The sequence below is a fragment of the Collinsella aerofaciens genome (assembly GCF_009876115.1).
Lineage (GTDB): Bacteria > Actinomycetota > Coriobacteriia > Coriobacteriales > Coriobacteriaceae > Collinsella > Collinsella aerofaciens_N.
This window is the reverse complement of the sequence record NZ_WWSY01000020.1, coordinates 1-40,388: the sequence shown is the minus strand read 5'-3', so window position 1 is coordinate 40,388 and position 40,388 is coordinate 1. Positions and strand designations below refer to the sequence as shown.

The window sequence follows — 40,388 nt, the reverse complement described above, 5'->3', positions numbered from 1 at the left end:
GTCTCAAGAAGGAGTAACATCGGGACTTGCAGCGACGGACCTCAGGACACTCTTACACCACGTCTGCGCGCGCGACCATGAGCGTGGATAATCTCCCGTTTTTTGCCCCCGAACAGGCCCAAAGTGGGATATTTTCCACGCTCATTTTTGTGGGGTGCAGCGTGCCAGCCGTTAGGCGCTGATGATGTGGGGTAGCGGCAGGTCGTGGGCATCGGTGGGGATGTGGTCGACGCGCTGTTCGTCAAAGGCGATGCCGACGATTTGACATACGGGCGAGAGCATGGGCAGGTAGCGGTCATAGCAGCCGCCGCCGTAGCCTAGGCGCGTGCCGGTGCGGTCGAATGCTACGAGCGGCACGACGATCATGTCGAGAGCTTCGGCAGGCACGATAGGGAAGCGGCTGCTGTCGATGTCCGTGGCCGCAAAGGCCCGCGTGGGGTGGGCGATAAACGGAGCCGCGTCCGCGTCGCCGGCAGCAACTGCCCGCATACACATGCGCTGGCCACAAGCTGCGGCGTCTGTTGCCGAGAGCATGCACGGATAGGCCACGCGCCAGCCACGTTTGGCGGCAGCTGCGGCAAACGCGGCTGAGTCGACTTCGGAACCCATCGCGGCATAGACGGCAACGGTGTGCGGCGCCGCGGCATCCAAGCGGCCCAGCAGCTCAACCAGCCGCGCACAGATATCAGCAGACTTCGCCGCCCGCAAGTCCAAATCAAGAGCATCGCGCCGAGCAATCACCGCCCGCCGCAACTCAGTCTTGTCCATCCCGGCTTCCTCTCCCAAACCTACCAAAAAGGGACAGGTTTATTTTGGCAGGTTTTATCTGGGCAAATGTCGAAACCACCACAAAGGTGCCTGTCCCCTTTGTGGTGGTTTTGCTTGCTGTGGCTAGCCCAGCAGGTCGACTACGTTGAAGTTGGCGTTGCTCTTGGCGATGACGTCTCGGCCGCCAAAGACGCAGGTGGGCGACTCGGCTGCGATGCGCGTCACGTCGGCGCCGAGCGAGCGCAGCTCACCGGGCGTGGCGGCGAGCATCTGGGCGCGACGCTCCTCGCGCGCATGCGGATCGAGCCCGGCCAGGTAGGTCGTGTTGCGGCGCTTGGTGAGCGCGTACGGCTTCACCGGCGCGTCCATGCCGCTCACGCAGCTCACGATAAAGCCCTCAAAGGCGGCTTCGTCGGGCTCAAAGCTGCCGAGCCATTCGCCTGCGCGCGCCACGCGCTCAATCGAGGGGTCGATTGCCGGGTCGCGGTAGGTGTAGAACGCCGCCTGACGCTCGCCGGCTGCGCGGAATCCGCAACCGTACGCACCACCCTTCACGCGGATCTCGTTCCACAGGTAGTCGTAGGAGAGCGCGTTGGCAGCCACGGCCCAAGTGCCTGTCACGTCAATGCCCAGGCGACGCGGGTCGCACGCGCTTGCCGCAAAGCAGATGTCGCTGGGGATCACGAAAGCCTCGTGGCGGTCGCACGGCGCCGGCACCACGAGCGCGTCGCGGCCGGCACCATCGCCCGCACCCAGCCCCAGGTTGCCCGCGGCATCCCAGTACGCGTCAAAGTCCTCGTCGCTGCCGGTAAAGCTCGCCATGCAGCCATCGGCCACAAAGATGCGGCCTGCCAGTTCGGTAAGCTTGGCGCGCAGGTCGTCCAGGCGCTCGTCAAAGTGGTCGAGCAGATTGCGAAGGAACAGGTAGAAGTTCACGCCCGAAAGCTGCTCGCGCACCACGGCCGAAGGCGAGCTGTAGCTCATCGCGCGACCGAGCGCCGCCGAGTGGCCGTTGTTGATAAAGCCCTGCTCAAGCCCAATGCGAATCTGCGTGAGCACGTCGCGCACGCGGTCGGCGTCGGCATCTGCCAAAAGCGTGCTCGACCATACCTCGCGCGGCAGACTCGCCAGTGCATCAATCTTCTCGGACAGGGCGCCGGCGCTCACCAGCAGGTAGGGGCGCACGCCGTCCACGTCGGGCTGGGTCATGACTTCGGTCGTAAAGCTCAAAAAGCCCAGCTTGCCAGCGAGCAAGTTGTCGAGCTCCTCGGCCGAGTGCTCGCGCGTGGGCAGCTGCTTAAGCAGGCGGCAGAGCAGCGTCACATAGGGCAGGTCCTCAAACGCGACGCAGCTCAGGTCGAAATACTGCATGGCGTAGGCCAGGCGGTTGGTAGGGATGTCGTGGCGCAGACAGACGATGGGCGCGGTCGTGTCCACGACCAGCGGTGGTTCGGGGCGCGCCTCGCCAATGTCGGACACGCGCAGGCGCGGCAGCGTGGCCTTGTCCTCGGGCGTGTCCTCGGCTTCCTGCGCGGCACGCAGCGCGGCCGTGCGCTCGACCACGTCGGCCAGCTCGGAATCGGTCATGGCGTCGCGCTTGGCTGCCAGCTCGATGGCCTCGGCACCCTCCGAACCCTCGGCGGCGTCCACCGGCACCAGCTCGACGAGCGCCATGTGATCGTTCTGCAGCACCAGCTCGCGCAGCAGGTCCTCAAAATAGCTGCCGTCCAGCTCGCCTCGCAGCTCCTCGTACACCGGGCCGTACTTGAGTGCCAGCGTCGCGGCGTCGTCATCGTAGAGCCAGGTGCTCAGCGCGTCGCACGCAATGGCCACGCCGTCGGCGATGCCGTAGTCGCGCTGGCGCAGATCGTATTCGTTGCTGCTGATGATGGCTTCCAGGCGCTCGCGCGGAACGCCGTGCTCGCACAGGTCGCGGCAGGCGTTCTGGAACATGCGACGCAGCTCGCGCGCCACGCCGGGCTGCGCGTTTTGCAGCATGATGAGCTCGTAGGGCTGCAGGCTCTCGGCCGCGGTGTAGCTCACCACGTTGCCGCCCAGGCCGGCGGCCAGAATGGCCTTCTTAACCGGTGCTTCGTTGGAGCCCAGCAGTGCCTCAAACAGGATATCCGCCGCGATCGTGCGCTTGCGGTCGAGCGCGCTGCCCAACACAAGGCCCAGGCCCACCAGGGCGTTCTCGGGTGTAGTGGCCATCTCGACGTGCTTGTACTCGCAGGTCACGGGCGCCTGCACGCCCAGCGGATTGGGCGCCAGCGCGGACGGGTCCTCGCCGGCGGCAACGGCTGCGTCCATGCGGCGGCTTGCGGCACTCGGCTGCGACAGATAGCGCTCGTCCAAAAAGGCCAGTGCGCGGTCCACGTCCAGGTCGCCGTAGAGCGTGATGTAGGAGTTGGAAGGATTGTAGTGGCGCGCATGCGTGTCCAGGAACTGCTCGTAGGTGAGCGCGGGAATCGCGCGCGGGTCGCCGCCGCTTTCGTGCGCATAGGCGGTGTCGGGATAGAGCGCGGCGTTGACGGCGTCGTCCAGCACGCTCATGGGGTCGGACAGCGCGCCCTTCATCTCGTTGAACACCACGCCGTTATAGCGCAGCGTGCCCTCGCGCAGGCTCGCGGAGCTGCTGTCGCCTTCGCCCTCGGCGCTCTCCGGCAGGTCCAGCTCGTAGTGCCAGCCCTCCTGCTCAAAAATGGTGGGCTTGGTATAGATGGCCGGGTTGAACACCGCGTCCAGGTACACGTCCATCAGGTTGTACAGGTCCTGCTCGTTGGTGGTGGCAACGGGGTAGATGGTCTTGTCGGGGTAGGTCATGGCGTTGAGAAACGTCTGCATGGAGCTCTTGATCAGGTCGACAAACGGCTCCTTGACGGGAAACTTGGCCGACCCGCACAGTACCGAGTGCTCAAGAATATGGAACACGCCGGTGGAATCGGCCGGCGGCGTCTTAAAGCCAATGGCAAAGGCCTTGTTCTCGTCATCGCATGCCAGGTACAGCAGGCGAGCGCCCGAGGCGGTGTGGCGCAGCACATAGGCGTCCGAGTCGAGCTCGGGCACGGTCTCGCAGCGCTCGACGGCAAAGCCGTGGCAGGTAGTGCCGGGCACTAGCAGCGCGGCGGCAGCGGCGCGCGGGTCGGTTGAGGTGGTGGGCATATGCAGTCTCCTTTGACGCCCCAGCGGGGGCGAATCGAGTCGAATCCCCGAGAGTATACCCATATGGGGCCTTCGACCAATCTGCCGCACGAGCGTGGATTTTCGGACACACGAGCGTGGATTTCCGGACGCATGCCGAATGAGCGTGGATTTTCGGACGAAATCGGCCGCCAAAAGCCCAAAAACCGTCCAAATATCCACTCTCGATATCCGACCGTTCATAATCCACGCTCATCCGCCGCCCGCACAACTCTCATATCTCATTCGTCTCTAATACGAGAGATAACAGATAGATGAGAGATAAATATGAGAGATAACAATGCTGCAAAGAGACGGGCAACCATGGTATTGTCTCAATATAGATTGTTTTACCAGCAACAACATGTTTAAATGAAACAGATGACAGACATCTTATCTTTCATCTCTCACTCATCTCTAATATGAGAGATAACAGAAAGATGAGAGATAATTACGAGAGATAACTGAGAGACGAGGGAAATCTATCCGCGGCATTCTTCGCAGAACCGAGCGAAAGGACGTGCAGATGAACGAAAACGAACTGACCGGTCTGCTCGAGTCTTTAAGGCGCATGGGCTCGGACGATCTTAACGTCGAGGTCAAGGAGAGCGCCACGACACTTTCCCGCGACGTATGGGAAACGGTCAGCGCTTTCGCAAACACCGCCGGCGGCATCATCGTACTCGGAGTGAGCGAGCACGCGGGTTTTGTCCCAGTTACAAACTTTGAGACCGAGAAAGTGCTCAACCAATTCGTGGCGGGCATGGGCGATGCCGGCGGTCGTGGAAAGCTGGCCAATCCGCCCAAATACACCATTGAGCGCGTGGAGCTCCAGGGCACCGTGGTTCTGGTCATCACGATTGAGGAGCTCGACCCGTCGAGCAAGCCTTGCTATGTCATAGAGCGGGGCGCTCAAGGTGGCAGCTACAAACGCATCGATGACAAAGATGTCCCGCTTTCGTCGACCGAGGTTTTGGCACTGTCGTCATATGAACGGACGAGTCCTAGCGATCGCGATGCGGTGCCCGGTACGAGTGTGGGCGATCTCGACGAGTCGATGGTCGACCGCACGATAGAGCGTGCCTATTCGCTGACGCCTCGAGCGATGCGCGGTGCGGCGGACAAGAAGACAAAGATGGAGCGTCTGAATTTCCTCGACTTCCAGGGCAATGTTACCAAGGCCGGCCTCCTTGCCGCGGGCGTTTACCCTCAGCAGTTCTATCCCAAGCTCTTCATTGATGTGGCTGTCCACGTGGGAACTCAAAAGGGAGCTGCGGGGCCACTAAGGTTTATGGACCGCACAGTCTGCGAGGGCACCCTAGGCGAGATGATTTCGGATGCCGTCGCAGCTGTCGCCAAAAACCTGCGCCGCATCTCGACCGTCCAAGGCGTCTCGCGTATCGACTCGCTGGAGATCCCCGAGGAGGTCCTGCGCGAGGCAGTCGCCAACGCGGTTATCCACAGGGAATACGGGGATCGGTTCTGTGGGCAATCGATCGCCGTCGACGTCTTTGACGATCGTGTCGAGGTGACGAATCCTGGCGGCCTTTACGGGGGAAAGACTCGAGAGAACTTGTTTGACGGCAGCTCCCGATGCCGTAACGCGACGCTCGTGAAACTCATGTCGATTGTCCCGCTTCCGGATGGCGCAGGTTCGCCGGCTGAGGGCAATGGCTCGGGCATCCCGATGATGATCGATGCCATGCGCGCGCATGGTCTGGCCGAGCCCCTGTTCTGCCCGGGGTTCGATCGGTTCAAGGTCGTACTTTACCGTTCAAAGATCGAGCCGGTCGATCATGGCGGAGGCTTAATTGTGACGGCACTCAAACACTACGGCGAGCTGGGGACGCGTGAGCTGGCAAAACGCACGGGGCTTACAATTTCCCAGGTTAGGTCGCGCGTCAACGCGCTCATTGCTCAAGGCGAGCTTGAGCCCACGGCGCCGTCGACAAGCCGCAACCGCAAATATCGACTGTCAGAGCGCGTGGAATAAATGCGTTAGTGGACGAGGCGACCCAATAATCGACCCTCGATTGGCGCCCACTAAGGTAAAGCGGTTGTTGCCCAGTCGACGGTGATGCTAAAGACTCGGCTTACGCCGGCATGGCCCCGAACCCGTCCATCAGGAACAGCCTGAGAACCAGCTTGATGACATTTCCCGGTTTGACTTCAGCCGTGCCAAAGACGTGGCGCTCGGCGAGCTCGCTGCAGTATGCGTAGATATCGCGGATAAGGTCCGCGCCCGAAAGCGTAAACATGTAGCCTGCGTCCGAAAGCGCATTGGGTGCGGCGGGCAACTTGGTCATGCGACAAAAGGTCAACAGGTCGGGCGCCATAGCGTCTTGGTAGCCAAGATGGCCGCCGTCTTCTTGTGCGGCGAGTTCCAGCTGGCGTACTCGATCCAGCGCCGCTGCCAGCACAAAGCTCGGTGTGGGCGCATTGACGTCTTCCGTGTTCGCCACGAGTTTGCCCGCCGCCTGTGTGACAAGCCAGGCGACCTCGCGCTGGCAACGCACGGCCTTGCGCGTAACCGGCTTGATGGACGAAGAAGAAACGCTCCCCTTAGGCGGATTCGAAGCAGCCATAAGACCCTCCCATGAACAATCCGGCCCAACAAGCCCGGATGAAACACGTGCTACATCAGTATACAGGGGAGTGGGGTAGCGGGGTACAAGCGCGCCAGCGGCAAACCGAGAGCATCAACAATGTGCCTCCGCTCTATTTGGACGATGGTACGTGGGTCATTAAGTACTCGGTTCAAGCGCCGGGTACCGTTGGTTTTCGAGACCAGAATTACAACCGTAAAATGCTCAACTGCATGGAATGTGGCGTCCCAGTCGGAGTCATATTTGCAACCGAGGTGGGCTATAAGGTGCTCGGCCTTGCGTTTGTTGAGCGGTTCGAGCCCGAAAACGGATGGTTTGTTCTGCACGGTCCTGTTCATAAAGGCGGACCGGACCCTCGTTTTGCGCCCGACATGAGTTATCTGAAGCACATACCCGTCGATATTGAGTTTGCCGGACAGGGTGCGACCGACGATGAAATTTGGCTTTGGCGGTCTTTTACGATCGTGCTGTTTGATCGGATCGCGTGGCGATGCAATCTCGCACACGCCTGCCGGTGCATGCTCTTCCTGATTTGTATAGCGAGAGGGGAGCGAACGTGAGCTGGCGAGGCGATATTGCGATGGGGAAGTACGGAAAACTGCCGTGCGCCCTTATAGACAACAAAATGTTTCCGAGCGTAGAAGTTGATTGCGGGTCGTTTGTCGTCGCCTGTCCTTGCTGCGGCTCGCAAATACCGTGCCTCGACATTCGGTTCATCGATGCGTGCGACAGACTTAGCGACGAAGTGAGAAAACGGACAGGCGTTCATATGCCGGTGTATCAGGAGAAATGCCCTGTTTGTGGCCTCGATATCGTGTACGACGCCGGCGACGAGGGATAGGTGATGCGGAGGAGCTGGCTGTGAAGGCATCTCTGTCCCTATAAATAAATCCCCTCACCGAGCTGCTTGTGGAACTTGGCGTGATGGTCGCGTGCCCAGGTAAAGAGCGCCTGGTCAAAGTCGGTGCGCGTGGCCGGGACGCCAAAGACGCCGGCAACTTCGACGCGCACAAACTCCAGTGCCGGCAGTTTGTTGATGGCAGTGAGGGCAAACGGGGACGAGGGCTCCTCGAACAGATAGCGGCTGCCTTGCAGCGCGTCGCAACTGGTGCACGTGTTGCCGAGCGACGGGGCTTTGGAGGCTCGCGCGCCTACGGGCTTGTAGCCGCAGCGCTTAGAAAGATAGTCGCGGATCTCGCCCGGCACGCAGCCAAGAGCGGGAACAATGGCGAGCGCGTTGGCATTGGCCGTGTCGATGGTAATGTGCCCGGCTTCGTTGGGCGCGTGCGCGATGGCGATGCCCTTGTCGTCATCGATTCGATAGGGAATGCCGAAGGCCGCGACCGAGGTCTCTTTGTGACACTTCCAGCACTCGCGCTTGCCCAGTACTAGATATATATACGGCGCTGAGGGGTCGGATCGGTCAACACCGGGCAGCCACTCGGCAAAGGGCTCGGGGTTGACGCCGCTGGGTACATACCAGATCTTCTTGGTCCGGTCCCATTTGGCGCCCAGCGCCTTGGCTTCTTCTTTGTGCGAAAAGGGGACATCGAGCTCGGTGCGCATGGCGGCTCCTTGGTGCTGCAGGTGCGAGTGGCTCAAGGATACCGCAGGGCGCAGACATCGCGGCGTTTTGTTGAGAAGTTGCGGCGCGGACTGCTTGGTTACGCCGTTAGATAAATTGGCAAGTAGATGGTCGGCTTTTGACCAGTTGGGCGGTTGGAGCAGCTTGCGGCGCAGTTTTGTGCCTGGCTATTGTTGATGTTGGGGTATTGAATATATTTGGCTGCCATTCGTCAGGTGAATTGTTGTTACGTTGCGATGACGGTTGGAACTGCCAGCGGATTTAGCGACAAAAAACAAAACAGCCCAGAGGACATAGCCTCTGAGCTGCGAACATTTGGTGGGCGTTAGAAGATTTGAACTTCTGACCTCTTCCGTGTCAGGGAAGCGCTCTCCCCCTGAGCTAAACGCCCGATCAAGGGTGCGCAAGCGCGCAAGGGATAATATAACGGAGCCTGAACTCGGTGGCAAGAACATTTTTAAAAATCGCTTACATTGTGGAATTCGGGGGCTTTGTCATATCCATTTCAAAAGAGCCTGCTGCCGCGATTTGACTGTCGCATAATGCAAGGCCATTGCGGTATCGAGCTATGGAAAGACGTCTGCGGAATTGTCCTACCGATAAGCGGACAAGCCTCCAGCTGGTGCCTTCGCCGTGGTAAGGTAAGCCGAATTGTTTCCAGGCTGCTTCGAGGGAATGGAATGAGCAAAGAGCGTGTCGAGCAGGTCGAAGGCGCAGGGGCTTCGGTGCCGATGACCGATATATCGAACATTGATGTGCCCGAGGGCACCGATGAGCTCAGCCGTAGCACCCGCCGCGCTTGGCGCGAGCGCCTGAACAGCGCTTCGACGCGCAAGATGATCACGGGCGTCTTGGCTACGCTGGTGGGCGGTTCGTTTTGGGGCTTCTCGGGCACCAGCGCGAGCTTTCTGTTCGATACCTACCACGTCGACACCTTGTGGCTTATGAGCGTGCGTCAGATTCTCGCCGGTCTACTCTTTATGGCCGTGGTTGTTACGCGCGACCGCGAGCGCCTGATTAAGCTCTGGACCACACCCGCCGATCGCAAGCAGCTGCTGCTCTTTACCGCCTTTGGTCTGCTGTTCAACCAGTTTTGTTATCTTTCGGCCGTGCGCCTGACCAATGCCGGAACCGCGACGGTGCTCCAATGCCTGCAACTGGTCATCATTATGGGCTACACCTGCGTGATCGACCATCGCATGCCTCGCGTGCGTGAGGCCGTTGGCATTGGGTTGGCCCTGGGCGGCACCTTTTTAATCGCTACCGGCGGCGACCCTACCAGTCTGAGCATATCGCCGCTTGGCCTGGTCGCAGGCCTTATGTGTGCGGTCAGCGCCACGTGTATGGCGGTGATTCCCGCCAAGATCCTGCCCGAATACGGCAGCCCCATCGTCACGGGCTCGGCAATGCTCACGGCGGGCGTGGTCTCGTGCGTCTTCGTGCAGCCTTGGGCGCATATGCCGGCACTCGACGCTGCCGGCGTCGAGGCGCTCGCGGTATTCGTGGTTATCGGCTCGTTTTTTGCTTACATGCTCTATATGCAGGGCGTTAAGGACATCGGCTCGGTGCGTGCGAGCCTCATCGGAACTGTGGAGCCGGTTTCGGCGACCATCACCAGCGCCGTTATGCTGGGCACGGTGTTTTTGCCGACCGACCTTATCGGCTTTGCCATGATCATCGTGATGATGTTCCTCACGGTGTAGCTGGCGCCGCCGCCAAGACAGAAAAGGTGTTGTGCCGCATTTTCGCCAATTGACGTCCGTGTCTGGAGTTTAGCTGTCGATGCTCAAAATGCCATAAACTAGTAACGTTATGGATTTTTTCATTGCGACTCAATTGCGAGGATTTCTTTATGGCTGGTAATCACTTTAAGGGCAGCGATAACGGCCGTCCTGCAGTTCCGCCGCGTCCGAACGGGGCTGGTAAGGCCGGCACGCCGGGCGGCGCTGGACAGGGCGGTTCCAGTAAGCGCGTGTCCCCGGGCGAGACGGCGATGTTTACCGCTCTGTACGAGCAGTCTCAAAAGGCGAAAAAGACCGGCCGTGCAAGAGGGAATGTCTTTGCGGGCGGTGCAACCTCCGCGTCGCAGCCGAGCGGGGCTCCTTCGGTACCTGCGAACAACGCAGGTGCTGCCAACGCCGCAAATGCCGCCGGCAACGTTAATGCCGGCAAGGCCGCCAACAATACTCCCTCTGCCGGTGGCGCGGGGCTTACGGGTAACCTTGGCACGATTTACACCGGTGCCTCCGAGACTGGCACGTTCGCCCGCCTGGATGATAGCGGTGCCGAGTTTGCGGGCTCGGGTTCCAAGGAAGATTATTACGATTTTGGCTTGAACTACGGTAGCGACGCTTCGTCGAGTTCGACCTCTGACGGTCTGGTCCGTCATCGCCATCGCAAGGGCGAACGCAAAAAGCGTCACACCGGCGCCATTATTGCCGCTGTAGTCGCGGTGCTTCTCGTTGCGCTTGGCGCAAGCGGCTTTATGCTGCTTAACTCGGCAAAGACCGTAAAGAGTGAAGCGAAGGAGGCCGTCGAGATTGTCGGTGGCCTTAAGGACAAGGTCACGTCGGGCGATTTTTCGACGCTGCCTGACGACGCGAAGAAGATTGATGAGCTTTGCGACAGCATGAAGGCGGAGACCTCGAGCCCGCTGTGGACGGCGGCTTCGTTTATCCCGGTGTATGGCAGCGACATCAATGCGGCCCGCACCATGATCGACGCCCTGTCCGATGTCTCGAGCAATGCGCTGGTTCCCATGGCCGATAACCTTTCGCAGGCCACGCCCGGCAAGCTGTTTCAGGACGGCATGATTAACGTGTCCGCGCTGCAGGCGGTCGCCGATTCGCTTTCCAGCAGCTCGAAGGTGTTCAAGAGCGCCAACGAGAAGATCCAGGGCATTGGCGATACTCATATTTCCCAGGTGACCGAGCTGGTCGATAAGGCCAAGGACGGCTTTGCCACCCTCAACGGCGCGGTTGACGCGGCGGAGAAGGTCGCCCCCGTCCTTCCGCAGATGCTCGGCGCCAACGGCCAGACGCGCAACTACCTTGTGTACGCCATGAACAACGTCGAGATTCGTGCCTGCGGCGGCTTTGGCGGTTCGCAGGGCCTGATTTCGGTCACCGACGGCCAGATGTCGATTGGCGAGTTTGTTCCCCGCATTGGACTCAGCGAGGATGAGGCAGTCGAGAGCGTCGACGAAGAGGATGAGGCGCTGTTCGGCAACCACAGTAACCTGTACAACTCGGGCAATACCTATTCGCCTGATTGGCCCCGCAACTCGCAGCGTGTCGCAGCCCTGTGGAAATCTCAATATGGCCAGGACGTTGACGGCGTCGTGGGTATCGACCCGGTGTTCCTGCAGTATCTGCTGGGCCTGGTCGGTAACGTGTCGCTGCCCGACGGAACGGTTGTCGACGGCACCAACGCCGCAAAGGTCCTCATGCACGATGTGTACTGGAACTATCCGGTCGAGGAGTCGGACGGCATCTTTGCATCCGTCGCCAGCGCTGCCTTCGACAAGATCCTTGGCGGTATCGGCGATGTCGATGTTACGAAGCTTGTCAGCGCCGTTGAGCGCGGTGCCGAAGAGGGCCGCCTGATCGCGTGGATGAAAAACGATGACGAGCAGAACGCTATCAAGGAGATGAACATCGACGCCTCGCTGCCCGATCCGGATGACCCGAGTGAAGGTCCCGTTGCTGGTGTCTACTTTAACAACCTGAGCTTCTCCAAGCTCGACTGGTACCTGAATGCCGATACGCAGATTGGCCAGGGCATCAAGAACGGTGACGGCACATGCTCGTATCGCATCACCGTTACCCTGACGAACATCATGACGCAGGAGGAGGCCGGCAAGCTGCCCGACTACGTCGCGGCGAGCGCGCCCGATGCCGCGCGCGACGACGAGCGTCTGAATGTCTCGTTGTTTGCCCCGACGGGCGGCAACATTACTGATCTGACCGTCGAGGGCACCCAGTTTGGTCTTGGCGCCGCTACGTGGCATGGAATCCCCTTCTATTCGGGCACCGTTGACCTGCATGCTGGCGAGACGACGACGATCACATATACGCTGACCACGTCAGCCGAGGCGGGGGACAAGCCGCTTACGCTGCGTCAGACTCCTACATGCCAGGCGGCTCGCGACAGCGCGTCGGCGTAGGGTTTTTCTGGTAGCGCAGATAATCGAGTACCATTTTGGGGCGGACAGGCAATCTGTTCGCCCCTATTTTGTAAGGAGAGCGCATGAAGTACTTTGGCACCGACGGCTTTCGCGGTGAGGCTAACGTTGGGCTGACGGTAGAGCACGCTTATAAGATTGGCCGTTTTGTGGGCTGGTATTACGGCGCCAACCGCGAGCGCAAGGCGCGCGTCATCGTGGGTAAGGACACGCGTCGCTCGAGTTATATGTTCGAGGCGGCGCTGGTGAGTGGCCTGGTCGCGAGCGGTGCGGACGCCTATATGCTGCACGTGATCCCCACGCCGGGTGTAGCGCATCAGACCGTGGAAGGCTGCTTCGATTGCGGCATCATGATCAGCGCGAGCCACAACCCGTTTTGCGATAACGGCATTAAGCTCGTCAATAGCGACGGTTTTAAGATGGACGAGGACGTACTGGAGCTCATCGAGGACTACGTCGATGGCAAGAGCGAGGTGCCGCTGGCCACGGGCAACCACATCGGCGCCACGGTGGACTACATGCAGGGCCGCAACCGCTACATTGCCTCGCTCATCGCCAGCGCGAACTTTTCGCTGCAGGGCGTCAAGATCGGCATCGACTGCGCCAACGGCTCGGCGTCCTCGGTGGCCAAGCCGGTGTTCGACGCGCTGGGCGCCGACGTGCGCGTGATCAATGCCGCGCCTGATGGTTTTAACATCAACGTCGACTGCGGCTCCACGCATATGGAGCGTCTGCAGCGCCACGTGGTGGAGCAGGGCTTGGACGTGGGCTTTGCCTATGACGGCGATGCCGACCGCTGCCTGGCCGTGGACGAGCGCGGCCGCGTGGTCGATGGCGACCAGATCCTGTACGTGTGCGGCGTGTACCTGAACAAGCACGGTCGCCTTTCGGGCGGTACCGTGGTTCCGACGATTGCCAGCAACTTTGGCCTGATCAAGTCGTTGGAGCTTGCCGGCCTAAGTGCCGTGACCAGCGGTGTGGGCGACCGCCACGTGTATGCCAAGATGCGCGAGGGCGGTTACAGCCTGGGCGGCGAGCAGACGGGCCATACGATCTTTGGCGATATCGAGCGCACGGGCGACGGCATTATGACCTCGCTGCGCGTGATGGAAGTGATCCGCGCCGAGCGCGAGACGCTCTCGCAGCTCACGGCTCCGTGCAAGCTGCTACCGCAGGCGCAGGTGGCCGTGCGCGTGGCGGACAAGGACGCCGCGCTCGAGAACATGGGCGTGCAGAACGCCATCGCCGAGGCCGAGGCTGCGCTGGCAGGCGAGGGCCGCGTGCTCGTACGCAAGAGCGGAACCGAGTCGGTTATCCGCGTGCTGGCCGAGGCGCCCGACCAAGCATCCGCCGATGCCGCCATGAAGCGCATCGCCAACGCACTCGAGGCTCTGTAGTTACGCGGTTTTACCAAACCGCGTAACTGCTCGACGCTGCAAACGCCCCTAAGCGGCAATCTGACGTTCAATTTCAAGGGCGCGACCAGAAGGTCAGCGCCCTTTCATTTCACGTCACCTTGCTCGCTTAGGGTCGTTTTCGCTGACGTTGCCAAGACATTGGCGTCAACATAGTTGGCGTTGGCGATGGCGTGCTGGTCAATCCTTACAGCTCGTACAGTGTGGTGAACTTGTCCTGCAGGTAGCTGCAGTAGTAGCGGGCGTCAAAGGCCATGCCGCAGGCGCCCTTGATGAGTTCCGGCGCGTCTTTGGCGCGGCCCCACTGCCAAATGTGCTCGCCCAGCCAGGCGCGGACGGGCGCCAGATCGCCGCTCGCGCAGGCACCGGTAAGGTCGACGCCGTCGCGGCACATGGCCGGCACAAACATGGCATCGTAGGCGCTACCCAGCGCATACGTGGGGAAGTAGCCAAACGAACCGCCGCTCCAATGCGTATCCTGCAGGCAGCCGTGCGTGTCGTCGGGAACGGGAATGCCCAGGTACTCGTCCATAAAGCGGTTCCAAAGCGCGGGGATGTCCTTGGCCGCAGCCTCGCCGGCAAACAGCATACGCTCAATCTGGTAGCGCACCATAATATGCAGCGGATAGGTGAGCTCGTCGGCCTCGGTGCGGATCAACGACGGCTGCGCGATGTTCACGGCGCGGTAGAGCGTGTCTTCGTCGACGTCGCCGTAGACCTCGGGCGCGTGACGACGCAGCACCTCGAGCAGCGGGCCCATAAAGGCGCGGCTGCGACCCACGGTGTTCTCGAAAAAGCGGCTCTGGCTCTCGTGGATGCCCATGGAGGTGCCGCCCTCCAAGCACGTGCGCGCATAGGCGGGATTGACGCCCAGCTCGTACATGGTGTGCCCCGCCTCGTGGATGATGCTGTAGACGTTGGAGATGCAGTCGTCCTCGTAGATGTGCGTCGCGATGCGCGCATCACCCACGGCAAAGCCCTCGCTAAACGGATGCTCGGTAAAGGCAAGCGTGGTGTCGTCCAGGTCCAGGCCGACAAGCTTCATAAGGTCGAAGCTCATGGCGCGCTGGGCAGCCTCGGGCACGTGGGCGTGCAAAAAGTCGGCAGCCGGCTGCTGGCCGCGCTCGCCGATGGCATGCACGAGCGGCACGACCGTGGCCTTGACCTCGTCGCAAAACGCGTCGAAGCTCTTGGCGGAAAGGCCGCGCTCGTACTGGTCGAGCCAAACGTCGTATGGATCGCGCTTGGGGTCCATGAGCTCGGCCTGATGCTTAAGTTGGGCGACGATTCTATCCACATAGGTCTCAAAGCTCGCCCAGTCGTTGGCTGCCTTGGCCTTGTGCCACACGGCGTCCGCCTCGCAGGTGAGCCTGGTCCAGGCCTCGGCTTCTTCGGTGGGGATGGCACTGGCCTCACGTTGATCGCGGCCGAGCACACGGATCTCGTCGAGCAGCTGAGGGTCGTCGATTTTGCCGCCGGCGACGGTCTCGCGCGCTAACGAGCGTACGAGCTCAACGGACTTCTCGCTGGTCAGCAGCTTGTGATGCTCGCCGGCAAGCGTGCCCATGGCGTCGGCACGCGCTGCTGCGCCGTTGGCAGGAGCAATCGTCGCTCCATCGAACTCGGCAATCTTGAGCAGGTACTCGCGAGTCCACAGCTTGCCTTCGAGCTTGCGGAATTTTTTGACGGCCTTATCGACCTTCATGCCTTTGGATGTCTTGCCCGCTGCAGGCTCGGCCTTCTTATCGAGTTTCTTTCCCATACCTATATCCTTGATCTCGCAGGTCGAGCGCCACGGGTGGGCGTGCGGCCAGTTTGCACAGCTACCTGCCTTGTACCCAGTGCGAACAAAACGGAACGCGGCGATGCACACGCAGAATGTGTTATCCTATAGCCCAATGCGTTGACGGAGAGGGTTTTGCCCGCCGCGTCGCCGGCAAGAGAGGGAAGGTCATGGGCTGCGAGCCTTCCTGTGGTGACAAGGGCCAAGCGTTCACTCCCGAGCAGCGACCTCAACGGGCACGCGGCCAGCGGCGGCGAAGCCCCAGTAGGGAAGCCGTGAGCCTCGCGACAAGGGGCACAGAGTGGGCGCGGCGGGCCAGACATCCGCCGGGTCAAACAAGGTGGTACCGCGGAATTCAACCGTCCTTGGGCAATGCACATGCCCGAGGGCGGTTTTTTGTTACCGAACCGGGCCGCACATCCGCAGCTCCGGGTGGCTCCAGCCGCCGCGGCAAGTGGATGCGCGAGAGACGAAAGGGAAGACATGAGTCTGATTGATGATCTGGTCAAACTCGAGGAAGAGGCCAAGGAGCTCGTCGCAGGCGCCGATGACGCCGCCAAGCTCGAGGCTGCGCGTGTTGAGCTGCTCGGTCGCAAGGGTCGTATCACCAGCTTGATGCGCATGATGGGCAAGCTCGCCCCCGAGGATCGTCCCGTGATGGGCAAGCGCGCCAACGAGATGCGCCAGCTGATCGAGGGCATGCTCGACGAGCGCACCACCGAGATGAAGGCTGCCGCCCTCAAGCACGCGCTCGAGCACGATGCCGTCGACATCACGCTGCCGGGCATCCGTCCGCAGATCGGTCACCAGCACCTGATCAAGCAGATCATCGAGGAGGCCGAGGACATCTTCTGCGGCATCGGCTACACCGTCGAGTCCGGCCCCATGGTCGACACCTCCTACTACAACTTCACCGCGCTCAACGCCCCCATGGATCACCCGAGCCGCTCGGCCCGCGATACCTTCTACGTGGTCGACAACAACCCCGGCAGCGTCGCACACCCCGAGGCCCACGCCCATGGCGAGTCCGATGTGCTCCTGCGCACCCAGACCTCGGGCGTGCAGATTCACACCATGGAGTCGCAAAAGCCGCCCATCTACATGATCTGCCCGGGCACCGTCTACCGTCCCGACACGGCCGACGCCTGCCACCTGCCGCAGTTCAACCAGATCGAGGGCCTGGTCGTCGACGAGGGCATCACCTTTGGCGACCTTAAGGGCACGCTCGACTACTTTGTTAAGTGCATGTTTGGCGAGGACCGCAAGACGCGTTACCGCCCGCACTTCTTCCCCTTCACCGAGCCTTCCTGCGAGGTGGACGTAAGCTGCCACGTCTGCGGCGGCAAGGGCTGCAACTTCTGCAAGCACAGCGGCTGGATCGAGATCCTGGGCTGCGGCATGGTCGATCCCAACGTCCTGATCAACTGCGGCATCGACCCCGAGAAGTACACCGGCTTCGCCTTTGGTATTGGCGCCGAGCGCGTCGCGGCCCTGCGCTACGACCTGCCCGACCTCAGAACTCTCATGACGGGCGATATGCGCTTTTTGAATCAGTTCTAGGCTGCGGCTTGCCCAAGCACGGCACCTCGGCGCTCATTCGTCGCTTGCGTACCAAAGTACGCGGCGCTCCTCTTTCGGGCCGATCTGCCGCACTTGGGCAACCCTCGCTTTGTAAGGAATGTTCACAAAGTTGAAGTTTCCACCTGCATCTCTTCGCAGGCTTTCAGTATGAAAGGAGAGCTAGATGCGTGTTTCTTACGACTGGCTCAAGACCATGATCGATATTCCGGAGGATCCCAAGACCCTTTCGGACGAATATATCCGTACCGGCACCGAGGTCGAGGCGATTGACACCGTGGGCGAGTCCTTCGACCACGTGGTGACCGCCAAGGTGCTCACCAAGACCCCGCACCCCGATAGCGACCACATGTATGTGTGCTCGGTCGACGTGGGTGACAAGAACCTCGACGCCGACGGCAATCCTGCCCCGCTGCAGATCGTCTGCGGCGCGCAGAACTTCGAGGCCGGCGACCACATCGTCACGGCCATGATCGGCGCCGTGCTTCCCGGCGACGTCAAGATCAAGAAGAGCAAGCTTCGCGGCGTCGTGTCCATGGGCATGAACTGTTCCGCGCGCGAGCTCGGTCTGGGCGGCGACCACTCCGGCATCATGATCCTGCCCGAGGATACGCCTTGCGGTATGCCGTTTGCCGAGTATGTGGGCTCGAGCGACACCGTGCTCGACTGCGAGATCACGCCCAACCGCCCCGACTGCCTGTCCATGATCGGCATGGCCCGCGAGACCGGCGCCATCTTCGACCGCGATTTCCACGTTGAGCTGCCTGCCATCAAGGCCGAGACCGGCCGCGCGACCGATGACGAGCTTTCTGTCGAGATCGCCGACGAGGGCCTGTGCGACCGCTACGTCGCCCGCATCGTGCGCAACGTGAAGGTCGGCCCGTCGCCCGACTGGATGGTCAAGCGCCTTAACGCCCTGGGCGTGCGCCCGCACAACAACATCGTCGACATCACCAATTACGTGATGATGCTCACCGGTCAGCCGCTACACGCTTTTGACCTGGACACCTTTGCCGAGCGCGATGGCAGGCGTCGCGTGGTGGTTCGCGCTGCCCAGCAGGACGAGAAGTTCACGACGCTCGACGGCGAGGAGCGCGTGCTCGACGCCGGCATGGGCCTTATCACCGACGGCGAGCGCCCCGTGGCGTTGGCCGGCGTTATGGGCGGCATGGATTCCGAGATCGAGGACGACACCGTCGACGTGATGGTCGAGAGTGCCTGCTTCAACGCCGGTCGCACCTCGCACACCAGCCGTGATCTGTCGCTGATCTCCGACGCCTCCATTCGCTTTGAGCGCCAGGTCGACGAGACCGGCTGCGTGGATGTCGCCAACGTTACCTGCGCGCTCATCGAGGAGATCGCCGGCGGCGAGGTCGCTCCCGGCTATGTCGATGTTTTCCCCGCGCCCAAGACCATCGACAGCATCAAACTGCGCCTGGCCCGCGTGCATGCCATCTGCGGTGCCGACATCGAGCCCGACTTTATCGAGCGTTCGCTCACCCGTCTGGGCTGCACCGTCGAGTGCGACGGCGAGGACTTTATGGTCACCCCGCCGAGCTTCCGTCCCGACCTGCCGCGCGAGATCGACCTGATCGAGGAGGTCCTGCGCCTGTGGGGCATGGGCCGCGTGACGGCGACCATCCCGGCTGCCAAGAACCATATTGGCGGTCTGACCCGCGAGCAGAAGCTCACCCGTAAGGTCGGCGAGATCCTGCGCGCCTGCGGCCTCAACGAGACCACGACCTTTGGCTTTGCCGCCCCGGGCGACCTGGAGAAGATCGGCATGTCCACTGAGGGCCGCGGCTGCCCCGTGGTGCTTATGAACCCGCTGGTAGCCGAGCAGACCGAGATGCGTCGTTCGCTGCTGCCGGGCCTGCTGCAGTCCGTGGCCTACAACGAGGCACACGGTACGCCCAATGTGCACCTGTACGAGGTCGGCAGCCTGTTCCATGGCCGCGAGAACGCCAGCCTGCCCAAGGAGACCAAGTCCGTCGCGGGCGTGCTCTCGGGCCAGTGGAGTGAGCAGTCCTGGAACATGAAGTACCGCAAGCTGCGCTTCTTCTTTGGCAAGGGCATTGTCGAGGAGCTGCTCGCCCAGCTGCGCATCGAGAAGGTTCGCTTCCGTCCCGTCGAGGGCGAGGGCTACGCTTTCTTGCAGCCGGGTCGCGCGGCCGAGGTTCTGTCGGGCGGCACCGTGTTGGGCTGGGTTGGCGAGATTCACCCCGAGGCGCGCGAGGCGATGGGCATTGATGAGGTCGTCGTTGCCTTTGAGCTCGACTTGGACAAGCTGATCAAGGGCGCCCGCAATCAGGAGAACTACCGTGAGTTCTCGCAGTACCCGGCTGTTGAGCATGACCTGGCTATCGTGGTCGATAACTCCGTGACCTGCGAGGATCTTGACCGTCGCATTACCAGCGCCGGCGGCAAGCTGCTCGAGGGCGTGCGCCTGTTCGACGTCTATCGCGACCCGGTCCGCGTGGGCGTGGGCAAGAAGTCCATGGCCTTTGCGCTTACGTATCGCTCCGACGACCACACGCTCACCAGCGAAGAGGTCGAGAAGGCGCACCAGAAGATCGTCACCAAGGTGTGCAAGGGCGTAAACGGCGAGGTCCGCGGCTAGGATTTGCGCTGGGAGCACAGGACCCCTCGGCAGTTGCCGTGGGGTCCCGCGTGACCGCGGTGCTTGACATAAGGCACCGCTGAGCTTTCATATATGACATGCGCATTACAAAACGGCGTGCTGCTTTTGTGGCGGCGCGCCGTTTTGTTATCATTGCCTGCGGCGTGTTACGAATCATCATGCTCGTAACACTGATGAAATGGTTCAAGCGGCGCTGCAACCCCATGCGCCGGCAACCGGGAGGCGTATATGCACATTCCAGACAACTACCTGTCCCCGCAGACCGATGCCGTTATGGCGGTGGCGATGGTGCCCGTATGGGTTCACTGCATCAAAAAAGTGCGCGCCACGCTCGATCGCGAGCATATGGCCTTTCTGGGTATTTGCGCTGCCTTCTCCTTTTTGCTCATGATGTTTAACGTTCCGCTGCCCGGCGGCACCACAGGCCACGCCGTCGGCGGCGCGCTCATCGCGCTGCTGCTGGGTCCCGAGGCCGCGACTATCGCTGTCTCGGTCGCGCTGGCGCTGCAGGCGCTGCTGTTTGGCGACGGCGGCGTTCTGTCGTTTGGCGCCAACTGCTTTAACATGGCCTTTGTGCTGCCGTTTGTCGCTGCTATCGTGTTCCGTGCGCTCAACAGCCGTCTGCACGACAAAAGCTGGGGCACCTCGGCTTCTGCCATCGTGAGCGGTTGGGTCGGGCTGTGCGTAGCGGCCCTCTGCGCGGCGATCGAGTTCGGTATTCAGCCGATGCTCTTCACCAACGCTTCGGGCGCCCCGCTGTACTGCCCCTTCCCGCTGTCCGTGGCTATTCCGGCCATGTTGGTCCCGCATATGCTGGTTGCCGGTGTGGTCGAGGGCGTGGCGACGGCCGCGATCTACGGCTTTATCAAGAAGACGGCGCCGAGCATTATCGTCGGGCCCGAGGCCGTCGATGGCAAGCTTGCTGCCGAGGGCGCTGCTGCCAAGAAGACCTCGCTGGTCCCTACGCTCATCCTGGTTGCCGTGCTTGTCGTAGCCACGCCGCTGGGCCTGCTGGCCACGGATGACGCCTGGGGTGAGTGGGACGCCGAGGGCGCCGCGACCGCCGTTCAGGAGGCTGGCGACGACAGCCTGCAGGCTTCGGTCGGTCTCGATACCCCGACCTTTGCCGATGCCCTGCCCACGGGCGATTATCTGCAGGCCTATTCCGAGGAGCAGGGCCTTGGCTTTGCCGGCCAGGCCGCGATGTATATTCTTTCGGGCGTGATTGGCGTGGCGGTGCTCACCATCGCATTCCGCCTGGTCTCGCTGACGGTCAAGGAAAGCGGTGCTCATGGCAATAGCCGAGCTGCCTAGCTGGCTTGCGGTCGAGGAGCGATACGAGCCCGCGGGGGCTCGGCATCGTGTGATGCAAAAGAATGTCCTGCACCTGGCGAGCCTGCTTGAGCGGGTTCGCCTGGGTGGAGGCGCGCACGAGGGCGGGTCGATGATCGACCGCGCCCTTTCTTGCGTTTCGGCGCCGGTGCGCCTGGTGGGGATGTTCGTTTGCGTCCTGTGCGTGTGCCTGACGCAGAGCCCACTGTACCTGATGCTGATGGCGGCGATTGCGTTGGTGCTGGTCGCGGTGCGCCCTGTACGCGGACTGCGCGCTACCTTTGTGCCGACGTTGGCTGCCGCGGGGTTTGCCGTGGTTCTGGCGCTGCCTGCCCTGCTGCTGGGCGCGTCTGCCACGGGCGCCATGCTCAAGATCGCGCTCAAGACGTTTATTAATGTGTCGCTGGTGCTGGGCGTTTCGTGGACGCTCACCTGGAGTCGCATGTCGGCGGCGCTTAAGATGCTGCGCCTGCCCGACGAGGTCATCTTTACCTTTGATATGGCGCTCAAGCATATCGAGGTGCTGGGACGCACGGCGCACGATCTGTGCGAATCGGTCATGCTGCGCAGCGTCGGTTCCGCGCCTGCGGGTTTTTCGCGCACCGACTCGCTGGCGGGTATCATGGGCATGACGTTTATCAAGGCGATGGAATGCAGCCGCGCGATGGACGAGGCTATGCTCTGCCGCGGCTTCGCCGGCGTGTATCCGGCGCCTGTACGGAGCGGTTTTGGCTGGCGCGATGCCGTTTACACGGCCGTTGTGGCGTTGCTCGTCGTGTTGTGCGCGGTGTTGTAGCGCGGACAGTCGAACCGTCGATGTGAGTAGGGAAGGGCGACGTTTTGGCAAACGATACGAATAACGCGATGGGTGCGAGCGGTGCTGCCGATGCCGAGACCACGCCGCTCATCGAGTTTCGCGACGTGGTGTTTTCCTATGCGGGTCATACAGTGGTCGACGGCGTTTCATTGCAGGTGAACCATGGAGAGCTCGTCGCTCTGCTTGGTCCCAACGGCTGCGGCAAGACGACGATCATGCGTCTTATCAACGGCCTTGAGCTTGCGGACGCGGGTGCGTACCTGTTCGACGGGCATGCGGTCGATGCGGCATATCTCAAGGATTCCGCGACGGCCCAGCGGTTCCATCAGCGTGTGGGCTTTGTGTTTCAAAACGCCGATGCGCAGCTCTTTTGTGCCACGGTCGGCGAGGAAGTCGCGTTTGGCCCCGCGCAGATGGGGCTGCCGACAGACGAGCTCGAGCGCCGCGTCCGCGATGCCATGGAGCTGTTCCAGGTTGCCGATCTGGTCGATGCCTCGCCCTATCAGCTTTCGGGCGGGCAAAAGAAGCGCGTTGCGCTGGCTGCGGTGGTGTCGATGAACCCCGATATCCTAGTGCTCGATGAGCCCACCAACGGGCTCGATGAGGACTCGTGCGACATCGTAGTCAACTTTTTGCTGGCCTACGTTGCTGCCGGTAAGACGGTTTTGATGAGTACGCACCATCAAGATTTGGTGCGCCGCCTGGAGGCCCGTGCCATCTATATCGATCGATATCACCATGTGGTCGAGGCGCCCGTGCCGTCGTATGGAACCGAAAGCGGTGCTGCGGAATAGTTGCTGCGTAGGGTATGTATGGCCGCCTGTGCGACTCTGCCGTGATGGTATAGTTAACCAGGTTTTATGGGGGTGGCTATGCCAAGTTGGAACATTCATATCGCTCAAACGGAGCGCTTGCTGGCACGTGCTAGCGTGCTTGCCGATAGCGTGCGCGACCGCAATGCCTTTTTGTTTGGCTGCGTGGTTCCGGATATCTTCGTGGGCTATATGGTCCCTGGCATCGCCGATCCCATTCCGTATCGCATTACGCACTTTGCAAAGCCCGAGCCTATCCCTAAGCCGCGCGAGCACGAGTTCTGGGATACCTATGTGGCGCCGCTGCTTAAAGGCGCACCCGCGGGCGAACCTGCTGAGGCTACCTCGATTGTCGAGGAGCGCGAGCGACTGAACCGCGTGCACTATCCTCAGCGCTACAGGGATGCCGAGCCGGTTGTCGGTCCCGGCGCCTGTGAGTTCTCGCTTGCGTCCGAAGATGTGGCGCAGTCGCTGCTCGATTTGACGCTGGGCGTCTGGTCGCATCTGGTGGCGGATACCGTATGGAATACGCGCGTGAATCAGTACCTGGAGGCGCACGGCGGCAAGCCGTGCGAGGAATTCCGCATTAAAAAGCAAGGCGACTTTGACTGGTTTGGTAAGACGCTGGGCATCGTTTCCATTCCGCGTGCGACCGATCGCCTCTATACCGCTGCGACGCGTTTTGGGCAGTATCCCATCCATAAAGAATATGTGCTCAAGACTATCGGCGTCATGCACGAGATTGTACGCGAAAACCCCGGCGAGCCCGATCATCCGCCGTATCGCCTGCTAACCGAGGAGTTTTTCAATGCAACGTTTACCGAGGTCATCGAGCTGACCGAGGCGGGATTTGCGGCTCGCGTTGCTGCTTCTGACGTTCCCGCAGTCCCCCTGATCGCTAGCTGCTAGCCGGCCGGCTTAACGGTGAACAGTTCATTCCAATTGACCAACGGCTCCCGTCGCAGGGCGTCTTCGGTGGTGCGCTCGGCATCGGAGAGGCTTGCGACTGAACACAAATCGATGATGCGGCATACGAAGAAGGTCTAAAAAGGGCCCGGAAGGCAAAGCCTTCCGGGCCCTTTTGCAATGCAAGCGTGCTTGCAAGTGCGATTTAGCGCACCTGAGCGACGTAAGCGACGTTGGTCGAGGAGACCTTGTCCTCGAGCTGAACACTCATGCGGGGATCGCCGGCGGTAGCGACGGTCAGATCGCCGGCCTCGACGTAGCCGAGCTCCTTAGCGGTCTCGATCGCCTTGACGATCGTGCCGTTGACGGTGCCCTGGGTAATCTCGGCCTGGTGCGGGATAACGCCCCAGTACATGATCATCTGCTGGACGGCCCACTCGTGGCGGGAGAACGCACAGATCGGCATGTTGGGACGGAAGTGCGAGATCAGGCGTGCGGTACGACCGGTGGTCGTCGGCACGGTGATGCACTTGGCGCCAACGGTGGTGGCCATGTTCACAGCGGACATACCCACAACGTTGTTGACGACGCGGGTGCCGTGAGCGTCGGCCGGAACCTCGAGCGGAGCGTGGGCCGGGAGGTACTTCTCGGTCTCGAGAGCAATGCTGGCCTGCATCTTAACGGCCTCGACCGGGTACTTACCGGCAGCGGACTCGCCAGAGAGCATAACGGCGTCGGTGCCGTCGTAGATGGCGTTAGCAACGTCGGCAACCTCGGCGCGCGTCGGGCGCGGGTTCTGCTGCATGGAGTCGAGCATCTGCGTAGCGGTGATAACGGGCTTGTAGGCCGCGTTGCACTTGGCGATGATCTCCTTCTGGATGTGCGGAACGAGCTCGGGCTTGATCTCGATACCCAGGTCGCCACGGGCGACCATGATGCCGTCGGAAGCCTCGAGGATCTCGTCGAAGTTCTCGACGCCCAGGGCGCACTCGATCTTCGGGAAGATCGTCACGTGCTCGCCACCGTTCTCGCGGCAAAGCTTGCGGATGCCGCGGACGGACTCGCCGTCACGGATGAAGGAAGCGGCGATGTAGTCGATGTTCTCGGTCAGGCCAAAGAGGATGTCCTGACGATCGCGCTCGGTGATGGCGGGCAGCGAGATGTTGACGTTGGGCATGTTGACGCCCTTGCGCTCGCCGATCAGGCCGTCGTTCTTAACGACGCAGGTCATGTCCTGGCCGCTGACGGACTCGACCTCGAGGGCAACCAGGCCGTCATCGATCAGGATGAGGGAGCCCTTCTCGACCTCGGAAGGCAGAGCCAGGTAGTCGAGGGAGATGTGCTCAGCGGTGCCGTGGAAATCCTCGGACGTGGGCTGAGCGGTGACGACGATCTTATCGCCGGTCTTGACGGCAACCTTCTTGCCGTCGACCAGAAGGCCGGTGCGGACCTCGGGGCCCTTGGTGTCGAGCAGGATGCCGACAGGCAGACCGAGCTCCTTGGAAATACGGCGGACGCGCTCGATGCGACCGTGGTGCTCGTCGTAGGAGCCGTGCGAGAAGTTAAAACGGGCGACGTTCATGCCCGCCTTGATCATCTCGCGGATGGTCTCGTCGCTATCGCAGGCGGGACCCATGGTGCATACAATCTTAGTGCGCTTGTACATTCAGACCTCCATCTGACATCGTCTTGCGCTGATAGATAAACCATAAGAAATAAAACCGAGATGATTATAACGAAATGCCGACCGAATACCCCAAAAAATCGACCGTATGCCGAAATGGAAGTTCATTTTTTGCGGGAAAAACGGTATATGAAAAATCTTTACCAACCACTCCAACCGCTGCTATCTGGGAGATATGTCAGTTTGGCGATGTGCCGAAGAAAAAACGTTTTACCAATGTTGAGCATCACACGGTCTGCACCGTTGCGTGCGGACCATATTTCCAAACCGATTGTTTTGGCTAGACGCGTCGCTTTGGGGTACCATAGCTCCACTATCAACTGCCGCTCAGCACGGCAGCCTTGATGAGCCCTTGCCCTTCTCCTGGGAATTATGATCGGGCATCAATCTGCTGAGTGGCCCGAATCCCAGGAGGGGACTCTATATGCAAAAGGAATACCTGTCCGCCGCGGCGGAGGTGCTCAGCGACCAAGGTGTCGATGAGAACCTCGGCCTGAGCAACGACGAGGCGTCTTCGCGCCTCGCCAAGACAGGCCCTAACAAGCTCGAGGAAGCCGAGAAGACACCGCTGTGGAAGCGTTTCTTTGAGCAGATGGCCGACCCCATGGTCATCATGCTGATCGTTGCCGCCGTCATCAGTGCGCTCACGGGCATGGTCAAGGGCGAGCCCGACTTTGCCGATGTTGCCATCATCATGTTCGTCGTTATCGTCAACTCGGTGCTGGGCGTGGTCCAGGAAGCCAAGAGCGAGGAGGCCCTCGAGGCCCTGCAGGAGATGAGTGCGGCGCAGTCCAAGGTGCTGCGCGACGGCAAGCTCGTGCACCTGCCGAGCGCCGAGCTCGTGCCCGGCGACGTGATCATGCTCGAGGCGGGCGACTCCGTCCCGGCCGACTGCCGCGTGCTCGAGAGCGCCACGATGAAGATCGAAGAGGCCGCGCTCACCGGCGAGTCCGTGCCCGTAGAGAAGCACGCCAACGTGATCGAGCTCGCTGCGGGCACCGATGACGTGCCGCTCGGCGACCGTAAGAACATGTGCTATATGGGCTCCACCGTCGTGTACGGCCGTGGTCGCGCCGTCGTGGTCGGCACCGGCATGAACACCGAGATGGGCAAGATCGCCGGCGCCCTGGCCGAGGCCAAGGAAGAGCTCACGCCGCTGCAGGTGAAGCTTGCCGAGCTCAGCCGCATCCTCACCATCATGGTTATCGTCATCTGCGTCGTCATCTTTGGCGTTGATATCATCCGCCACGGCGTGGGCAACGTTCTTACCGACCCGACCGCCCTGCTCGACACCTTTATGGTCGCCGTCTCGCTTGCCGTCGCCGCCATCCCCGAGGGCCTGGTCGCCGTCGTGACCATCGTGCTTTCGCTCGGCGTGACCAAGATGGCCAAGCGCCAGGCGATTATCCGTAAGCTTTCCGCCGTCGAGACCCTTGGCTGCACACAGACCATCTGCTCCGACAAGACCGGTACCCTTACCCAGAACAAGATGACCGTCGTCAAGCACGAACTCGCCGCGCCCAAGGAGAAGTTCCTGGCTGGCATGGCGCTGTGCTCCGATGCCCAGTGGGACGAGGAGCTGGGCGAGGCCGTGGGCGAGCCGACCGAGTGCGCGCTCGTCAACGACGCCGGCAAGGCTGGCCTCACCGGCCTGACTGCCGAGCATCCGCGCGTGGGCGAGGCCCCGTTCGACTCGGGCCGCAAGATGATGTCCGTGATCGTCGAGACCTTGGATGGCGAGTACGAGCAGTACACCAAGGGCGCGCCCGACGTGGTGATCGGCCTGTGCACCCATATCTACGAGGGCGAAAAGGTCGTCCCGCTGACCGAGGAGCGTCGCGCCGAGCTCGTGGCCGCCAACAAGGCCATGGCCGACGAGGCTCTGCGCGTGCTGGCGCTGGCAAGCCGCACCTACACCGAGGTTCCGAGCGACTGCAGCCCCGCTGCGCTCGAGCACGACCTGGTCTTCTGCGGCCTGTCCGGCATGATCGACCCGGTCCGCCCCGAGGTCGCCGAAGCCATCCGCGAGGCCCACGACGCTGGCATTCGCACCGTCATGATCACGGGCGACCACATCGACACCGCCGTGGCCATCGCCAAGCAGCTGGGCATCGTCACCGATCGCAGCCATGCCATCACCGGTGCCGACCTCGATCGCATGAGCGACGAGGAACTCGACGCGCACATCGAGGACTACGGCGTGTACGCCCGCGTCCAGCCCGAGCACAAGACACGCATCGTCGAGGCTTGGAAGTCGCGCGACCAGATCGTGGCCATGACGGGCGACGGCGTCAACGACGCCCCGTCCATCAAGCGCGCCGACATCGGCGTTGGCATGGGCATCACCGGTACCGATGTCACCAAGAACGTCGCCGACATGGTGCTTGCCGACGACAATTTCGCCACCATCATCGGTGCCTGCGAAGAGGGCCGTCGCATCTACGACAACATCCGCAAGGTCATCCAGTTCCTGCTTTCGGCCAACCTTGCCGAGGTCTTCTCGGTGTTTATCGCCACGCTCATCGGCTTTACCATCTTCCAGCCGGTGCAGCTGCTGTGGGTGAACCTGGTTACCGACTGCTTCCCTGCGCTCGCGCTGGGCATGGAGGACGCCGAGGGCGACATCATGAAGCGCAAGCCGCGCAACGCCAAGGATGGTGTCTTTGCCGGACATATGGGTCTGGACTGCGTGGTCCAAGGCCTAATCATCACCGTGCTGGTGCTGGCGAGCTTCTTTGTGGGCGTGTACTTTGACATGGGCTACATCCACATCGCCGATATGATCGCCGGCAATGCCGACGAGGAAGGCGTGATGATGGCGTTCATCACGCTCAACATGGTCGAGATTTTCCACTGCTTCAATATGCGCAGCCGTCGTGCGTCGCTGTTCACCATGAAGAAGCAGAACAAGTGGCTGTGGGCTTCCGCCGCTCTGGCACTGGTGCTGACGGTGATCGTGACCGTGCAGCCGACGCTTGCCGAGATGTTCTTTGGCCCTGTGACGCTTGAGCTCAAGGGCGTTCTTGCCGCGCTGGGCCTGGCCTTCCTGATCATCCCGTTGATGGAGATCTACAAGGCGATCATGCGCGCGGTGGAGAAAGAGTAACGTACCTGTCCGGGCCCGCCCGCCTGCGGGGTTTCTTCTTCGCTGGTCCTCGCGCTTCGCGCTGCGGGATCACTCAGAAGAAACCCCTCCCGGCGGGCGGGCCTTCGGATAACCTCTCGGGACCGTAAGCTGAGGGAAAGTATGTGAGCTGGTCGGGCTTTGCCCGGCCAGCTCTTTTTGATTTAAAATACCTGCTCAGTTGTGATTTATGGTGCTGGGAGGCGCTTGTGGGCAAGGCTAAGGCTAAAGCGAAGAAAAAGACGACGGGGGCGCGGGCTAAGCGCGATCGTCGTCGGAAGCTCGCGACCGAGGCTCCCGCGTCTGCCGAGGAGCTGCTGGCGAGCGTGCCGGGACTCGACGCGCTGCAGGACGTTCCGGCGTTCGATGACCTGCCGGTCGATGAAGCTCAGCAGGCTGCCTTTGATGATTTTTGCGCACATGCCGAGGAGCCCGAGCAGATGCAGCTTGGCGCCGTGGTGCGCTTGGATCGTGGGTTTCCGCTGGTGGCGACTGCCGACGATACCTTCCGCGCCGAGCATGCCGTGGGATTTGCCAAGTCGCGCGGTGGGGACGAGGTCCTGCTGCCTGCCGTGGGCGATCGTGTGGCGGTGCGCCGCGCTCCCGGGCACGATATGGGCGTGATTGAATGCGTACTGCCGCGCCGTACGAGCTTTGAGCGTTGGCGCGGCCGTGCCCGCGGAGAGCGCCAGGTGCTCTGCTCCAACGTGGATAGCGTGCTAATCGTGCAGGCGCTCGGTGCCGGCGAGGTGCTGCTCGACCGTGTGGCGCGCTCGCTGGTGTTGGCGCTCGACTGCGATGCCGAGCCGGTGGTGGTGCTCACTAAGGCTGACCGCTGCGATGCCGGGGAGCTCGAGCGCGATCTGGACCGCGTGCGCCGTCTGGTGGGTCCGGACGTGCGCGTGATCGTGACGTCTTCTGCCGAGGGCCGCGGTCTGGACGAGGTCCGTGCCTGCGTGCCTGCCGGGAGCTGCGCCATGATTCTGGGCGAGTCGGGTGCCGGCAAGTCGACGCTGCTCAATGCACTGCTGGGCCACGATACGTTGGCGACCGGCGGTGTGCGCGAACGCGACGACCAGGGCCGTCACACTACCGTCGCGCGCGTGATGGTGGCGCTGCCGGGCGACGCCGGCGTGATCGCCGATGCCCCGGGTCTGCGCAGTTTGCCGCTCGTGGGTCACGAGCGGGGTCTGGCACGCGCCTTCCCCGAGATTGTCGAGGCATCGCGTGCGTGCCGGTTTGGCGACTGCACGCATACCCACGAACCGGGTTGCGCCGTTCGCGAGGCCGAGGACGCCGGGCAGATCGACAGCCTGCGTCTGGAAACTTTCCAAAATCTGGCGTCATCCATGCGCGTGAGCGCTCAAATGCTCGATCCCGATGTCCATCTGTAATTGATTTTTCCTATGACAGCCGTCTCCCAACTGTTCGGGAGACGGCTTTTTTGCTGCGGAAAAGCCTCGAAACATGCAGTTTGCTGACGTGCTGACCAAAACCTTGCCACGAGCTTGACGGGCTGGTCAGCTTTTGGTCAGCGATTGGTTTGACATCGAAAACCAAGATCGCGATTGCGCCGCTTTGCGCTCTGACCGCCCAGACAATGGTGGTACGGGCATTCGCCCGGCACTGCCATGAGAGGAGCGGCCGTGAACAAGAGCAAGCGCATCGCCATCAGTCTGGTCGCGGGCGTGCTCGCTGCGCTGCTCTGCATGGCTTACGGCTCGTCGATCCGCTCACGAGCCGAACAGGTCCAGGCTGAGACCTTGGCCAAGTACGGTGGCGATCACGTCGAGGTATGCGTCGCGGCGCGCGATATCGATGTGGGCGAGACCCTCGATGAGACCAATGTCATAACCCAGGAATGGCTGACGAGCCTGCTGCCGCGTGGCGCAGCGACCGAGCTGCGCCAGGTGCGCGGCGACGTGACGACTTCGCGTATTCCCAAAAACGCCGTGATCTGCAATGTCTACACCAAGGCCGAGAGCCACAAGCTCGAGGTGCCTAAGGGCAAGGTCGCCGTTTCGGTGGCGGTCGATGCCGAGCACTCGGTCGGCGGTGCCACGGGCGTGGGCAGCTACGTGGATGTGTATGTGCAAAAAGACGGCGTAACCGATCGGCTGTGCGGCGCGTACGTGATCGATACCAGTGAGGATTCCGGTGCCACGCGCGAGGGCAAGATCGAATGGGTGACGCTGGCGGCTGACCCCGAAGACGTCAAGGAACTGCTGGGCGCCTCGGGCAAGGGAACGGTCAGCTTGACGATTCCCGCCACGGCGCGCGGCAAAAAGAGCGGAGGCGACGAGTGATGAAGGCGATCTGGCTTGCGTGCTGCGCGTGCGGCGATTACGGGCTGTTGCAGCGGGAAGTCGAGGGCCGTGATGCGGGTGCACAGGTGCTTCGTGTGGGTGACCTGGACGGGCTGGTTTCCATGGCGCGGGCGTTTCCGTCGCGCCGCGGGGCTGCCATCATCGCGGCGTCTCTGTTTGATACCGAAGATGTGCGCAAGACTGTTGCGCGCCTGACGGCCGAAGGCCGCGTGAGTCGCGTGGTCGTGTTGATAGAAGCGCTCGATCCGTCGGATATCGAGGGGCTGTTTCGCGCGGGGGCGACCGAGGTCATCGCTGCACACAGTATATGCGGCAACGGGCGCGCGGGCGAGGGAGCGGTTGGTTCCGATCGGCGCATGACGATTGAGCCCGATGCTTTTGTTGATAGGGAACCCGGGGCGCCTCGCGCTACAAGAGGCCCGCGTGTTGATGATTATGGAAAAGCGGAAGCCGAGCATGGTCGGCGTCCCCGGAACCCCCTTGTATACGATGACGCTGGAGGGCCGGCGCAGCATGCTGGCGATTCCCCGGCTGTAGATATGGGATACGTGCACGGCGTGAATCTGGCGGATGAACTCGACGAAGTTGAGGGCTTTGCCGGGTGCGGCGAGTTGTCGCTGATGCAGCATGAGCAGATTGCACAGAACGAGCCTGCCTCGCAGACCGAACAAGCTGCCATGCCGGCTTGGACGCAGCGTGTGGTTGCGGCGGGGGAGACGGGGACGCTGTCACCGACGCCCGCCCCGCCGCCTCCGATGCCGCCGGCAGACGCTGCCGCTTCGCCGCATCGAGCTCCGGTCATCTGCGCCATTTCGGGTTCGGGCGGTTGCGGCAAGTCGACGATCGTTGCCACCATGGCACACACATCGTCGCTGTTGGGCTTGCGTGCCGCCGTGCTCGACCTGGACCTGATGTTTGGAAACCTTTACGACTTGTTAGGCGTCGATGCTCCGCGCGATATGGCGGCACTTATCGAGCCGTCGGCGGCGGGCACGCTCACCGAGCCGGATATCGTAGCCACATCGATGCGCGTGGCACCGGGCGTTACGCTCTGGGGTCCCGTCGCGGCGCCCGAGCAAGCCGAGCTCATGGCACGTCCGGTGGAGCTACTGCTTGATGTTCTGCGTCGCGAATCCGACGTGGTCTTTATCGATACCTCGGTCTTTTGGGGCGACGCCGTGGCGGCTGCGGTGGCGGCGAGCGACCGTTGCCTGGTCGTTGGCGATGCGGCGGTGTCGTCCGCGGCATCGGCATCGCGCGTCATTGAACTGGCAGGTCGAGTAGGTGTGCCGCGCACGCGCATGAGCGCCGTGTTCAACCGGTTCGGTGCGCGCGGGGCAGACGAGGACGTCGCCATGCGCTTTGAGATTGCCTGTGCGTTAAGCTCCAAGATTCGTATCGCCGATGGCGGGCAGGATCTCGCCGCGCTCATGGCGTTTGGGCGCGCTGACGAGGCAGTGGGGCAGACCAGCGCTTTTGCGACCAGCGTGCGCGAGGCCACGCGCGAGATGCTCGTGGAACTGGGGTGCGCCGTCGGCCCTTGGAGCGATATGGTCGCCGACCGTGCAACGCGCACCGAACGCCCGCGTATCCGCCTTCCCTGGTCGCGCGAGGGTGATCAGCGATGAGCCTGCAAACGAGGATTAAGGCTGCCGGCGCTGCGGCGGCGGCAGCGCCTGTAGATGCGGGGCGTCGCCGCGCCGTGAAACGACGCACCAAGCGCGCCGTGATGGACCGCATGGGTTACGACGAAGTGGCGCGTATCAGCGCCTATATCGACCCGGCACTTGCCCGCTCGGAATTGCGTCCTGCGGTGGAGGCGGCGCTCAATGTTGAGGAGCCGACCGATCTCGCGACGTCCGAGCGCGAGACCATCATCGACGAGATTTTGGATGACGTGGTGGGCCTGGGGCCGTTGCAGCCGCTCATCGAGGACGACACCGTTACCGAGATCATGATCAACGGCTGCCGCTCGGCTTTCTTTGAACGCGGCGGCGTCTTGTACCCCATCGAGCATGCGTTTGAGGATGATGAGCAGATCCGTGTGCTTATCGACCGCATTATCTCGCCACTTGGCCGCCGTATCGACGAGCGCAGCCCTATCGTCAACGCCCGCCTCAAAACGGGCTATCGCGTCAACGCGGTGATTCCGCCTGTGGCGATTGACGGACCGATTCTCACCATCCGAAAGTTCTCGGACCGTATCTGCTCGCTGGACGAGCTCGTGGGGTTGGGATCGCTGCCGCTTTGGTATGCGCAGCTGCTGTCGTGCGCGGTGTCGCTGCGACAGGACCTGGCGGTTGCGGGAGGCACGGGATCTGGTAAGACCACCCTGCTCAACGCGTTGTCATGTGAGATTTCCACCGGCGAGCGCATCGTGACGATCGAGGACTCCGCCGAGCTCAAGTTTGCACATCATCCGCACGTGGTGCGCCTAGAGGCGCGCGAGGCTTCAATTGAGGGCGAGGGCGCGGTGACGATCCGCGACCTGGTAACTAATGCCCTGCGCATGCGCCCCGACCGCATCGTGGTGGGCGAGGTGCGCGGTGCCGAGTGCTGCGACATGTTGCAGGCCATGAACACGGGCCACGACGGGTCGCTCACCACACTTCATGCGGGTTCAGAACAGGAGACCGTGGTGCGTCTGACGTTGCTTGCACGTTATGGCATCGATCTGCCGAGCGAGCTCATCGAGGAGCAGATTGCCATGGCGCTCGACGGCATCGTGATGTCCGAGCGTCACGCCGATGGCAGGCGTTTCGTCTCCTCGTATTCGGGGGTGCGACGCGCCGCATCGGGCGGCGTAGAGCTCGAGCGCTATGTGACGTTCGATGCCGCCGAGCGCACCTGGACGCTTGACCGCGAGCCGCCGTTTATCGCAGAAGGCCTGCGGTCGGGGACGCTCACACAAGAGGAGGTGGACGAATGGAGATCACTGTGCCCCTCGTCGTAGGGGGCTTGGCAGGGCTTTCTGTCGCGACGGCGTGCGGGGCGGAACCTCGTGTGCCGCAGGTACCGTCGGCGGAGCTGTCACGTCAGGCGCTCGAGACGGTGGCAGAGAAGCTGCCGCGTGAGCTGGTGGAAAACGATCTGCTGAAAAAGATCGCCCGTTCGTGGGCATCGCTGGCTCCGGCGCATCGCCTTGGCCTCGTGATCGAAGATGCTTCGGGACGTTTGGCGTTTCTGCTGCTATCGAGCGGTGTCTGCTGCGTTTTACTAACGATGGTGTCGTTATCGCCCCTCGGATTTGCCTTGGGACTTGTTGCTCCGTTTGCCGTCGGTGCCGCTCGGGATGGCTTTGAGAGCCGGCGCGAGCAACACGATGCAGAAGAGGCAATGCCCGAGGCGTTTACCGCACTTTCCATGTCGCTTGCCTCGGGACATTCGCTGGCCCAGGGCATGCGCTTTGTGGGCGCTCATGCGCAAGAGCCAGTGCATACCGAGTTTTTGCGGGTGGCGGCGGCGATCGATTGCGGCATCTCGGCGACCGACGCGCTCGATGACTTGCTCGTGCGTATCGACGCCCCCGGTCTTTCGCTTGTGACCTTGGCGCTTAAGGTGTCTCAGCGCACCGGCGCTCCGCTTGCCGACTTACTGTCCGAGGCGTCGAGCATGGTGGGGGAGCGCATTGAGCTCAAGCGCCGCCTGGATGTTAAGACGTCGCAGGCTCGCATGTCTGCGCATATGGTCGCGGCGATGCCGGCGGGCATGTGCGCGGTGTTGGCGCTGCTTTCGGCAGATTTTCGTCGCGGTCTTGCGACGCCTGCCGGCGCGGGCGCTGTGGTGCTGGGTCTTGCCCTCAACGCCGTTGCCCTGGTGGTTATCCGGCGCATTATGCGGGTGGAGCTATGAGCGCCCCGGTTGCAGCTGCGGCTTGCCTGTGCGCCCTGAGTGTATTTGTCGCGACGGGTTTTGATCGGGCGGATGCACGCAAGATCGCAGGGGCCTGCAAGCGCGAGGCGGTGCTGGTCGCTGCCGCGGGTCGCTCGGTGGTCGATGCTCTGACCGCGCGAGTGAAGGGCGCGGTTGGAGCGGGCGGCCCGGCGCGAGTGTCGCTCGGCGAAGTGTCCGAGATGATCGATGTTGTGCGCTTGGGTCTTTCGGCCGGTCTTTCGTTTGATGCGGCGCTTGAGATTTTCTGCGCCAACCGCCGGTCAGTGCTCGCTCTTCGCCTTGAGCGCGCCTGCATGGCGTGGCAGGTGGGCGTGGGCACGCGTGAGGACGAGTTGTTGGCCGCCGCGCGCGACCTGGACGTGCGAGCGCTCGAGACCTTTGCCATCACGGTGGGGCAGGCGCTCGCCCTGGGTGCCCCACTTGCCGAGACGCTGGCCGCTCAAAGTCGCGAGATCCGTGCGGCTCATCGCGCCGCGGTCGAGCGCGAGATCGAGCGTGCGCCCGTCAAGCTGTTGATTCCCACCGGCACGCTCATCTTGCCGGCGTTGCTTCTGTCCATATTGGGCCCGCTGCTGGGAGCAGGCGGGATGATGTAGGGAGGAATACATGAACACGATGACTGACGCTGCTGGCAAGGTCCAGGGCTGGGCGTTTTGCCGGGCGGCACATGTTCGTCAGCGCGCCAAGGAACTATTGCAGGAGGAGAGCGCACAGGGTACCACCGAGTATGCCATCTTGGTCGGCGTGCTCGTGGTGATTGCGATTATCGCCATCGTCGCATTTAAGGGCAAGGTCCAAGATCTATGGAACGCTATCAGCGAGGGCATCAACAGCCTGTAGAGGGCGAGCGCCCCATCGGGGTACTGCTGGTGTTTGCTTGCCTGGTCGTGGCGATAGCGGCGGTGCTTTGGGGGCTTAACGCCGCGCGGCAGCAGCGTCCTGGGACCGCCTCCGATTTGGGCTCAGATTCGGCGGTGGCGTCTCAAAAAGATGAGATGCGAGATGCGGACGATTCGGATGTCGCTGTCACGGCGCAAACCTTTCTGCGGACGCTCGACAAGCGGTCTGGCACTGCGACGGATTCGCCTGAGGGCAACGCGATTGCGGTCCGGCTTGCATGGTCCGAGGACCGACCGATGACCGAAGCGGCGGCGGATATGCTGCGTGCCTATCGCGAGGTACCCACGGCGCAACTTGCTCTGATCGGCTATCTCGACATCAAGGGAAACGTGTGGGGCGCCATCGTGCGCGACGAACGCGGCTGGGTCGATATGGTGACAATTGCCGCGGATGCTGGCGATGCTTCGTGTCGTCTGCGCGCCGTGCGCCTGAGCCCGCAGGCAACGGACTCAAAGGAGGGATCGTGAAATGCATGATGTCCTGCGTGAGGAATCTGCCCAGGCGACGGTCGAATACGCCATCGTCACGGTGGCGCTGTTATCGATCGTGCTGGCGATCGCGGGACTTTGGCGTGCCGGCACCGATGGGCGCTTGGCGGCGCTGGTTGAGCGGGCGGCATCCCATGGCGTTGCCTCGACGTCGGTTATCGACGCCGCTGCGGCCGCTAAGGACATCGCGTTGTATTGATGCCGCGCGCGAGGACCGGGCGCAGTCTACGGTCGAGGCCGCTTTTTTGCTGCCGACGTTTCTGACACTCATCCTTCTCGCGCTGCAACCGGTGTGCCTGCTCTATACGCGCGCGGTCATGGAGTCTGCCGCTGCCGAGACCGCGCGGCTCATGACCACGACGACGGCGGAGGACGACGATCTTAAGGAGTTCACCCGCCGCCGACTTGCCGCAGTGCCCAACGTTTCGATCTTTCATGCCGGCGGGCCGTTGTCGTGGGATATCGAGCTTGGCCGGGCCGGTGCGGGTGGCGTCTCGTCCGTGTCCGTTTCCGGCGAGGTCAAGCCGTTGCCTGTGATCGGTGCGTTTGCGCAGGCTATGGGTGGTACCGCCGAGGGCGGCTACGTTGAGCTCAAGGTCGATGTCTCGTATCAATCGCGTCCCGAATGGCTGGAGGGAGATTATGATTCGTGGATTGCTGCATGGGATTAGGCGCTGCCTGTTGCGGGTGACGCAAGGGTTTGCGGCCCGCCGTCGACCAGGCGCTCTCCGCAAACGAGGCGGCTTTATGGGTCGAGCCGGTATCGACCTGTTTATCGAAGACGGTGCCTACACCACGCTCTCCTCTGCGGTGGTCATCTTGGTGGTGCTCACGCTGCTGTTTTCGTCGACGGCGGCGATATGGAGCATGTCGCGTGCCGGGGATACCCAGGTGGCGGCTGATAGCGGCGCGCTGGCGGGTGCCAACGTAGTGTCGTCCTATCACACGGCTGCCACGGTGGTTGATGCGAGCATCTTGAGTCTGGGGCTGGCGGGGTTTGCCACGATCGGGACGGGCCTGGTCGCCATCCTTATCCCGGGTGCCGAGCCGGTTGCCGGCAATATGGTCGACACCGGGATTGAGATCATTAAAACGCGCAACAAGTTTGCCAAAAGCGCATCGGAAGGCTTACAGAAAATCGAGACGGCCCTGCCGTATCTGATCGCCGCGCGTGCCACGCAGGCGGTGTCGGCGCAGGATACCGATAGTGTGACCTATACCGGTACGGCGCTTGCCGTGCCCAGGACATCCGAGTCTGACTTCGCTGCGCTCAAAGGATCAGAGATCTCGACCGATACCATTAAAGACACATCAGATGATTTAGAGGGTGCGGCCGAGGAGCTGCGGAAGGCTTCTGAGGACACGGCGAAGGCTAAAGAGCGTGCTTGGCTGGTGGATTGTGGTGGGTCTGACAAGGGCTCGGTCGGCAGCTGTTCTTGCATGTGGGAGCGTGCGAAAAGCCTAACGGATCTCTCCGGTGTTCAAAATCCGCATTACTCATCGAGCGTTACGTGGGAGCCCCAAGTTGCCCTTGATCGCGCGAAGGACTACTACCATTGGCGTCTGACAAATGAGAAGCCCCACGGCTCGAGTGTCGAGATGAAGGCAGAGTCTGCGGCGCGTAAGGCGTTTTATACCTATGCGAGCGCGGAGGTCGATCGGGCACATATAACCGAGAACGGAGACAGGGTCTCCTCCTATATTCCGCTGCTGCCGCGCAACTCTGATGAGGTTCGGGCGACGGAACTCTATACCGATGCGGTGTGGCCGACTAGCGTGAACGATGACAAGGCGTATCTGCATTACGGGACGACCTGCCCTAACTATAAGAAAGGGACGCCGAGCGGATTTGCTTCGGTTGCCGATTACGATGGACAGGATAAATGCAGCAAATGCCATTTTGGCGTTTTGTCGCTTGGTGCCGTTGCGGCGCCTTCAACCTCTATCGAAAACGGCTTCGAGTATCACTTTGACAAGTTTAAAGACGCCCTGGAGGACTACGTCGACTGTCGCAACAAGGAGCTCGAGCTCGAGCGTCAGACCGAGGACGAAGCCGACCGTGCGGGCAATGCGTTTGACCAGGCCATTAAAGCGCTTTCGGGCGAGCGTCCGCGTATCGCTCCGCCCGGTCGCAACGGCGTGGTTGCCTTTGCGGTTTCGGGTGCCATCTCGAGCCCCGATGAACTCAACTCTTCGTTTAACACGGCAGTCAGGCTTGGCGATCGCGGTGCCATCTCTGCCGCGGTGCTGGCGCCCGATGAGGCGACGGCGCAAAACAACGTGCTTTCTCGATTTTTCTCGACATTGAAGGAACGCTCGGGCGGCGTTGCCGGTGTGCTCGACGGCGTCATGGATGTTTGGGGACGGCTGCTTGTGGGATACGGTGATATCCAAGGTTCGGCCGACGAACTTATGGGCGAGATGATTAAAGGCCTAGGAGGGGGCAGCGGCGCGTTGGGCTCCATCGCATCGTGGCTCGGCGATACCGTTTCGGCGTCCGTGGCGGCGCTGGGTCTGGAACCGTGCGACTTGCGCCTGCGAAAGCCAGTGCTGACCGATTCCGCCAACGTCATTAAGAGCCCGGGGTCTGACATTGCCGGTCTCTCTCAAGCGCAAGACAAGCTGCGAAGTATTCCGTTGGGCGTGACCGATCCCAAGGCGCTTTGCGAGGCGTTGGAATATCAAGTCGAACGCACCATCAGCGGCACGACGTTCACGCTTGCGGAGATTCCTCTGCCCGGCGGCGGCTCCATCCCGCTCACCGTCGATGTCGCCACGCTGGTTGGCGCTCTGGGCGGTGGGTCGTAATGAGTATCCGCATGCGTCTGCGCGAGGAGCGCGCCCAAGCGACGGTGGAGATGGCAGTGGTTACGCCCGTTTTGCTGGTGCTGGCACTCATCGTGTACAACGTCATGGTCTATGCCAGCGCTGTCGCGCGCTTCGACCGCGTGGTGCCCGACATCGTGTTGGCGCACGCCGTGGCGTCGGAGGGGGAGGGCGACGAAAGCTCTGTCGATGCCTCGGCGACGGTCCAGACTCAAATTCTGAATGCCATGGAAGGCTATGACTTGCAGATCGAAGTGTCGAGCGAGCAAGGCGCGGAGGCATCGGATGGTGGCCTGCTCTCCCTATCCGGTACGTTTAGGACCTACACCTGCACCATGCACTATGAGCCGTGGCCGACTTCTCTCAGCATCGCTGGCGTTCCGCTGGGGGCGCCGACAACGTTGTCGCACGAGCGCGCGGTGACGGTCGATCCATGGCGCCCGGGGGTGGTCATGTGACCGCGGTCTCGTCCTACATCGCCTACGCGCGGGCACTCAATAGGCTGGGTTGGACGCCGGCCGAGTTTGCGGTGGCGGAGTCGTTTGTCGTGCGCCTGCGCGGCATGCTGGGACGGCGTCCGGTTGCCGCCAACGGCCTGCCGCTCGTCATGGCGTTTCCACGCTGCTCTTCGGTCCACACGTGTTTTATGGCCTATCCCATCGACATCGCCTTTATCGATGCACGTGGCTATGTCCTCGTATGCTACGAAAACGTACGTCCCTGGCGTATGTGCTCCTGCCCCGGCGCCTGGGCCGTACTAGAGCGTCCTTCAATCATTGTTTCGACCCCTGCTCTCCAACGCGTGCCGGCTTAAGAATTGGCGACAGCGGACTTTCGTCATACGAAATTGGGTAAGATGGAGGAGAAGATGCATGGATGTTGAGATCCATCCCAACGCTAAAAAGCACCTGACGGAAAAGCAGGTGCTTAGCGCTTGGCTTGCGGTTACTGAGTGCATTCGTCGCGAGTCGAAGGACGAGCCGCCGAGATGGCTTGCGATTGGATGGCTCCCAGACGGACGAAGCGTGGAGCTTGTCGCGGTCGAGCTTCTCCGTGGGTGGCTTATCATTCATGCCTTGTCTCCAGTCCAGAAGAAATTTTGGCAGGAGATTGAACAGGCTCGGCAAAGGGGTCGATGATGGGCAAGACGTATACGGCCGCTAATGGTCAGGTTGTAACGGATGAAATGATTGACGCGTGGTGCGAGTCGTACGAGCGCGGAGAGTTTCCGGATGGCGAACATACCGTTGGTGGGATCGTGCATGGACGGCCCCCGCTCTCAGGTGAGGGGACGGCAACGTTGTCGGTCAAGATTCCTCTGGGAATGAAGGAGGCCATTCGTCGACGGGCGGCTGCCGAGGGGATGACGCCAAGTGAGTTTGCCCGTGCGGCTCTGAGCGAAAAACTTCTTGCTGCCGGCTGATGTCTCTGACGTGCCGATTTATAGAACCGAGGCTGTGCTGGTTGATTTCCGATCCCAACCGAACACATTGAGCTGACGGCACGCTCCCGCAGTTAACCGAACGCCCCCGAGGTCCT

The 40,388-nt window shown here is 61.9% G+C and carries 32 protein-coding genes and 1 tRNA gene; 26 read left to right on the top strand and 7 right to left on the bottom strand.

Going from position 1 to position 40,388, the window contains the following annotated elements; all coding sequences use genetic code 11:
* Nucleotides 1–171 precede the first annotated feature (171 nt).
* Nucleotides 172–768: a 5-formyltetrahydrofolate cyclo-ligase gene (locus GT571_RS08895; protein ID WP_161156757.1), complete on the bottom strand. Its 597-nt coding sequence runs from the start codon at nucleotides 766–768 to the stop codon at nucleotides 172–174.
* A gap of 123 nt (nucleotides 769–891) precedes the next feature.
* Entirely contained in the window at nucleotides 892–3,930 is a 3,039-nt protein-coding gene (locus GT571_RS08890) for an insulinase family protein (RefSeq protein WP_161156755.1), read from the bottom strand.
* 544 nt (nucleotides 3,931–4,474) lie between these two features.
* Between GT571_RS08890 and GT571_RS08885 the strand changes: the two genes are divergently transcribed.
* The gene (locus GT571_RS08885) at nucleotides 4,475–5,941 is read left to right on the top strand and encodes an ATP-binding protein (protein ID WP_117816992.1); all 1,467 of its coding nucleotides are present in this window, start codon (nucleotides 4,475–4,477) and stop codon (nucleotides 5,939–5,941) included.
* Nucleotides 5,942–6,041: 100 nt separating this feature from the next.
* On the opposite strand, the gene GT571_RS08880 is transcribed toward GT571_RS08885, so the two are convergent.
* Nucleotides 6,042–6,533: a hypothetical protein gene (locus GT571_RS08880; protein ID WP_117816991.1), complete on the bottom strand. Its 492-nt coding sequence runs from the start codon at nucleotides 6,531–6,533 to the stop codon at nucleotides 6,042–6,044.
* 11 nt (nucleotides 6,534–6,544) lie between these two features.
* Between GT571_RS08880 and GT571_RS08875 the strand changes: the two genes are divergently transcribed.
* On the top strand, nucleotides 6,545–7,114 hold the full coding sequence (locus GT571_RS08875; protein ID WP_161156753.1) for a hypothetical protein: 570 nt from the start codon (nucleotides 6,545–6,547) through the stop codon (nucleotides 7,112–7,114).
* A 319-nt stretch (nucleotides 7,115–7,433) separates the two neighbouring features.
* Here GT571_RS08875 and GT571_RS08870 read toward each other — a convergent pair whose 3' ends face one another.
* A complete protein-coding gene (locus GT571_RS08870) occupies nucleotides 7,434–8,120 on the bottom strand; it encodes a DUF5710 domain-containing protein (protein ID WP_117839823.1) in 687 nt (228 codons plus the stop codon).
* 335 nt (nucleotides 8,121–8,455) lie between these two features.
* Nucleotides 8,456–8,530, bottom strand: a tRNA-Val gene (locus GT571_RS08865).
* A gap of 289 nt (nucleotides 8,531–8,819) precedes the next feature.
* Between GT571_RS08865 and GT571_RS08860 the strand changes: the two genes are divergently transcribed.
* The 3 genes from GT571_RS08860 to glmM all read left to right on the top strand — a co-directional run bounded on the left by GT571_RS08860 (nucleotide 8,820) and on the right by glmM (nucleotide 13,719).
* A complete protein-coding gene (locus tag GT571_RS08860; protein ID WP_172674587.1) occupies nucleotides 8,820–9,842 on the top strand; it encodes a DMT family transporter in 1,023 nt (340 codons plus the stop codon).
* A gap of 149 nt (nucleotides 9,843–9,991) precedes the next feature.
* Nucleotides 9,992–12,304 carry a DUF4012 domain-containing protein gene (locus tag GT571_RS08855; RefSeq protein ID WP_161156751.1) on the top strand — a complete coding sequence of 771 codons (2,313 nt, stop codon included), beginning with the start codon at nucleotides 9,992–9,994 and terminating at the stop codon, nucleotides 12,302–12,304.
* Nucleotides 12,305–12,387: 83 nt separating this feature from the next.
* Entirely contained in the window at nucleotides 12,388–13,719 is a 1,332-nt protein-coding gene (gene glmM / locus GT571_RS08850) for a phosphoglucosamine mutase (protein WP_117637400.1), read from the top strand.
* Nucleotides 13,720–13,924: 205 nt separating this feature from the next.
* Here glmM and GT571_RS08845 read toward each other — a convergent pair whose 3' ends face one another.
* Complete coding sequence (locus tag GT571_RS08845) at nucleotides 13,925–15,499, bottom strand: carboxypeptidase M32 (protein ID WP_161156748.1); 1,575 nt, start codon at nucleotides 15,497–15,499, stop codon at nucleotides 13,925–13,927.
* 504 nt (nucleotides 15,500–16,003) lie between these two features.
* Here GT571_RS08845 and pheS point away from each other — a divergent pair.
* The 6 genes from pheS to GT571_RS08815 all read left to right on the top strand — a co-directional run bounded on the left by pheS (nucleotide 16,004) and on the right by GT571_RS08815 (nucleotide 23,609).
* Nucleotides 16,004–17,080 carry a phenylalanine--tRNA ligase subunit alpha gene (gene pheS, locus GT571_RS08840; protein ID WP_161156746.1) on the top strand — a complete coding sequence of 359 codons (1,077 nt, stop codon included), beginning with the start codon at nucleotides 16,004–16,006 and terminating at the stop codon, nucleotides 17,078–17,080.
* 184 nt (nucleotides 17,081–17,264) lie between these two features.
* On the top strand, nucleotides 17,265–19,718 hold the full coding sequence (gene pheT / locus GT571_RS08835) for a phenylalanine--tRNA ligase subunit beta (RefSeq protein WP_161156744.1): 2,454 nt from the start codon (nucleotides 17,265–17,267) through the stop codon (nucleotides 19,716–19,718).
* Nucleotides 19,719–19,967: 249 nt separating this feature from the next.
* On the top strand, nucleotides 19,968–21,053 hold the full coding sequence (cbiM, locus tag GT571_RS08830) for a cobalt transporter CbiM (protein WP_161156742.1): 1,086 nt from the start codon (nucleotides 19,968–19,970) through the stop codon (nucleotides 21,051–21,053).
* On the top strand, nucleotides 21,031–21,867 hold the full coding sequence (locus tag GT571_RS08825; RefSeq protein WP_161156740.1) for an energy-coupling factor transporter transmembrane component T family protein: 837 nt from the start codon (nucleotides 21,031–21,033) through the stop codon (nucleotides 21,865–21,867). The genes cbiM and GT571_RS08825 overlap by 23 nt, the downstream gene beginning before the upstream one ends.
* Before the next feature lie 44 nt (nucleotides 21,868–21,911).
* Nucleotides 21,912–22,682, top strand: a complete 771-nt coding sequence (locus GT571_RS08820) for an energy-coupling factor ABC transporter ATP-binding protein (RefSeq protein ID WP_204987220.1) — start codon at nucleotides 21,912–21,914, stop codon at nucleotides 22,680–22,682.
* 78 nt (nucleotides 22,683–22,760) lie between these two features.
* Nucleotides 22,761–23,609, top strand: coding sequence for a hypothetical protein (locus GT571_RS08815; RefSeq protein WP_161156738.1), 849 nt, complete (start codon nucleotides 22,761–22,763; stop codon nucleotides 23,607–23,609).
* A 202-nt stretch (nucleotides 23,610–23,811) separates the two neighbouring features.
* Here the strand turns inward: GT571_RS08815 and pyk are convergent, their stop codons facing one another.
* Nucleotides 23,812–25,272, bottom strand: coding sequence for a pyruvate kinase (gene pyk, locus GT571_RS08810; RefSeq protein WP_117637393.1), 1,461 nt, complete (start codon nucleotides 25,270–25,272; stop codon nucleotides 23,812–23,814).
* A 442-nt stretch (nucleotides 25,273–25,714) separates the two neighbouring features.
* Between pyk and GT571_RS08805 the strand changes: the two genes are divergently transcribed.
* From GT571_RS08805 to GT571_RS08735, 15 genes are all read left to right on the top strand, one after another.
* Nucleotides 25,715–28,396: a cation-translocating P-type ATPase gene (locus GT571_RS08805; RefSeq protein ID WP_161156736.1), complete on the top strand. Its 2,682-nt coding sequence runs from the start codon at nucleotides 25,715–25,717 to the stop codon at nucleotides 28,394–28,396.
* A 458-nt stretch (nucleotides 28,397–28,854) separates the two neighbouring features.
* Entirely contained in the window at nucleotides 28,855–29,808 is a 954-nt protein-coding gene (gene rsgA / locus GT571_RS08800; protein WP_172674589.1) for a ribosome small subunit-dependent GTPase A, read from the top strand.
* Nucleotides 29,809–30,060: 252 nt separating this feature from the next.
* Nucleotides 30,061–30,720 (top strand): Flp pilus assembly protein CpaB, encoded by a 660-nt coding sequence (cpaB, locus tag GT571_RS08795; protein WP_338400660.1) that lies wholly within the window; start codon nucleotides 30,061–30,063, stop codon nucleotides 30,718–30,720.
* On the top strand, nucleotides 30,720–32,369 hold the full coding sequence (locus tag GT571_RS08790; protein WP_161156731.1) for a nucleotide-binding protein: 1,650 nt from the start codon (nucleotides 30,720–30,722) through the stop codon (nucleotides 32,367–32,369). Before cpaB ends, GT571_RS08790 begins: the two co-directional genes overlap by 1 nt.
* Nucleotides 32,366–33,694 (top strand): TadA family conjugal transfer-associated ATPase, encoded by a 1,329-nt coding sequence (locus GT571_RS08785; protein ID WP_161156729.1) that lies wholly within the window; start codon nucleotides 32,366–32,368, stop codon nucleotides 33,692–33,694. Before GT571_RS08790 ends, GT571_RS08785 begins: the two co-directional genes overlap by 4 nt.
* Nucleotides 33,667–34,593, top strand: a complete 927-nt coding sequence (locus GT571_RS08780; RefSeq protein ID WP_161156727.1) for a type II secretion system F family protein — start codon at nucleotides 33,667–33,669, stop codon at nucleotides 34,591–34,593. The genes GT571_RS08785 and GT571_RS08780 overlap by 28 nt, the downstream gene beginning before the upstream one ends.
* Entirely contained in the window at nucleotides 34,590–35,231 is a 642-nt protein-coding gene (locus GT571_RS08775; RefSeq protein ID WP_161156726.1) for a type II secretion system F family protein, read from the top strand. The genes GT571_RS08780 and GT571_RS08775 overlap by 4 nt, the downstream gene beginning before the upstream one ends.
* A gap of 10 nt (nucleotides 35,232–35,241) precedes the next feature.
* Nucleotides 35,242–35,475, top strand: coding sequence for a hypothetical protein (locus GT571_RS08770; protein ID WP_089572694.1), 234 nt, complete (start codon nucleotides 35,242–35,244; stop codon nucleotides 35,473–35,475).
* Nucleotides 35,439–36,002 carry a hypothetical protein gene (locus GT571_RS08765; RefSeq protein WP_161156724.1) on the top strand — a complete coding sequence of 188 codons (564 nt, stop codon included), beginning with the start codon at nucleotides 35,439–35,441 and terminating at the stop codon, nucleotides 36,000–36,002. Before GT571_RS08770 ends, GT571_RS08765 begins: the two co-directional genes overlap by 37 nt.
* Before the next feature lies 1 nt (nucleotide 36,003).
* Nucleotides 36,004–36,222 carry a hypothetical protein gene (locus GT571_RS08760; protein WP_117563704.1) on the top strand — a complete coding sequence of 73 codons (219 nt, stop codon included), beginning with the start codon at nucleotides 36,004–36,006 and terminating at the stop codon, nucleotides 36,220–36,222.
* On the top strand, nucleotides 36,158–36,694 hold the full coding sequence (locus tag GT571_RS08755; RefSeq protein ID WP_117563703.1) for a TadE/TadG family type IV pilus assembly protein: 537 nt from the start codon (nucleotides 36,158–36,160) through the stop codon (nucleotides 36,692–36,694). The genes GT571_RS08760 and GT571_RS08755 overlap by 65 nt, the downstream gene beginning before the upstream one ends.
* A 76-nt stretch (nucleotides 36,695–36,770) precedes the next feature.
* On the top strand, nucleotides 36,771–38,831 hold the full coding sequence (locus tag GT571_RS08750) for a hypothetical protein (protein WP_161156723.1): 2,061 nt from the start codon (nucleotides 36,771–36,773) through the stop codon (nucleotides 38,829–38,831).
* Entirely contained in the window at nucleotides 38,831–39,307 is a 477-nt protein-coding gene (locus GT571_RS08745; protein ID WP_161156721.1) for a TadE/TadG family type IV pilus assembly protein, read from the top strand. Before GT571_RS08750 ends, GT571_RS08745 begins: the two co-directional genes overlap by 1 nt.
* Nucleotides 39,304–39,663: a DUF192 domain-containing protein gene (locus tag GT571_RS08740; protein ID WP_271728806.1), complete on the top strand. Its 360-nt coding sequence runs from the start codon at nucleotides 39,304–39,306 to the stop codon at nucleotides 39,661–39,663. The genes GT571_RS08745 and GT571_RS08740 overlap by 4 nt, the downstream gene beginning before the upstream one ends.
* A 324-nt stretch (nucleotides 39,664–39,987) precedes the next feature.
* Complete coding sequence (locus GT571_RS08735; RefSeq protein ID WP_035137167.1) at nucleotides 39,988–40,272, top strand: ATP-binding protein; 285 nt, start codon at nucleotides 39,988–39,990, stop codon at nucleotides 40,270–40,272.
* Nucleotides 40,273–40,388: the final 116 nt, after the last annotated feature.

Excerpts from the sequence above, each read along its gene's own strand:
- GT571_RS08870 (WP_117839823.1), bottom strand. The coding sequence starts at position 8,120 with ATGCGCACCGAGCTCGATGTCCCCTTTTCGCACAAAGAAGAAGCCAAG.
- GT571_RS08880 (WP_117816991.1), bottom strand. The coding sequence starts at position 6,533 with ATGGCTGCTTCGAATCCGCCTAAGGGGAGCGTTTCTTCTTCGTCCATC.
- GT571_RS08785 (WP_161156729.1), top strand. The coding sequence starts at position 32,366 with ATGAGCCTGCAAACGAGGATTAAGGCTGCCGGCGCTGCGGCGGCGGCA.
- pheS (WP_161156746.1), top strand. The coding sequence starts at position 16,004 with ATGAGTCTGATTGATGATCTGGTCAAACTCGAGGAAGAGGCCAAGGAG.
- GT571_RS08780 (WP_161156727.1), top strand. The coding sequence starts at position 33,667 with ATGGAGATCACTGTGCCCCTCGTCGTAGGGGGCTTGGCAGGGCTTTCT.
- GT571_RS08875 (WP_161156753.1), top strand. The coding sequence starts at position 6,545 with ATGAACAATCCGGCCCAACAAGCCCGGATGAAACACGTGCTACATCAG.
- GT571_RS08845 (WP_161156748.1), bottom strand. The coding sequence starts at position 15,499 with ATGGGAAAGAAACTCGATAAGAAGGCCGAGCCTGCAGCGGGCAAGACA.
- GT571_RS08775 (WP_161156726.1), top strand. The coding sequence starts at position 34,590 with ATGAGCGCCCCGGTTGCAGCTGCGGCTTGCCTGTGCGCCCTGAGTGTA.
- GT571_RS08745 (WP_161156721.1), top strand. The coding sequence starts at position 38,831 with ATGAGTATCCGCATGCGTCTGCGCGAGGAGCGCGCCCAAGCGACGGTG.
- GT571_RS08895 (WP_161156757.1), bottom strand. The coding sequence starts at position 768 with ATGGACAAGACTGAGTTGCGGCGGGCGGTGATTGCTCGGCGCGATGCT.
- GT571_RS08855 (WP_161156751.1), top strand. The coding sequence starts at position 9,992 with ATGGCTGGTAATCACTTTAAGGGCAGCGATAACGGCCGTCCTGCAGTT.
- GT571_RS08860 (WP_172674587.1), top strand. The coding sequence starts at position 8,820 with ATGAGCAAAGAGCGTGTCGAGCAGGTCGAAGGCGCAGGGGCTTCGGTG.
- GT571_RS08815 (WP_161156738.1), top strand. The coding sequence starts at position 22,761 with ATGCCAAGTTGGAACATTCATATCGCTCAAACGGAGCGCTTGCTGGCA.
- pheT (WP_161156744.1), top strand. The coding sequence starts at position 17,265 with ATGCGTGTTTCTTACGACTGGCTCAAGACCATGATCGATATTCCGGAG.
- GT571_RS08790 (WP_161156731.1), top strand. The coding sequence starts at position 30,720 with ATGAAGGCGATCTGGCTTGCGTGCTGCGCGTGCGGCGATTACGGGCTG.
- GT571_RS08825 (WP_161156740.1), top strand. The coding sequence starts at position 21,031 with ATGGCAATAGCCGAGCTGCCTAGCTGGCTTGCGGTCGAGGAGCGATAC.
- GT571_RS08755 (WP_117563703.1), top strand. The coding sequence starts at position 36,158 with ATGGCGTTGCCTCGACGTCGGTTATCGACGCCGCTGCGGCCGCTAAGG.
- GT571_RS08885 (WP_117816992.1), top strand. The coding sequence starts at position 4,475 with ATGAACGAAAACGAACTGACCGGTCTGCTCGAGTCTTTAAGGCGCATG.
- rsgA (WP_172674589.1), top strand. The coding sequence starts at position 28,855 with ATGCAGCTTGGCGCCGTGGTGCGCTTGGATCGTGGGTTTCCGCTGGTG.
- GT571_RS08750 (WP_161156723.1), top strand. The coding sequence starts at position 36,771 with ATGGGTCGAGCCGGTATCGACCTGTTTATCGAAGACGGTGCCTACACC.
- pyk (WP_117637393.1), bottom strand. The coding sequence starts at position 25,272 with ATGTACAAGCGCACTAAGATTGTATGCACCATGGGTCCCGCCTGCGAT.
- GT571_RS08735 (WP_035137167.1), top strand. The coding sequence starts at position 39,988 with ATGGGCAAGACGTATACGGCCGCTAATGGTCAGGTTGTAACGGATGAA.
- GT571_RS08770 (WP_089572694.1), top strand. The coding sequence starts at position 35,242 with ATGAACACGATGACTGACGCTGCTGGCAAGGTCCAGGGCTGGGCGTTT.
- GT571_RS08890 (WP_161156755.1), bottom strand. The coding sequence starts at position 3,930 with ATGCCCACCACCTCAACCGACCCGCGCGCCGCTGCCGCCGCGCTGCTA.
- cbiM (WP_161156742.1), top strand. The coding sequence starts at position 19,968 with ATGCACATTCCAGACAACTACCTGTCCCCGCAGACCGATGCCGTTATG.
- GT571_RS08805 (WP_161156736.1), top strand. The coding sequence starts at position 25,715 with ATGCAAAAGGAATACCTGTCCGCCGCGGCGGAGGTGCTCAGCGACCAA.
- glmM (WP_117637400.1), top strand. The coding sequence starts at position 12,388 with ATGAAGTACTTTGGCACCGACGGCTTTCGCGGTGAGGCTAACGTTGGG.
- GT571_RS08765 (WP_161156724.1), top strand. The coding sequence starts at position 35,439 with ATGGAACGCTATCAGCGAGGGCATCAACAGCCTGTAGAGGGCGAGCGC.
- GT571_RS08760 (WP_117563704.1), top strand. The coding sequence starts at position 36,004 with ATGCATGATGTCCTGCGTGAGGAATCTGCCCAGGCGACGGTCGAATAC.